At 42.2% G+C, this 51,908-nt stretch carries 31 protein-coding genes; 18 read left to right on the top strand and 13 right to left on the bottom strand.

All coding sequences use genetic code 11. The features are described 5' to 3' along the window. Positions 1–367: 367 nt before the first annotated feature. The 8 genes from D0T84_RS05580 to D0T84_RS05545 all read right to left on the bottom strand — a co-directional run bounded on the left by D0T84_RS05580 (position 368) and on the right by D0T84_RS05545 (position 12,932). The gene (locus D0T84_RS05580; protein ID WP_255495222.1) at positions 368–775 is read right to left on the bottom strand and encodes a GIY-YIG nuclease family protein; all 408 of its coding nucleotides are present in this window, start codon (positions 773–775) and stop codon (positions 368–370) included. A 245-nt stretch (positions 776–1,020) separates the two neighbouring features. Then, on the bottom strand, positions 1,021–1,614 hold the full coding sequence (locus D0T84_RS05575; protein ID WP_163306841.1) for an indolepyruvate oxidoreductase subunit beta: 594 nt from the start codon (positions 1,612–1,614) through the stop codon (positions 1,021–1,023). Positions 1,615–1,804: 190 nt separating this feature from the next. After that, positions 1,805–3,409, bottom strand: coding sequence for a thiamine pyrophosphate-dependent enzyme (locus D0T84_RS05570; protein WP_163306839.1), 1,605 nt, complete (start codon positions 3,407–3,409; stop codon positions 1,805–1,807). Positions 3,410–3,528: 119 nt separating this feature from the next. Further along, entirely contained in the window at positions 3,529–4,290 is a 762-nt protein-coding gene (locus D0T84_RS05565) for a nitrilase family protein (protein WP_163306837.1), read from the bottom strand. Between the two features lie 394 nt (positions 4,291–4,684). After that, positions 4,685–5,971, bottom strand: coding sequence for a hypothetical protein (locus D0T84_RS05560; protein WP_163306835.1), 1,287 nt, complete (start codon positions 5,969–5,971; stop codon positions 4,685–4,687). A 388-nt stretch (positions 5,972–6,359) separates the two neighbouring features. Continuing rightward, complete coding sequence (locus D0T84_RS05555) at positions 6,360–7,625, bottom strand: glycoside hydrolase family 71/99-like protein (protein WP_163306833.1); 1,266 nt, start codon at positions 7,623–7,625, stop codon at positions 6,360–6,362. Positions 7,626–7,722: 97 nt separating this feature from the next. Next, entirely contained in the window at positions 7,723–10,164 is a 2,442-nt protein-coding gene (locus tag D0T84_RS05550; RefSeq protein ID WP_163306831.1) for a glycoside hydrolase N-terminal domain-containing protein, read from the bottom strand. 206 nt (positions 10,165–10,370) lie between these two features. After that, positions 10,371–12,932 carry a hypothetical protein gene (locus D0T84_RS05545; RefSeq protein WP_163306829.1) on the bottom strand — a complete coding sequence of 854 codons (2,562 nt, stop codon included), beginning with the start codon at positions 12,930–12,932 and terminating at the stop codon, positions 10,371–10,373. A gap of 1,013 nt (positions 12,933–13,945) precedes the next feature. On the opposite strand from D0T84_RS05545, the gene D0T84_RS05540 reads away from it, so the two are divergent. The 16 genes from D0T84_RS05540 to D0T84_RS05465 all read left to right on the top strand — a co-directional run bounded on the left by D0T84_RS05540 (position 13,946) and on the right by D0T84_RS05465 (position 42,380). Then, on the top strand, positions 13,946–15,673 hold the full coding sequence (locus tag D0T84_RS05540; protein WP_163306828.1) for a PL29 family lyase N-terminal domain-containing protein: 1,728 nt from the start codon (positions 13,946–13,948) through the stop codon (positions 15,671–15,673). A gap of 128 nt (positions 15,674–15,801) precedes the next feature. Continuing rightward, positions 15,802–19,014 carry a TonB-dependent receptor gene (locus tag D0T84_RS05535; protein ID WP_163306826.1) on the top strand — a complete coding sequence of 1,071 codons (3,213 nt, stop codon included), beginning with the start codon at positions 15,802–15,804 and terminating at the stop codon, positions 19,012–19,014. Between the two features lie 16 nt (positions 19,015–19,030). Next, positions 19,031–21,043 carry a RagB/SusD family nutrient uptake outer membrane protein gene (locus D0T84_RS05530; RefSeq protein WP_163306824.1) on the top strand — a complete coding sequence of 671 codons (2,013 nt, stop codon included), beginning with the start codon at positions 19,031–19,033 and terminating at the stop codon, positions 21,041–21,043. Positions 21,044–21,072: 29 nt separating this feature from the next. Then, the gene (locus D0T84_RS05525; RefSeq protein WP_185155693.1) at positions 21,073–21,819 is read left to right on the top strand and encodes a DUF3823 domain-containing protein; all 747 of its coding nucleotides are present in this window, start codon (positions 21,073–21,075) and stop codon (positions 21,817–21,819) included. A gap of 220 nt (positions 21,820–22,039) precedes the next feature. Continuing rightward, the gene (locus tag D0T84_RS05520) at positions 22,040–23,548 is read left to right on the top strand and encodes a glycoside hydrolase family 71/99-like protein (RefSeq protein WP_370525435.1); all 1,509 of its coding nucleotides are present in this window, start codon (positions 22,040–22,042) and stop codon (positions 23,546–23,548) included. Between the two features lie 5 nt (positions 23,549–23,553). Beyond that, a complete protein-coding gene (locus D0T84_RS05515; RefSeq protein ID WP_163306819.1) occupies positions 23,554–25,206 on the top strand; it encodes a family 43 glycosylhydrolase in 1,653 nt (550 codons plus the stop codon). Between the two features lie 243 nt (positions 25,207–25,449). Further along, on the top strand, positions 25,450–27,714 hold the full coding sequence (locus D0T84_RS05510; protein WP_163306817.1) for a GH92 family glycosyl hydrolase: 2,265 nt from the start codon (positions 25,450–25,452) through the stop codon (positions 27,712–27,714). 96 nt (positions 27,715–27,810) lie between these two features. Next, entirely contained in the window at positions 27,811–29,523 is a 1,713-nt protein-coding gene (locus tag D0T84_RS05505; protein WP_163306815.1) for a family 43 glycosylhydrolase, read from the top strand. A gap of 88 nt (positions 29,524–29,611) precedes the next feature. Further along, positions 29,612–30,919 (top strand): glycosyl hydrolase family 28-related protein, encoded by a 1,308-nt coding sequence (locus tag D0T84_RS05500; RefSeq protein WP_163306813.1) that lies wholly within the window; start codon positions 29,612–29,614, stop codon positions 30,917–30,919. A gap of 165 nt (positions 30,920–31,084) precedes the next feature. Then, positions 31,085–33,448 carry a TIM-barrel domain-containing protein gene (locus D0T84_RS05495; protein WP_163306811.1) on the top strand — a complete coding sequence of 788 codons (2,364 nt, stop codon included), beginning with the start codon at positions 31,085–31,087 and terminating at the stop codon, positions 33,446–33,448. Between the two features lie 224 nt (positions 33,449–33,672). Beyond that, positions 33,673–36,345 carry a glycoside hydrolase family 3 N-terminal domain-containing protein gene (locus tag D0T84_RS05490; protein WP_163306809.1) on the top strand — a complete coding sequence of 891 codons (2,673 nt, stop codon included), beginning with the start codon at positions 33,673–33,675 and terminating at the stop codon, positions 36,343–36,345. Positions 36,346–36,448: 103 nt separating this feature from the next. Beyond that, complete coding sequence (locus D0T84_RS05485) at positions 36,449–37,927, top strand: GDSL-type esterase/lipase family protein (RefSeq protein WP_163306807.1); 1,479 nt, start codon at positions 36,449–36,451, stop codon at positions 37,925–37,927. Between the two features lie 81 nt (positions 37,928–38,008). After that, complete coding sequence (locus D0T84_RS05480; RefSeq protein ID WP_163306805.1) at positions 38,009–38,962, top strand: family 43 glycosylhydrolase; 954 nt, start codon at positions 38,009–38,011, stop codon at positions 38,960–38,962. 33 nt (positions 38,963–38,995) lie between these two features. Then, the gene (locus tag D0T84_RS05475) at positions 38,996–39,931 is read left to right on the top strand and encodes a family 43 glycosylhydrolase (protein WP_163306803.1); all 936 of its coding nucleotides are present in this window, start codon (positions 38,996–38,998) and stop codon (positions 39,929–39,931) included. 286 nt (positions 39,932–40,217) lie between these two features. Next, positions 40,218–40,505 carry a hypothetical protein gene (locus D0T84_RS05470; RefSeq protein WP_163306801.1) on the top strand — a complete coding sequence of 96 codons (288 nt, stop codon included), beginning with the start codon at positions 40,218–40,220 and terminating at the stop codon, positions 40,503–40,505. A gap of 54 nt (positions 40,506–40,559) precedes the next feature. Then, positions 40,560–42,380, top strand: a complete 1,821-nt coding sequence (locus tag D0T84_RS05465; protein ID WP_163306799.1) for a WG repeat-containing protein — start codon at positions 40,560–40,562, stop codon at positions 42,378–42,380. A gap of 384 nt (positions 42,381–42,764) precedes the next feature. On the opposite strand, the gene D0T84_RS05460 is transcribed toward D0T84_RS05465, so the two are convergent. Both D0T84_RS05460 and D0T84_RS05455 read right to left on the bottom strand, forming a co-directional pair. After that, the gene (locus D0T84_RS05460; protein WP_163306797.1) at positions 42,765–43,523 is read right to left on the bottom strand and encodes a LytTR family DNA-binding domain-containing protein; all 759 of its coding nucleotides are present in this window, start codon (positions 43,521–43,523) and stop codon (positions 42,765–42,767) included. A gap of 59 nt (positions 43,524–43,582) precedes the next feature. After that, positions 43,583–45,367 carry a histidine kinase gene (locus tag D0T84_RS05455; protein WP_163306795.1) on the bottom strand — a complete coding sequence of 595 codons (1,785 nt, stop codon included), beginning with the start codon at positions 45,365–45,367 and terminating at the stop codon, positions 43,583–43,585. A 354-nt stretch (positions 45,368–45,721) separates the two neighbouring features. Between D0T84_RS05455 and D0T84_RS05450 the strand changes: the two genes are divergently transcribed. Then, on the top strand, positions 45,722–46,876 hold the full coding sequence (locus D0T84_RS05450; protein ID WP_163306793.1) for a VWA domain-containing protein: 1,155 nt from the start codon (positions 45,722–45,724) through the stop codon (positions 46,874–46,876). 70 nt (positions 46,877–46,946) lie between these two features. Beyond that, positions 46,947–48,383 carry a VWA domain-containing protein gene (locus D0T84_RS05445; RefSeq protein WP_163306791.1) on the top strand — a complete coding sequence of 479 codons (1,437 nt, stop codon included), beginning with the start codon at positions 46,947–46,949 and terminating at the stop codon, positions 48,381–48,383. Between the two features lie 36 nt (positions 48,384–48,419). Here the strand turns inward: D0T84_RS05445 and D0T84_RS05440 are convergent, their stop codons facing one another. The 3 genes from D0T84_RS05440 to D0T84_RS05430 form a co-directional block, all read right to left on the bottom strand. Continuing rightward, positions 48,420–48,782 (bottom strand): hypothetical protein, encoded by a 363-nt coding sequence (locus tag D0T84_RS05440; protein ID WP_163306789.1) that lies wholly within the window; start codon positions 48,780–48,782, stop codon positions 48,420–48,422. 965 nt (positions 48,783–49,747) lie between these two features. Then, positions 49,748–50,251 (bottom strand): type II CAAX prenyl endopeptidase Rce1 family protein, encoded by a 504-nt coding sequence (locus D0T84_RS23260; protein WP_370525436.1) that lies wholly within the window; start codon positions 50,249–50,251, stop codon positions 49,748–49,750. 934 nt (positions 50,252–51,185) lie between these two features. Next, positions 51,186–51,506: a hypothetical protein gene (locus tag D0T84_RS05430; RefSeq protein ID WP_163306786.1), complete on the bottom strand. Its 321-nt coding sequence runs from the start codon at positions 51,504–51,506 to the stop codon at positions 51,186–51,188. Positions 51,507–51,908: the final 402 nt, after the last annotated feature.

Genomic DNA, 51,908 nt, shown 5'->3' with positions numbered 1-51,908 from the left:
AAACTCATGGCTCAAAGAAGTAAACAGGCATAAAATGCAAGTATGCTACCATCCGGGAATTATTCTTTTTATCAAGAGAATCACCAATATTTGGTCTACCTTTCTTTGAAGCAAGACTCAACAGCAAGTATATTAACATTAGTTGAACTGGTGCTACACTGCCATGAGTTTTTTTCAAAGAAAAGATTTTTATCGTCATTATCGTTTGGTTTATTGGTAAATAATGAGCACTCAGCATGACAAAGAGAGTAATACTTTGCTTTCTTTATCCTCTCTTGTTATTCTGAACGAAGTGAAGAATCTCTTTCCTCTTTGAATGTCACTATTGATGAACGGAATGCTTTGTTCCTCAACAAGACAAAGAAAATTATATATCATTATTCAAAAAATTCCAATCAGGATTAAAGTCTGAAATTAATTTATCTTTTTTTACCCTTTTCCATCCTTTTATTTCTTTTTCCCTATCAATAGCTTGTTCAATATATTCAAACTTTTCCCAATAAATCAGATAATAGAGATTATACTTTCCAGTAAAATGACTCTTTTCTGTTTTAGAATCTTGTTCATGCTCATATAATCTACGCCTTAAATCATTTGTTACACCAACATATAAAACACTCTTATTTTGGTTAGTTAGAATGTAAACGAAATAGTTGTGTGTACCAAGTGGTTTCATAGGGTAATCTATATTAAATTTTCTATTGAGAGTCGGGATGCTTCGTCCCTCACATGACAAAGAGAGTAATACTTTGCTCTCTTTATCCTCTCTTGTCATTCTGAACGATAGTGAAGAATCTCGTGTTTCTTTGATTCTATCTTTTTAGGATCGAGATGCTTCGTTCCTCAGCATGACAAAGAGAGTAATACTTTGCTCTCTTTATCCTCTCTTTGCCATTCTGAACGATAGTGAAGAATCTCTTCTCTCTTTGATTCTATCTTTTCAGGGACGAGATGTTTCGTTGCACTCAGTATGACAAAGAGGGTGATAAATCAGCATACAAAGAGAGTCACTCATAATTGTCAACTGTCCCTTGTCAACTGATTCTCCCCTGCCTCTCGCCCTATACTCAACGCCTTTTTATTCATTTCCACAACAACCTCGCCTTTGCGGGCGAATACACGGGCAATAGCTTCTTCCAGCTTGCTATAGTCCATACCCAGTATGACCGAAGCAGCACCCAATAATACCATATTCGTAGACCGCCCTACCCCGCCATCTTTTGCCAGTGCATCCACATCGAGTAAAATAACATTCGGCAGCGATTTTAATTCACCGAGAATAGTTTCCAATTCGGGATAGGTAGGAATATTTACATATGGGGCTGTATTGGCTACAATCCATCCCTGCGGGGAAAGATATGGCAGATAGCGCAATGCTTCCATCGGTTCCAGTGAGATAATGGCGTCTGCAGTGCCTTTGGCTATAAGGTCGGAATATATCTCTGTGGACGAGATGCGCAGGTTGGACTGTACATCACCGCCCCGCTGGCTCATTCCGTGCACTTCGGCCTGTTTGATATGCAGGCCTCCTTCCAAGGCTGCCTCTCCTATTATGGCAGCTATGGAGAGTATCCCCTGTCCGCCTACACCTGATAGTATGATGTCTAGTTTCATAATTTTCAGCCCCCATCAATCCCCCAAGGGGGACTTACAGAGAGAGTATTTTGCCCCCTAAATCCCCCAAGGGGACTTACAGTGAGGGTATTTTTTATTGGTTAATATTCATTTTACTTTCTATATTCATATTCTTGTCGTGGCTTTGCCTTAAGCCTCCCCATTGGGGAGGTTGGAGGGGCTAGTGGCTTTACCCAAGTCCCCCTTTGGGGGATTGAGGGGGCCGTCTCTTCAGTGTCTGTATACATTCCCTACGCGGGATAATTACCGAAACACCGTTGTATTCTATTTCTTCACGAATCACTTTTTTCGCTTCCTCCATATTCTTTGGCAACGGGATAATGACACGGATATGCTCCTGCTCTACTCCTACTCCCACACAGATGCTTTCGAGACGTTCCGTTCCGGCTGAGTCTTGTCCCCCGGTCATGGCAGTAGTGAGATTATCAGATATTACAACCGTAATATTCACACCCGAGTTTACAGCATCCTGCAAGCCTGTAATGCCCGAATGTGTGAATGTAGAATCCCCAATTACCGCAATAGAGGGGAATAAACCTCCATCTGCCGCGCCCTTTGCCATTGTAATAGAAGCACCCATATCTACACATGTATCTATGGCACGGAATGGAGGTAATGCCCCAAGTGTATAGCATCCTATATCACTAAATACTTTTGCATCTTTATATTCTGCAACTACTTCGTTCAAAGCCTTGTACACATCTATGTGCCCACATCCTGTGCATAAGGCAGGCGGACGTGGAACCACATTGGTACTGGGACTGAATTTTGGCTGCTCTGCAAAGCCAAGGGCATTACGTACATTATCGGGCGTGAGTTCTCCAACGCGGGGAAGTTCCCCGGTCAGACGCCCTTTTACTTTACCGCTTTCGTCGAGTAGTCCGCGTAGTTGTTCTTCCACAAAGGGTTGCCCGTCTTCCAGTACCAGTACTTCATCGCAATTATTCATCACCTTACGGATTAATTCTTTAGGCAATGGGTATTGCGATATCTTCAATACTGTATGGTCGCAACCATCGGGAAAGTTTTCCATCAGGTAGTTATAACCAAGTCCGCAGGCTATAACTCCTTTTTTGTTTCCTGAAGTGTATTTGTTGTAAGTAGATTGTGCGGCCAGCTTTTCCAGTTCGGGCTGTGCGGCCAATAGTTCATTGTAGCGTCTGCGTGCATTTACGGGGAGTAGCACCCAGCGTGACTTGTCTTCGGGGAACCTAATTTTGTTCTGTTCCCTTATTTCAGAAGTTTGTACTTCGGCACGCGAATGTGCCATGCGTGTAGTCAGGCGCATCAGTACGGGTAGTTCGAATTGTTCGGAAACATCGAACGCATACCTGATCATATCATAAGCTTCCTGCTGAGAAGAAGGCTCGAATATCGGCATAAAAGCAAATTTACCATAGAAACGTGAATCCTGCTCATTCTGCGACGAGTGCATCGAAGGGTCGTCGGCCACAAGGACTACCAATCCGCCATTCGTCCCCGTCATAGACGAATTGACAAAGGCATCGGCAGCTACATTCAGCCCCACGTGCTTCATACACACCAAAGCCCTTTTGCCAATATAGGAAACTCCAAGTGCTGCTTCCATAGCTGTTTTCTCGTTGGTACACCATCGGCTGTGCACATTTCTCTCCTTAGCAAGTGGAGAATCCTGTATAAATTCTGTTATTTCGGTAGAAGGGGTACCCGGATAGGCATAAACCCCTGTTATCCCCGCATGTATGGCGCCGAGAGCAATAGCCTGGTCGCCTAACATAAGTAGTTTTTCTCTCATTGTGATTATATAAGCCCCCCTGCCCCCCAAAGGGGGTTCACAGAGAGGGTATTAGTTATTTTTTATTTATCATCTCTTAGTTATTCAAGTGGCTTTACCCAAGTCCCCCTTTGGGGGATTTAGGGGGCTGTAAATTCATCTGCGTCCTGCAATACAGGGAATTTTTTCCTGAAATCAGTCAGTTGCTGCATATCTATGCTCCCGCTCACGGCTTCTTCTCCCGTGCCGGCTTCTGCTATTGGTTTTCCCATATAGTCATAGAGGGCAGTACCTCCGCTATACTCATTACCCGGATCGTTGCCTGTACGGTTTACAGCAGCTACATAGCATACATTTTCGATGGCGCGAGCCCGCACCAGTGTATTCCACGCATAGAGGCGTACCGTTGGCCAACTGGCTATATAGAGTATCATATCATAATCGCCACGGTTGCGCGAATAGACAGGGAAACGCAGGTCGTAGCATATCTGCAAAAGGATTCTGAACCCGTTGTATTCTACAATTACCCGGTCTTGTCCGGCCGCATATTCTTTGTCCTCTCCGGCAAAGGTGAAAAGATGTCGTTTATTATAGGTAGCATAACTGCCATCCGGTTTTACAAAATAGAAGCGGTTATAATATTTCCCATCCTCTTCGGTGGCTACACTGCTGGCAATAGCCATATTCCGCCGGAGGGCGACAGACTGCATCCACGTAAGGGTTTCAGTATCCGCCTTTTCGGCAATGCCTTTGGGCGAAGTGCAAAAGCCTGTGGTAAACATTTCGGGAAGAACGATAAGGTCTGTCGAGTCCGGCAGGGAATCGATCAAATCTTCGGCATGAAGCCTGTTCGTCTCAGGTTCTTGCCATGTTATGTCAGTTTGTAATAAGATAATATTCATGTGCATCAGATATTCGCTGAATAATATGAACTTCGAAGATAATTATTTTCTACAAAAGAAAAAAGTGGCAAATTGTAAAAGTAATCTTAAGTAACTGTTTAAATTTTATACGTTCCAATTTTTAGGCTGTTTTTTATATATATATCATATATGTATGACACCGCAGGTGTACCACTTGATTAACCGCAAAGAAGATTTACGCAAAGAACACAGGTGAGTTTAGACTTCTTAATAAAAAACGGCTGATTCCGAAAAACCAGCCGCCTCACAATCACTAAAATATAATTAAAATCATCCAACCACAGATAAAAAGATTTGCTTTATAAAATTTTTATTTTTTCTAAACAGTAAGCAGTAAATAATTTATAACTCGTAACTTGCAACTTGTAACTATCTACTCCGGACGCTCGCGCATCAACCCGTTTAATTTATAAAAGTTTTCCAGTTGCTTATTCATTATCATTTCTCCCGAACCGACCTCTATTCCATGAATGTTCTGGTCGGCACCGAAACCGCCTAACGCCGCCGACCTGACATCGGGAACATAGCCGGGGGATTTTCCTCCTGTCCATGTATAGCCGAAGACAAAAGGAATAGCATCCGCCAGCCTTACCTTTTCTTTCCATTCCAGTTGAAGCTGGGAGAATAGTTCACCTGGACAAGCGGCAATCAGTATATTATCGTTGATAAGGATAGTAGCCAGATGCACATTGAATGAGAGTGTCTTGTCGTACCGCCCGGTAAAATGCAGCGAGTCTGTCCTTACTTTCATAGATGTGAGGTCACTCCCCTCGGGAAGCTGTTTTGCTAATTTTATAGCTTCGTAAGCCAGCAATTCCCCTGTGCGTACCATCGGCGCATAATCCGATTTGATAGGGTCATCTGGGCCTGTACGGCGGCGGCTGATTTGCAGGGACTCCACATTTCCGGCTGCCCCCTGTACAAAAAGGCAATTAACCTCATTATTGAATGCTTCTTCCACTTTGCGGGCTGCCACTCCGGGATAGTCGGCAGATATTTCATAATTGAAACATACAATATCAGAATGGCAGGCATAGTTCATCATTATTGCGCGTGGCTTGCCCTGCATATCTTCTATCCTTATAACGCCCACTTCGAGGTCTACAGGGCCGAAAGGTATTCTCTCAGGATTCTCCACATTGTAGTGTGCATCACCAAACCATGATTCCCTTGCATGTCCATCGTCACGGATAATCAGGCGGTTGAATCCCAGTTGAGGAAATGTACGATGCCCGGCAGAAACCCGGGCAGGAAACATATCATTCAACGCTTTGCCTACTACCTCTATAATGCGGTCTTCAAAATAAGTGGTATTTGAAGGATAAGTCTTGCTCCTGTCGAACAAAGCCAGTGCGATAGGGCACGAATGAGAGTGCGATGCACTGATAAGCACCTGTGAAATACCGTATTTCTCTTTACAGATTCTTTTTACACGTTCGCTCTCGAAGCCGACCAAATCGACAGATACCTGAGCAATGCGCAACCCTCCTACTTCCAGCACCAGACTGCGTGCAAACACGGAGTCATGCAATGGAAGTACATTTTGCGGGGTAATATTTATTTTTGCTGTTCCTGCCAGGAGTTGCCCCTCGGCGGCTTTTGTTTTGGAAGGGAAGGCAAAGAGGGTTAATAATAATAGTGTTAATATATAATTTTTCATGGGTGATTTATTTTTTACCACGTCTTTTAAGACGTGGATAAAGATTTATCTAAAAGGACTTTAGTCAAAAAGGGATTTGGCTAAAGCCAATTTCAGATTAACAATCATATTCCTCCACTTGAAAGTGGAGGCAATTAAAACAAAATCAGAATCTCGCTGACGCGGACATCTTGTCCGTGTCCTGTTCAAAGAGCATGCTATATTTTTTGCTTCGCTACACACATACATGAAATCTGCGCGAGCAGGAGAAATTGAGTCGGCTACGCTCCCCGAGCGTTGTTTCTGCACGGGCAAGGCTATGAAATTTATTCTGATGTAGAGGCAGACCTGTGTGTCTGCCTGAGAAGTAGGCGAACACGCAGGTTCGCCCCTACAACATCAATAAATATTATTTCCTCTGAGGCATTTTATAACTCAATGGAATCTCCCTCCGTAGCATCTTCGTAGCCTCACCTGTGAGCCACAAATAATGGTCAGAAGGCATGCCATCCATACCTACAAACTTGGCAATATCGCTTACCGGAGGATTATCGCTTACCTTGAAAATCGCTGTGCCTTCGTTCACTTCGTCAAACATGGCAACATAGACCATCGAAGCACCTGCATTGATTGCTGTGTACAGTTGCTGCCAGTAGAAGCGTCCGCCCTGCCGTGGTATTGAACCCGAAGGTTTTACATCATCAGGAAACTCGAAACGGCTGAGGTTGTGCCAACTGAATCCCGGTGTAACACAAGGTACATAGTCTATATTGTTTTGCTTACACCATTCCATATCACCAACAATCAAATCCCTGAAACGATCCATATCGTTGTGCAACAGCGGGGTAAAGCGCTGAACAGTCCACGGCAGAACAATATCCGCCTGCCTGATAACCGTGTGCAGGTACGGGTCGTTGATACAATCGGCATTCAAATCGCGCCAGAAAGTAGGCACACCCAGCATCACGCTGCATCCTCCATACACAGGATCGTTTTTCAGGAAGTCAATAAAACGCTCTATACCGATATTGCGTATATTATAAGGCCTATCCGGAAAGCCTATGCCCCAGATAGCAACAAGGGGTTTTCCGTTGTGGTGCAGATAGGTTTTATTTCCTGACTGGTTGGTTACTTTCAGTTCATCCACCAGAAATTTCCAGTCTTCGATAAGGCTTGAGCAATCTTCACCTGAAGCTTTTAATCCTGAAAGGTCGTACATAACAGCCGCAGCACGTCCATACTTGGAAGCGGCCTCAAAGCCGTTTTTTATCACTTCGGTGCGGACACTATTACGTGCCTGAGGTTGGGCTGTATGCCAAAAACGCTGCATAAACACACCATCGATACCATATTGCTGCATCCATTTGAAGTGCAGGTCAATCGTACTTTTATCGGTAGAACTGAAAAAACGGGCAGTGGAACCATCCGCCAGTTTCAAGCCTGTAGGATACGTTTTTTCATATTCGCTCACATCAGGCCACATATCGAGCCTGACCTGTTTTTCATCGGCATGCATCACTCCATCGGACGGAGCGATGAACCAACCCTGATAACCGGCCATAATCAGACCTTTATAGCTGGGATACTGGGTTGTGGTTGCATGTTTGCGGGTCTGTGCTGTCAGGCAGACAGAACAGGCAATGGATAGTAGTAAAAGAATAGCTTTTAGATTCATTGTTTTATATTATTAAGTTATTTCAGAATAGACAAAATTTGCTCTGTACTACTCCTAATGAGCAATACCATTTCAGATTTATAAATAAGATAATAAACTACTTACCTCTCCTGAACGTATACGATTGATTGGGTTGTGTCATCAGGTCGTACTCATACACTTTGTATAATAGCGGGTATTGAGGATTGACCTCTTTAGAGACAAATGGCTCTTTAATATTTGCTGTTTTATATAAAGGGTTAGGGTTTATACCTTTTGCCTCTTTCAATCCTGAGCCGTTTAATGGCACATACGAACAAAGGCGCATATTTCCACCCAGTCGGGAAGTTACTGTTACGGCAGATATTTCGCCTCCGTCCCATTCCATTGATGTAATTTCGAAACCACCGCGTGCCATCAGCCCTTTGATGCTTCCTTTCTTCCAGTTATCGGGTAGTGCCGGCAACAGGTGAATAGCTCCGTCATGGCTTTGGAGAAGCATTTCAGCAACTCCTGCCGTGAATCCGAAGTTCCCGTCAATCTGGAACGGCGGATGTGCATCGAAGAGGTTCGGATAAGTACGTCCATCATCATTTCCGGGTTCTACCAATGATAACATATTGGTGATTATCTTTTGGGCATGATTGCCATCCAGCAGGCGTGCCCAGAAATTGATCTTCCAACCTATCGACCAGCCTGTAGCCATATCGCCACGGTAAAGCAGGGAGTTCTTAGCTGCCTGAAAAAGCGTAGGGTGCGAATAAGGCGATATCTGGTTACTAGGATACAATCCGTATAGATGTGATACATGACGGTGATCGTTTTTAGGATCATCCAAATCACCCAGCCATTCCTGCAACTGGTTGTGCCGTCCTATCTGCATCGGAGCAAGGCGTGCAATCATATTTTCAAGTTTCTGATTGTATGCGTTATCATTTAAACCTAAAGCTTTGGAAGCATCCAGCGCATTATTTAGCACATCAAAAACAATCTGGTTATCCATTGTAGAACCTGCCGTGATGCTTGTATCTTTTCCCGGAGGGCCTTGTTCGGGTGAAGTGGAAGGTGCTGATACCATCCATTTATATGTAGGATGCTCTGTGAGGAAATCGAGGAAGAAGTCCGCTGCTCCTTTCAGTACAGGATAGGCTTCTTTCAGGAAAGTCTTATCTCCTGTATATAAATAATGTTGCCACATATGCTGGCTGAGCCATGCCCCGCCATTAGGCCACATACCGTAGAACGCGCCATCCACAGGACCTGTAGTACGCCAAAGGTCTGTATTATGATGTGTTACCCAGCCTCCTGCATTGTACATCACTTTTGCTGTTTCCTGTCCGGTCACTGCGAGTTCCTGTAGCATCTGAAACAATGGCTGATGCGTTTCACTCAGGTTGGTAACCTCTGCCGGCCAGTAATTCATCTCTGTGTTTATATTGATAGTGTACTTGCTATCCCACGGTGGAACAAGCTGGTCGTTCCATATACCCTGCAATGTAGACGGCTGACCGCCCGGCTGCGAAGAACTGATAAGCAGGTAACGCCCAAACTGGAAAAGCAATGTTACCAGGCTCTGATCTTTACCATCTTTGAAATTCCGTACCCTGACATCGGTTTCTTCACCGGCAGCGGCAGATGTACCCAAGTCGAACTGCACACGGTTGAATTGTTTTTGATAATATTTTATATGGTCTGCCAATGCTGTACTGTAAGGCTTGCTGATAGCTGATTTCAGATAATCGGCTGCCTTTTTTGATTCGTTGGCGCTTACGTCTTTATAGTTGACAAAGTTGGTAGCAATGGAGATATAGAGAGTAGCTGTATTTGCTCCTTTTACCGTTAGCTTATTACCTTCCGCTTTTACGCTTCCGCCTTCTGTTTTAATCTGTGTCTGGTTCTCGAAACGGATTACGCCTTTTATACCCTCATGCTCCGAGCCCATGCCTTTGAGTATGAGTTTGTCTCCTTTAGCTGATACCTGATAGTCTTTTACAGGAGAATCGTAACCTGCCGTGAAGCTGATACTGTTCGCCCTGTCGGCTGTAATGCGGACTATGATAACATTATCGGTAAACGAAGTAAATACCTCACGGGTAAAGGAGATACCATCTACTGTATATTTTGTTGTTGCAACCGCCGTTTTCAGGTCGAGTTGTCGTGTATAATCAGCATAGTTGCTATGTCCTGCAAAATCCAGAAACAGGTTGCCAATTGTCTGGTAAGGCATACCATTGTGCGGTGTGCGCATATTCTTATCCAGCAACATTTCGGCTTCTTTTTCTTTTCCGCTGAAAATCAGTGAACGTACTTCGTTCAGCACCTTCAGCATATTAGGGCTGTCGTTGCGGTGAGGCCCGCCACCCCACATGGTTTCTTCATTCAACTGGATTTGCTCTCTGGCAGGGTTTCCAAAAACCATTGCGCCCAGACGTGAATTACCCAGCGGCAATGCTTCTACCCACTCTTTAGCGGGACGCTTATACCAGAGCCTGGTATCGTCTGCCTTACAGATAAGGACACTTAAAATAAAAACAGAAATGAATAAGAAAGATTTTTTCATGGTATTTTTATTATCAGTTGACAAGTAAGTATACAAGTTTACTAGTTCTCCATTAGAAACAAAATCAGAAGTAAACTATAACAAAGTAAAAGCAGGTATATTAATAAGCCTATTAACACACCACTTAATAATATATTAAAATGAAAAAAGATTGTGGATTAGGCTGATTTAAGACTGAAAAACTGTTTAAATCTTACCAAAGTATTTTATTGCAGATTCTTTTTCTCAATAACGTCTGTCAGCGAATATTTATACTTTGTACCAAGCAAATTAAAATATTCCTTACTGAAATTATCATAGATCGTTTTCGCAATACCTTTCTTTCCTGAATTAAAGAGGATGGAACATTTCAGGTACAACGCTTCCTCATTTATAAAATCATGTAAAAACAGCGTGTCCGCAATTTTCAACTTCAGGTCGTCTGTCAATTTATTATAATTGCTTTGCGACAACTCTGTAAGTATATCTATTGTAAGATTCGAGAAATCACTCTTAAAGCCATCAACCCAGTCTGCTTCGGTATTTGGCAGTAATACCCCCCTTAACAAAAGCTCAAGCAGGTGGTCGATATCGGACTGTTCCAAACCATTATTTTCTTTTACTGATGAAAACAGGCGCATCGCCTCTGTATAATCACAGGCAATATCGTTGAACTTTATAGTCCAGAAACCATTTTGATTGATAATCTCTGCGTTGCCTACATTTTCAAGTACCGAACGCAGCTTGCTCAGGTAAACATTCCGATTGTTCTTCGCCGATTCCTCATTCTTATCGTACCACAATAGCTGGATAAGCTTTTTACCGGATATACCTTTCGGGTCTTTTTCTGTAGACAATATCAGTAATACAAGCAGGTATTTTAACATCGGAGTAAACTGGCCTGTAACATTCTGCCCGTTTTTATCCATTACATTAAAGCCACCCAGAAAACAGATCGACCGGCGTGAAAAATCATAGAACGGAAGTTCCGGTTCTTTCATCTTATCTTCAGCCACAGCGGCGCTTTCATTATCTTTCCTCTTTACAGCCTGCTGTACTTTCTTTGTTATCGCCTCCCTTTTCCTGAGCAGATAGTAAGAAATAAGCCCTATGGCTAACAATCCGAAGACAACGCATAAAATGACAATCCACTTTGGAGAGGCTTCTGCATTCTCTACCTGTTGCACACCGGTCACCGATCTGTTTATCGTCACCGGAGGATAATTCAATGAATAAATAGTTACTTCTGCTGAATGGTCTGTCCTAATTCTATTAATCAACGCATAAAATTTCTTCTGGCCAGGCGAATAATACAGGTTAGTATATATATAATGTGCTGTAAAATCTTCATCTATCGCATACGAGGCTATTTCGAAACCTTCTTTTTCTTTGTATATCCTAAATAATGTACCACCTTCCCATGAAGAGAAAAAATAAAAGCAATTCTCCTTTTCATCATAAATCAAGTTCTCTCCCGGGAGAAAGTCTTTTTCTACAGATTCAAACTCCCACAATTTATTCGTTTGTTCCGACAACAGATTTACTGCATAAAAATCGTAATAGTTGCGGGGTGACAATTCTTGCCTTCCCGATTTATTCCCTCTGCCACCAAATACATACAATACATTATTCACAATGGTAGTAGAGGTAGTATAACGCGGTGATATTTCCGGTAAATTTGATTTCTTGATTGATTTATTATTTATATCAAGCCTGAGCAGATCATTATTATATTTGTAAAAGCCATATCCACCAAAAGAGATCAACGTAGAGTCGGATGAAGAATAGAATGCTGCATTATTCCAATAGCCATGCTCTAACAAAGGCCTTATATTACTATCCCAGGAATGCGTATTGAACGAAAAACGGGAAACAATATTCTCATCCAGATTATAGGATACAAGCTGCTTGGCACGAGAATCATAGAATAACTGATTGGGGGCGTTGGCTGCTACAATCCCTCCTTTAACGCCAATTACCGTTTCTTTATTTTGCCCTGTATCAAATGATATTATTTCTTTAGAATCGGGAGAGGCTATATATATTATGCTCTCTTCGGGATCGAAAGCAAACAAAGAGTTTTCTTTTATGGCTTTAGAATACACTTTCTGCCATGTAGCATATATATCTGTTATCCACAAAGGATTGGTTGCGATTGCGGGGACCTGGGATACCGAATCAAAACTTTTCTCGTTATCATGTTCTTTTAATTTCCAGAATCGCACCAGATTATTCCCATCATATATTTTGATATCACGGATACTTGTAGAAGCAATATCATAAATAGAATATCCTTCAAAAGGGTAAAGCCCGAAGGCTATCATGGCATTATTTATCTGCGAGACGGTATATGGCACAGACAACTTGGATTCTCCATAAAGAACCGTGATCTCGTTTTTTGTTGACGACAATGTTATACTTACCGGAATCCATTGGTCACAGACAATCTCTTGGGTAACCATAAACACCGATTCGTTAATCACAAGCATAGGATATCGTTTGTCATTCTCGCCTACTGTAAAAACGAAATCTATATTTTCCTTTTTATTTGTAATCATTCTGAATACTATGCCAAAGACATTGTCTTTACGCACCTTCATATCGAATGACATAGTTGTTTCTTTTCCGAGTTTGAGAGGCTGATTATTTTCAAGAACGAGAGAAGTCTTTTCCTGATCGCCAAATGGGAATGACTTTATAAAGAGGCCATAGTCGATATCATCCGCATGAATAGTGTTCAGCAGAGCAGATAGTAATATACAGGCAAAAACAAACAGAAGTTTCTTCATTTAGATTCTATGTAGTTGTTCTTTCATTTTCATAATAGAACATAAGCCAACGAATGTAAAAATACTTCATTTCTTTTTTTATTCCAACTAATTGATATTGGATTTACATTAAAACTCTATTTTTTAATGAAAACCCTCATTAATATTACAAATTAATGAAATTTTAATATCCTATTAACCGCCGTTTACTCATATTTTTAATACCCATTCACTTACTTTGCAGATATAAATTTAGCAGAAAGCACGAGCCTAAAAGAAGTACGGGACGCTTCGTTCCCCGGCATGGCAACCAACACTCACAAGAGTGTAGTGTATGTAAATACAACAGAGATATTATCATTTACTTAAAATATGCAGTACCTATGAGAAAAATCGATAGCATCCAGTATTTGCCAGCCAACGGGCGCTAAAGCCAGTGACTACCAAATCATATCATTTATATAGATTTCATATCAGCTCAAGATATGACAAAAATATTTATTTCATAGAGCATTAAGGAACATTTTCACTAACATCCAAACAGGCACTGAACATAAAAGGAATATTTTCACTAAAAATTAGCAAACCCGCATTAATAAATGATTTAAAACATATAATTATCGAAATTTTAATGTATTTATTAATGATTTTTTTACAAAATTATTAATATATGTTATCTAAATTCGCCAAAGAATCACACGACTTAAATCTTATTTACTGACTAACCTATAAACCATAAAAACGTTATGAAAAATCTTATCAATTCTCCTTAGATCCAGATAACTAAATATGTGAAGATTAAAAAATGATCTTTTAAAAGAATTAACGAATCATAACCTAGTATTATTATGTATAGTTTCAAACAGGACAACACACTATTTCTTGTATAAAAAAACAAGGCCTTGTATTGGACCTTATATCGTTTTCGATACAAAGTTTCGTTTTCATGAACTACAGGAAATAAAAAACAAAGATCTATCACTTCACTTAATTCTTAATTATCTATGAATAAACAATCTAATTTTATTTAATGTATGAAAAAACAATTTTTTAGCGTACTCCTATGTGGAGCTGTGATTTTTTCAGCAGGTACTTTCTCATCATGTGGTGATGACGTTGATGACCTGAAATCAAGAGTATCAGTATTAGAAGTAGCAGTTGAAGACCTTAAAAACGATCTATCAAAAGCAATAACAACTGGTGCATCTATCATATCAGTAGAAGAAACCAATGGTACTTATAAATTGGTACTGAGCGATGGAAAAACCATCACAATCAAGACAGGCTCCGGCGGTGGATCGGATGTCACTGTAGAAATAAATGATAGTAATGCAATCATTACAGTGAATGGAACAGAATATGTACTTCCTCTTGGCTCTTCTGTAAACTCATTGATTTACAGCCCCGAAACTGTAGACGGCATTGTTACCCTAGGTAATGCCGGTGCCGACGTGAGCTTCCTTGCTACTCCGGCTATCAGTTCCTCCGACTTGGCAAAAGCTACATTCGACATCGCAGAAGCTCACGAGCTGAAAGCAGGTGGCAATGGCTTGTTTAAAGTTGACGGAGAAGCTACACTTGATGGCGATTTCCTTAAAGTAAAAATCAAAGGCCTCGGAGTAGAAGCAGGCAAAACATATGCTGTGTCGCTCCTTATGAGCTTCAACGGTACAGCTATCAGCTCCAACTACTTTACAGTAAAAGTTGACGATGACTTCTCTTTCGCTAGCGAAGATATTGGCGGCTTTACAATCAAAGCAGCTTATAGCCCTAAAGTACTTGAAAATGCAAGCTTCAGCGAAATGACTATCAACGGTCGTGATCTGCTTAAACTTACCAATTTCAAAGATTTGTTTGACGAGCTTCCTGCCAATGCTACATTCTCTATAGCAGGCAAACAACCTGAGGGCGCGGCTCAGGACAAAAAGAATGCACTTAGCGACAATCTGGCAAAAGACGGAGCATGGGCGATGAATACAAGGCTGGGGTCAAGCTTTAATGACAGTGAAGACAGAAAAGGATTCTTGTTCAATGTAATAGCTGATGATGTAGTGAAAGCAAAAATCTATGTTATGATTAACGATGAGCTTGCTGATGTTGATCTTACAGGTCAGTTTACCGATCAGGCAGAAGCAGAATGGGGTGGACGCGATAAGAGTTTGCCACTAGGTGCTCAGACTATTAACATACAAAAAGGCTTTGCAAACTATGAAACAGACTATCCGATCATCCATGGCGGCGCAAACGAATTCTTTGCCAACTGGGCTACTTTTGAAGTGAAGAAGGGTGATGAGCCTATTGTTTACAGCGATGGTACTAAATTGGTATTAGGTGATCTTGCGAAGGAATATGCAACTGGTTGTCGTGGCTTGTATTGGTTCTATCGCGGTTTTGCCATCTATGTACCTGAAGCATTAGCTACAACTGATGGAAAATATGTAGATGAAAATGGTAAATCATGGTCAGGTGCAGAAGGTTTTGGTTATGATTTCTGGTTAGGCCAATATAATGAATATATCGACAACCCATCCGGATTCTATCCTTCTTCAGTTACCGACTTTGGTATAACTATCGATGAAGCAACCGGTTCTCTTAATATCCCTGACTCTTATACAGGTTATGGATTCCGTATCGGAATTGGAGCTGGTTACGAATATGCTTATGGTGTGAAGAGAATCGGTGCGGCTGAGCAACTCGGTTTGTTCTTCTTCAACCGTCGCTTAGCCCCTGATGGTGCAACAATGCCTGCGCCTCAACCATAAATTGTTCTATAATAACGGAAAAAGAGGTGATGAGGGTGTGTCGTAAAGTATCTTGACTCTCTCAACACACCCTCCAATCCCTCTTGACACAAAAGAATGATTTCCGATTAATAATTTAAAATTATATCATGAAAGATAGTAACTCAAAAATATATGGAAAAAGCGCGCCGGCCTCGTGGAGGTTCGTTATAGTCGCGTTTTTATGCCTCCTGGTGGCATTGCCTGCTTCAGCGCAGCTCCGGATGATTCAGGGAACCGTCGTTGACGAATCTCAAGAACCTGTCATCGGAGCCACTGTGTCGGTTAATGGCAGCGCTACCCGCGGTACAATGACCGACATAGACGGGACTTTCAAGATAGAGGCATCACAAGACGAAAAACTGACTATATCATTTATTGGTTATCAGAGCGTTGTAGTGTCTGCTGATAAGACCGACCTGAAAATCACCTTGGTGGAAGACAGCAAAACACTGGACGAGGTAGTCGTTGTAGGATATGGTACACAAAAGAAAGTAACGCTGACCGGTGCGGTTTCTGCGATAAACAACAAAGAAATCGTGGTTACCAAGAATGAGAACGTAGTCAATATGCTCTCCGGTAAAATACCCGGTGTGCGTATCTCACAGAACAGTTCGGCTCCCGGTGACTTTGATAACACAATTGACATCCGCGGGATGAGTGATAAGAATAATCCGCCTCTGATTGTAGTTGATGGAATTCCCCGCGACAAAGCATACTTCTCACGTATGGATGCGAATGAAATAGAAAGCGTATCTGTACTGAAAGACGGTACTGCCGCTATTTATGGTGTTCGTGCTGCCAATGGGGTTATCCTGGTCACTACCAAGCGTGGTAGCGCCTCCAATGGTAAGTTCGACATCACGTTTTCTGCCAATTTTGCCTGGCAGCAGTTCCTCTATGTACCTGAAACGTCAAGTGCAGCAGATCACATGTTGCTTACCAACGAGAAAAGGTATAATGACTTTAACAGTAACTATCCTATCCGTACTACTCCTCAGTATACCTGGCAGGAAATGCTGGAGTATAGCACAGGCCGCAAAAGAAGTACCAACTGGAACGATGAGTTGTTTAAAAACAATGTGCCGCAATCACAATACAACATCAGTATGGATGGCGGGTCGGATAAAGTAACATATTTCTTCAACCTGGGCTACATAAAGCAGGAAGGATCTTACAGAAGCGGTTCGCTAAACTACGACCGTTGGAACTTCCGCAGCAACGTAGATGCACAAATCACCAAACGATTGAAAGCCAGCGTACAATTGAGCGGTTATATGGATGAGAAGAACCAGCCACTGACAGATATCTGGACAGTATACAAAAAAGCATGGAGCTACCGCCCTACTGCCGAAGCATGGCTCGATGGCGATCATAGTATGCCTGCATTCAACGATCAGATGCCGGTGGGAGGATATATGGACAATCCGGTAGCTACTACCAATAGCGATTTTACCGGTTTCCGTCGCGAAAAGCGTAACAATTTCAACGGAGCGTTGACACTGACCTATGATATTCCGTATGTAGAAGGGCTGAACGCAAAAGCATTCTACAGCTACGATTATTATGCTACAAACAATACGGAATACAGACGCACATACAATCTGTATGAACGTCTGGGCGATGGTACTATAAACAACAGAATCCAGAATGGCGGAAGCGACAGCTACCTGAGACGCCGCACCGATCCGGCTTACGGAACAGTGATGCAACTATCATTGAACTATGCCCGCAAATTCGGCGATCATAACGTCGGAGCTTTGCTGCTATTTGAAGAACAATATAACAACAACGACAACTTTTACGCACAGCGTAATATGCTTCTCGATGGCGAATACCTTATCTACGGTGAGGACGAAGGCCAGGTTGCGTTTTCTGACAAAGGTGGCATTTGGGATGAAACCCGTCAGGCAATAGTAGGAAAGGTGAATTATGACTACAAAGGGCGTTATATAGCCGACTTTGCTTTCCGTTATGATGGCTCGTCGCGTTTCCCGTCCGATTCCCGTTGGGGATTCTTCCCTACTGCTTCTCTCGCCTGGCGCATCAGCGAAGAACCATTTATGAAAGAGTTGGTTCCATTCCTGAATAATCTGAAACTACGTGGCTCTTACGGGCGCATGGGTGATGACGGAATAGCAAACCATTATCCTTCTACGGTGGTGGGGTATGAACTGAATGGACGAAAGCTTGGTTGGATCTACGATGGTGTCCTGATGGGCGGATTAACTCCTACTGCTATTCCAAATCCTGATTTGACTTGGTATATCTCAGATACATGGGACTTTGGGTTAGACTTCGACCTATGGAATTCGAAACTGACAGGATCATTCGATGTTTTCAAACGTTACCGGAGTGGCTTGTTAGAAACGAGTTCAGCTGTTATTCCTGGTACAGTAGGCGCCAGCATGCCTCAGGAAAACATCAACAGTGACCAGACATTCGGCTGGGAAATCAGCCTGGGACATAACAATAAGATAGGTGACATTACCTATTGGGTAAATGGGCAGATTTCTGCTACAAAGAATCGTTGGGATTATAAAATAGCTGAACCGGGTCAAAACTCAATGGAGAACTGGCGCCGTTGGCAAACATCCGGACGTAACAAAGACATCTGGGCTACCTACGAAGAAGGTGGACGGTTTACCAGTTACGACCAGATCCGCTATCACAACACCACCGGAGGCAATTACGGACAAGGTTCATTACCGGGCGACTACTGGTACAAAGACTGGAACGGTGACGGAGTGATCAATGACCAGGACCACCATCCGGTGGCCACTTACAACCTGCCTGTATTCAACTATGGTATCACCATGGGAGCCGCATGGAAGGGCGTAGACTTTTCGATGAACTGGCAAGGTGCAGCAGGTGTGTACAACCAATATACTGAAGTATTTGGCGAAGTAGGTGCATTCGGTGGCGCTATCCTCGATATCTACCAGGATCGCTGGCATACAGTTAGTCCAACAGATGACCCTTGGAATCCGAATACACAATGGGAGAAAGGGCTCTATCCGGCTACAGGACGTCCTTTTACTTCAGGTACCACCGGTATCCAGAATACTTCGTATATACGTCTGAAAACATTGGAGGTAGGTTATACATTGCCTAAAGTATGGGTTAGCAGAGTGGGCATCAAAAACCTTCGTGTATATCTCAATGCCTACAACCTGTTGACGATAACGGGATTGGACGATATCGACCCTGAACGTCCGGGTGCCAAAGGCGGTGGGGGTAATAATAATGATGAACAAGGTATTTTATTTTATAATTATCCGGTGAACCGTACTTTCAACGTGGGTGCCACAATTAAATTCTAATATGAAAGGACAGAATATGAAAACATTCAAATATATATGTATAGCAGCATTAACGCTCACTATGGGCTCCTGCTATGATATGGATCTGGAACCGAAAGGAATCATTGGAGAGAATGTCCTTTTGGCTACCGACAACGGTGTCAAAAAATATTTTGCTGTCATTTATCAGGATCTCCCCATCGAAGATTTCAACTATAATCATACAGGAGCCGATGGTGACAACAGAGGATATGCAACCTCCAATCAGGAAGGTTGGCATATAGGTAACAGATGGACAGCACAAAAGGGTAGTCCGGCTTCCGCCGCACTCGAGGCCTTAGGCCGTGGTACATCTTATGGCGATGGTTGGGGATACTGGCCATACGACCGTATACGCGACATCAACAATTTTATTGCGGCTTTTCCTGACTATAGAAATAATTATACGACTGAAGAAGAATATAACTCTTATCTGGGTGAAGCTCATTTTCTGCGTGCATTTTATTATTTCGGAATGGTGAAGCGTTATGGTGGCGTACCTATCGTAAAAGAAGTGCTTAGCCCTACGGCTGGCGATGAACTGCTGCAACCACGTAATACAGAGTACGAGTGCTGGAAATTCATCTACGAAGACCTGAAGTTTGCGATGGAAAATGCGGCGGATAAAAGCAAGTATACACCAGGCCGTGCCAATCGCTACGCTGCCGCCGCCCTGATGTCGCGTGCTATGTTATATGCCGGAAGTGCGGCTAAATACGGTGGCTACATCAACGTATCCGGCCCGGCTGTCAGTGCCGGCCTGATGGGCATGCCTGCCGACAAAGCAGAAGAATTTTTCCAATATGCGTACGATGCCTGTAAGTTTATCCAGGAAGGTGGCTATACACTGCATGGCGCAGGCGCCTCCGATGCCGATGCGAAAGAAAAAGCATATGTGGAGGTTTTTACAGCTGACAATAGGAACGACGAAGACATCTTTGTAAAACAATACACCGCAGTATCAGATGCTATCTGGGAAACAAGCTTGTTCCATTGCTGGGACGGAATGGTATTACCGTTGAGCATGATTGGCGGTGGAGCCGCAGGAGCAGCTTTGCAACCGGCTTGGGAACTCATGAAACTGTATGAGATGCCTGCCCTCATCGACGAAGATGGCAAACCGGTACGTTTCGACAGCCCGGAAGAACTTTGGAATAACGGGGAAATGGAACCTCGTTGCCGTGCCAATTTCTACTTCACCGGAATGACCGAACCCGGCTCGGGGGTAAAGGCAGACATCCAGGCAGGTGTTTATCTACAGTATCCGGGAACGGCTGCCGATGGCACTGCCGAGATCGGAGGAAGCCGCAATGACTATACAGACACATATCGTATCAGGGCGCAACGTGCTGGCGAAAGCCAGAATATCGGTGGCGTATCGGTGAGAGTAAGCGGACAGGATGGTTTGGGAGAAGGTCTCGGTGACGAAGGTTATACCCGTTCGGGAGCTTTCATCCGCAAATATACAGACCCTTCTGCAGCTGCTGCCAGCCGTGTATTGTTTGGTAGCAAACAACCTTGGAAAGTTTTCCGTTATGGCGAAGTGCTTTGCAACTGGGCGGAAGCTGCTTATGAGCTGGGTACACTGAAAAATGACGACAACCTGAAGAAAGAAGCAATCGAATATGTGAACCAAATCCGTTCACGTGCAGGTGCCCATCCTTACCAGATGAAAACCAGCCCGGAAGATATAGGTACACCGCTCTACGGATTCGCCGTTGACGAAAACCTGCAATACATCCGCGACGAACGTGCACGTGAACTTTGTTTCGAAAACCACCGTCTTTTCGACCTGCGTCGTTGGAGAGTGGCCGATGTTGACTTCCTGAATGGTAAATTCGGACACACCCTGCTTCCTTATTATGTACTGAACGAAGACAAATGGATATACCTCAACGAAGTAGAAACCATAGCCCGTACAGTAACATTCGAAAGAAGATGGTATTATGAACAAATACCGGGCGGAGAAATTGGAAAGAACCCGAACTTGGTACGTAATGATGGTTATTAATGGAAATAAATGAAGTAAAATACTTGAATATGAAAAAAGTAATATTTAGTCTGCTCGTGGGCGCATCAGCATTGTTGGCTACTTCGTGTATGGAAGTTGATAACTTTGATGAACCGGATGCTCATTTTACCGGACGTATTATAGATTCGACCACAGGCCAGAATATTCTTGCCGACCAGGGAGAGAACCGTATCCGTATCTGGGAGAAGAGCTATAGCATCAGCCCTGCCCCTCAGGATATCCCTGTAAAGCAGGATGGAACATTTAATAATACGAAGCTATTTAAAGGCACATACGATGTAGTTGCCGAAGGAGCCTGGTGGCCTTGCGATACGATACGCGTAGGTATTGGTAAGAAGTCAACAGAAGATTTTGAAGTAACCCCTTATCTGGTTATGTTTGATTTCAAGGCAGAATATGTAAATGACTCACTGACAATGTCGTGCCGTTTTTATCCCCCTATTGAAAAAGATTTACCAAATATCAGGGAGATCAGACCTTTTCTTAGCCTGAATCAATTCTGTGGCGCAGGTAATTCGATCAGTTATTATAACACCCCTGTAGATAAGGAAGAAAACCCTCTTTATTGGAAAAGCATTATGAAGCCTTGGGCTGGTTTGCCCAAGTTGGAAGATGGAAAAAGTGAGGTGTATAGCTGGAGGCTGCCTGTTAAACCTGGTTACGTTTATTTCGTCCGTATAGGAGCCAAAGTAAATGATACTCACCAGAAATATAATTATACGGAGATCAAGATGATTGAAATCCCAAGTGAATAGAGGTATTTAAGGTAATAAAAGCCTGTTTTCAAAAAATGTTGCCGGGAGGGATAACATAACAAATTCCATCCCGGCTCTTTTACTTCCTACAATAGTTCGTTATAGAACAGTGTTAATAACTGATTGTCAAATGAACAAAATGAATATTACAAGCTGATTAAATAGCTGTATTTCAGAATAGAGTTTATAACGAACTATTGTTTTATTAAAAATGAAAAATATGAAACTAAGCAAGATATTATTAGGAGGTCTGTTGATATTAGCAGCCTCTTGCAGTAGCGGAGACGACGACTATATTCCACCGGCAATAGATCCGGATCCGGATCCAAAACCACCGGTAGAAGATATATATAACGATCTTGGCTTTACACCGCACGAAGACGGCAAACCTTTCGACACATACCGGGGGCTGGTGATGGCAGGTTATCAGGGATGGTTTGGCGCACCCGGTGACGGATGCCCGCATGCCGACCATTCAAATACCGAGTGGTATCACTATCGGGAAAGCGAAGGATTCAAACCCGGCGTGTTGCGCAACTCCATCGACTTCTGGCCGGATATGAGCGAATATACAGTGCAATATACACCTGGAGACGATGGCACAGCCGACCGGTCGGAACACTTTCTCTATCCCGACGGGAAAAAGGCTACCGTGTACAGCGCTTATGACGAATCGAGCGTATTGCTCCATTTCAAATGGATGAAAGAATATGGGCTCGACGGCGTATTTATGCAACGCTTCGTAGGTGAAGTAATCAACAACAACGATGGAAAAACCCACTTCGATAAAGTACTGGAGTCGGCCATGAAAGGTTCTAATACCTATCAGCGCGCCATCTGTGTGATGTACGACCTGGGTGGATACGAGCCTAACAAGAGTAACAATACGGCTGCCGTTCTGGCCGATGCAAAAGCCATCATGGACAAATACCAGTTGCTGAACAGGGATGCCAAACAAAAATACTACCTCTACCATGACGGTAAGCCATTAATTGCTTTGTGGGGTGTAGGTTTCAACGACGGCCGCCCTTATAGCCTAACCGATATAGAAACATTAATGAATGGCTTGAAGGATATGGGCTACAACATCATGCTGGGCGTGCCTACTCACTGGCGCGAAAGACGCAACGATGCTTTACCTGATGCCAAACTACACGATCTGATCAAAGCTGCCAAAGTAATCATGCCTTGGTTTGTAGGTCGTTACGACAATAATAATTTCTCGAATTTCCACAGTTTGATAGAGCAAGACGTGAAATGGTGCAAAGAGAACGGTGTAGACTATGCTCCACTTTGTTTCCCTGGCTCTGCCGACCGCAATATGCATCCTAACAATTCTGTTCAACCACGTCTGGGTGGTACATTCCTCTGGAATCAGATGCATCATGGAATCAAATCGGGTGCACAGATGCTTTACATTGCTATGTTTGACGAAATAGATGAAGGTACAGCTATCTATAAATGCCTAAATCAAAAAAATGTGCCTAGCAATGCAGCTGAAAAAGATTATTATGTAGTGTACCAAAATGGAGGATATAAGATGACTTCCAATATGGTAGAAGGACTAACAGGAAACGACTGGTGCAAAAAGGCCTCGGAACTGAACGTTACCTTTACCGGCATCGAAGACGATCTGCCTACCGACCACTACCTGTGGCTCACTGGAGAAGGCAAAAAGATGCTGCGTGGAGAAATTCCTTTGAAATCTTCCTGGCCTGCTAGAAAATAAGCCCTATGAGATTACCAATAAATATGTTTGGAACAGGAATCCTAATCATTGCATTGCTCTTTGCGTCATGTAGTGATAATAACGAGACACCACCGGAGGAAACTCCTCCGGTAGTCACCCCTCCTACAACTCCCGAGCCCGAACCTGAGCCCGATGGACCTTACGTCTACGACCATGATTTGGACTACGACGCAGAAGCATTCCTGAATGCTTATAAAGGAACTGCCTATAAAGGGCCTCATCGTGTACCGGGAACAGTAGAAGCTGAGGATTTTGACGAAGGAGCGCAAGATGTTGCCTACTTCGAAAGCGATAACAAAACTGCCGATGGTTACCGAAACGGGCACGCGGTGGATATTCGTGGCGATGGCAGTGCATCCGGTGGCTATTACATAGGCGAAGTACAACCCGGAGAGTGGATGTGCTATACAATTGAAGTGGACGAAGACGGAGCTTATACCATCGATACCTATTGCACAAAAGGAGACGGCTCGGAGGGTAGTTTCTACTTCGAAGTGGATGGACGCGGTGCTAGCCGTAGCATAGCCATACCTCAGGGTGGATGGACAGACTTCACTAAAAAAGCAACAGCTACTGATATACAGTTGAGCAAAGGTAAACATGTATTGAAATACTACGGTAGTACGCCCGGCAATGTGGATAAATTTGTATTTACACGCACGGGAGATTTAAAAGAACTTTCCAATTCGTTCACCTATCCCGTTACCAAAGCGATGACCAATCCTCTGTTTGTAGAATTTGAGTCGCCAATGTATAACAGCTGGATGAAAGGCCCGTTGTATACAGCCGATGCTTCGGCACGTGTATGGAACATCGACGGAAAGGAAGTCCTTTATGTATATGCTTCACACGATATGGAACCCGCACAGGGATGCGACCGTATGGATCGCTACCATGTATTCTCTACGGAAGATATGGTAAACTGGACAGATCACGGCGAGATTATGAACGCGGCTACTGTGAAAAAACAAGCCGGATGGGGCTGTGAAGGTTTTATGTGGGCTCCCGATTGTGTATACAATCCTGCCAACGAAACATATTACTTCTACTTCCCGCACCCTACCAGTGCTTCCAACTGGAACAGCACATGGCGCATCGGTGTTGCCACCAGCAAGTATCCGAATAAGGAGTTCCGTGTACGGGGATATGTAGAAGGCATGTCTGCCGAAATAGATCCATGTGTGTTTATCGACGATGACGGGCAACCGTACATCTACAACGGCGGTGGTGGCAAAATGTACGGAGGTAAACTAAAGAAAGACGACTGGACAAAGCTGGACGGAGCGATGACTGCAATGACCGGAATGGTTGATTTTCATGAAGGTGCCTGGGTACACAAAAGAAACGGTGTCTACTACTTGTCTTATGCTGACAATAATCCGGGTGCAAACCGCCTGAGGTATGCGACAAGTAATTCTCCTCTGGGGCCATGGATATATCAGGACATTTACCTGCAACCTACCACCTGCGACACCAGTCATGGATCCATCGTAGAGTACAAGGGACAATGGTATGCTTTCTATCACACCTCAGATGTATCCGGCCAGGGAAACCTTCGTTCGGTTTGTGTAGATAAACTGTATTACAATTCTGATGGAACCATAAAGGAGGTGAAACAGACTAGAGGACAGAAGTAGCAATTAAAAAAAGACTTAAGTTGTCAATAACAATTATTGATACATTTTACTTTTCAACCCCTCCCTCTTTGGGTACTCCCCTTCTGCGAGGGGAGATTCGCAAAGCGAAGATTGATAGATGCAATCTCGTCTGTCAGCCACTCTTCCCTTTTGATAAAGGGAAGTACCCGAAGGGGGAAGGGTTAGATAGGTAACAATCGGCTCATACGATTTTTACTAATTAAAATAAATAATGCTTATATCATGAAATTTATACATGGCCTGATTGCAGCATCCCTCGTTTTTTTGCTGGGAGCTTGCACCGCTACAAACAACAACAGTGCAAACAAACAGCCTGTAGACTATGTAAACCCTTATATGGGGAACATCAGTCATCTGCTTGTTCCTACCTTTCCCACTATTCATTTACCGAATAGTATGCTGCGGGTTTATCCCGAACGTGCCGATTATACAGGCGATATGATCAAGGGATTGCCCCTTATCGTAACCAGCCACCGTGGAAGTTCGGCTTTCAATCTCAGCCCTTATCAGGGAGATAAGAGCAAAATCGCACCGGTAATTTCATACAGTTACGACCGTGAAAAGCTGACACCGTACAGCTACGAAGTAGACCTGGACGATCAGCAAACGCATATACAATACGCACTCTCACATCAGTCTGCTATCTATCAGATAGATTATACTTTAGCCGATAGCCCTGTATATCTTATCCTGAACTCCCGCAACGGAGGGATGAAAGTAGAAGGAAATACAGTGAGCGGATTCCAAAAACTTGAAAATAATACGAATGTCTACATATATCTGGAAACAGAACAAACACCTGTTCAGACAGGAGTTGTAAAAGACAACACTATCAGCGATAATGAAAAAAGTGTTGAAGGCAATAATGCTTCGGTAGCGCTATACTACGGCGACAAACCGCAGACGCTGAATATCCGCTACGGTATTTCATTTATCAGCGAAGAACAGGCCAAAAACAACCTGAAACGCGAACAAAAAGATTATGATGTAAAACACTTGGCCGAAAAAGGCCGCAATACATGGAACGAGGCTTTAGGTAAGATCAGAGTTGGTGGTAACAACGATACAGACAAGACTGTATTCTATACATCCCTGTATCGTTGTTTTGAACGCCCTGTATGTATCAGTGAAGACGGACGCTACTTCAGCGCATTCGACGGCAATGTACACGAAGACGGAGGCAAACCGTTCTATACCGACGACTGGATTTGGGATACCTACCGTGCAACACACCCCTTACGCGTGCTGATTGATGCCGAAGATGAAGTAAATATCATCAATTCGTTCCTGCTGATGGCAGAACAGATGGGTACCAACTGGATGCCTACATTCCCTGAAGTAACAGGAGACTCGCGCCGTATGAATTCGAACCACGCCGTAGCTACGGTTATCGATGGTTATGTAAAAGGATTGAGAGGATATGACCTCGAAAAAGCATATATCGCCTGTAAGAAAGGAATAGAAGAAAAAACGCTGATCCCCTGGTCAGGTGCCCCTGCCGGGTGGCTCGATGAATTCTATAAAGAAAAAGGCTATATCCCGGCCCTGTATCCGGGCGAAAAGGAAACTGTAGCCAATGTAAATTCATTCGAAAAGAGGCAACCGATTGCCGTTACGCTGGGTACAGCATACGACCAGTGGTGTCTGGGGCAAATAGCGAAAGCTCTTGGTAAAAATGAAGAAGCAGATTATTATCTGAAATGTTCGTACAACTACCGCAATGTTTACAATCCTGAAACAGCTTTCTTCCACCCGAAAGATAAAGAAGGTAAATTCATAGAGCCGTTCGATTACCGTTACTCAGGAGGTATGGGTGCACGCGACTATTACGGGGAAAACAACGGCTGGGTTTACCGCTGGGATGTTCCGCATAATGTAGCCGACCTGATTAACCTGATGGGCGGGAATGAGCAATTTATCAACAATCTGAACCAGACTTTCAATGAGCCTCTGGGCAAAGGCAAGTATGAATTCTATGCCCAGATACCTGACCATACAGGAAATGTAGGACAATTCTCGATGGCAAACGAACCATGCCTTCACATCCCTTATCTGTATAACTATGCAGGGCAGCCGTGGAAAACGCAAAAACGCATCCATACATTGATAAACCAATGGTTCAGAAACGACCTGATGGGTCTTCCGGGCGATGAAGACGGCGGCGGCACATCTGCATTTGTGGTATTCTCCATGATGGGTATCTATCCTGTTACACCGGGTATGCCTGTATACAATATCGGCAGTCCGTTCTTTGCCAAATCGCAAATGACAATGAGCAACGGAAAGGTATTTGAGGTAGAAGCGCAGAATTACTCTGAAGATAACAAATACATTCAGTCGGCAACCCTCAATGGACAAGAGTGGAACAAACCGTGGTTTAGCCACTCCGACATCGAAAACGGCGGCAAGCTGGTACTGGTGATGGGTAACAAAGCCAATAAGGCATGGGGAGCAAATGATGTTCCGCCTTCGGCTGAGAAAATGTAATTCTCTTTATTTATTGATTGTAGGGGTTGACCTATGTGTCAACCCTATACAAAAGATCAACCACAAGGGATTGCCACTACAGAAAAATATTCATTTATGCGAAACAAACATCTATTCATAACATTACTTTTAGGTCTATTTTTTCTCAATAGCCCTTTTTCCAGAAGTCAATCCGGGGACAAGCGCATCATTGCCAACCCCTTGAATCTGAATTATCGCTTTCAGTTCGATGGAGAAAGCAGAAGAGAAGCTGCCGACCCAGTGATTGAGTACTTTAAGGATAAGTACTATTTGTTTGCATCCAAATCAGGGGGGTATTGGAGTTCACCCGATTTAGTGGACTGGACTTACATTCCCACTCAAACAATAACAACCATCGAAGATTATGCACCTACAGTACTGGTGCATGATGATGCACTTTACTATATAGCTTCGGCAAACCTGCAAATCTTCAGGAATGCCAACCCCGATGAGGATAAATGGGAACCGGTAGAAACCAAATTCAAATACGGCATGACGGACCCGGCATTTTACAAAGACGATGACGGACAAATGTATATGTACTGGGGCTGTTCGGATGTAGACCCCATCATGGGGGTAAAGATAGACCCGAATGACGGATTTAAAGCTGTAGGTGAGCCTGTTGTCCTTATCAGGCATAACGGAGACAAATACGGCTGGGAAGTTCCCGGCGTCAACAATGAAGAACAACGTACCGGCTGGAACGAAGGGCCGTGTATGATAAAATATAAAGGAAAATACTATCTGCAATATGCTGCTCCCGGCACGCAATACCGCATTTACGGCGATGGCATCTACACATCCGACAATCCACTGGGGCCATATACCTATGCCGAAAACAGCCCTTTCTCATTCAAACCGGGAGGCTTTATCGGCGGAGCAGGACACGGACATACATTCAAAGACAAATATGGTAACTATTGGCATGTGGCTACAATGACTATATCAGTTCGTCATATGTTCGAGCGCAGGCTGGGACTATTCCCCGCCTATATGTCCGGCGACGACAATATGCAGGCACACACAGCATTAACAGACTATCCATTCACTATACCCGATAAAAAAACAGATCTGGAAAACAATGATTGTTCGATGTCGTGGAATATGCTTTCCCACGGAAAAAAAGTCACAGCATCATCTTCCCTTGAAGGATATGAAGCTGAAAAAGCAGCCGATGAAAGAGTTGAAACATGGTGGGCAGCCGCTACTGGTAAAAAAGCTGAATGGTGGCAGGTAGATTTAGGCAGAAAGATGAGCGTAAACGCTATACAGGTAAATTTTGCCGACCATAATTTCACCATTACAAGAAACGATTCTCCCCCTGTCTACCAGTATTATATCGAATGTTCGGACGATGGCAACAACTGGAAAGGAATCATCGACAGAGGTGAAAACATCAAAGATATGCCCCACGAACTTATTGTTCTGGACAAACCTGTAAAGACAAGATATATCCGTATTGTAAACGTAAAAGATATGGAAGGTAGTTTCTCTCTGTACGACCTGCGTGTGTTCGGACACGGACAGGGCAAAGCACCTAAACATACACCTAAATTACAGGTAGACAGAGATAAGGATGATACCCGCATCTTCCGCTTTAGCTGGGACAAAGTAGACGGAGCAAACGGCTATATCCTTCGCTGGGGAGTAAAGCCCGACCAGTTGAAAAATGCTGTAATGGTTTATGACAACTCTTTTGAAGGACGTTTCTTCAACAGGGACTCAGAATATTATTTCTCAATAGATGCTTTTAATGAAAATGGAATAACAAGTCAATGTGCCAATTAGCAAATATGCCAATGTGCCAATGGCGCAAAGCGGGCTAGAAAGTTATTGGCTAAAAGCTATCAGCTAACAGCTTAAAAAATATATAATTATGAAAAAACTTATCCTCACATCATTGTTAATACTTGGGATGATAAATTTATCTGCGCAACAAAGAAATGCAGATATCAAGCCACATCCCGAATCTAAAGACATCGTATCGGTGCTCGATTTCGGAGCAAAGGCCGATGGAAAAACGGATGATACCAATGCCATCCAGAAAGCAATGGAGTCTTTCGGGAAGAGGGGCGGAACAGTGTATTTGCCAAATGGTACATATCTTATTGCCGGCTCACTGAATATACCGCAGGCCGTTACTTTGAAGGGCGCTTTCGAATCCGTTCCTTCACACAACGGAATCCGCAATGCAGGGCTGCCTAAACCGGGCGAAGACGGCACAACTCTCCTTATCACCGGAGGCAAAGGACAGGACATAGAAGGTACTCCGGCTATTACCATCAATACAAACAGTACACTGCGCGGAATAGTTATGTACTGGCCAACTCAAGACCCTGACAAAGTGCCCGATGCTTATCCGTGGGGAGTAGCTATGAAAGGCAAAAATCCGGCATTACTCGATGTGGAAATGCTGAATCCTTACAACGCAATCGATGCATCGCACAACGAACGCGCCCTTATCCGCAATATCAGCGGACAACCGTTGCGCAGGGGTATCTATGTGGATGCGATTTATGATATAGGCAGAATAGAAAATGTACACTGGAATCCGTGGTGGAGCATGAAGCCAACCCTTTACAACTGGCAACGCGAACACGGCGAAGCATTTATCTTCGAGCGCACCGACTGGCACTATGTGCTTAATACATTCTGCTTCGGATATAATGTTGGTTATAAGTTTGGAGCAAGCCAGGGTAGCACCGGCTCCTGTAACGGGAATTTTTTAGGTATTGGAGCCGATGCATGCCACACTTCCGTAAAGGTGGAACAAAGTGCCGCTTACGGAATCCTTATCACTAACGGAGAGTTTGTAGCCATGCACGGCGACGACCCTACTATGGTAGAAGTAACGAATGCCAACAAAGGAAATGTACGCTTTGTCAACAGTGCTTTCTGGGGGCCATGTGAGCAGATAGCAAAGATCAACGGACAGGGAACAATCGGTTTCTCCGACTGCATCTTTGTTCAGTGGGACAGAAGCAAAGAAAACAGAAGCGCTATACAGGTCAACAGTGGCTCTGTATCTGTCCGTGGATGCGACTTTATGCACGACAGTCCGCAAATATCCATCGGCAGCAATGTAGACCGTGCCATTGTCAGCGAAAATACAATCAAGGGAAAAATACGTATCAGCAATAATGCAAAAAGCAGTTATGTAGAAGGAAATTTAGGAACAGAATGACAGTAAACAGTTAGCAGTTAACAATAAAGCTCTCTTTGTCATTCTGAGTGCAACGAAGAATCTCGACCCTCAAAAAAGATACGAGGGTTTGGCTCCGCTTCGCTCTGCCGATTTTCAATTCACTCCGTTCAACATGACAGAGTACAAAAAGAAAACAATACAACAATGAAAAAAGCATTCATTACACTTCTCATCCTTACTTTATCCGGTCAGTTGGTTGCACAAAATTACCAACGCACGCCGCAGGGAGTAAAGACCGATGTAAACTCAACAAGTATTGAGATTCAGTTTTTTAGCCCGCAGATTGTCAGGGTACTGAAATATCCGCAGGGAGAAACTCCTGATAAGAAAAGCCTGTCGGTTATCAAAGAACCGCAAAGTACAGACTTCAACATTGAACAGTTCAACAATGTAATCACACTGAATACAGCTGACCTTATCGTTACGCTGAACCTGACTACAGGAGATGTGCTGTTCAACGGAACAGATACCCGACCTTTCATTGCCGAAAAGAGCGTTTCGTCTGTATTCACTCCTAAGAATTATGAAAGCGGTAAAACGTATGAAGTAAAACAAACATTCCTTCTCGATAAGCAGGAAGCTGTTTACGGGCTTGGACAACACCAACAAGGACATATGAACCAGCGCGAACAGGAAGTACATCTGCGTCAGGTGAATATGGAAATAGCTATTCCGATTATCCATTCAGTAAAAGGCTATGCTGTTTTCTGGGACAACTACTCCCCCACTACTTATAAAGATTCATATGACGGCTTGTCATTCACTTCTACCGCTGGTAATTGCATAGACTATTACTTTATGTATGGAAAAGATGCTGATGGGACAATTGCACAAATTCGCGAACTTACAGGACAGGCACCTATGTATCCGCTATGGACATACGGATTCTGGCAGAGCCGTGAACGCTATACATCGCAGGACGAGTTGCTTGATGTGGTAAAAAAATACCGCAACCTGAATATTCCTCTCGACGGAATTGTACAGGACTGGCAATACTGGAGCACCGACAATAAGCATTGGAATGCCGTAGAATTTGGCAACCCTACATTCCCAAATCCGAAAAAGATGATAGATGAAGTGCATAAGATGAATGCACATATAGCTATCTCTGTTTGGCCTTCTTTTGGCCCAAATACAAATATTCACAAAGACCTGAAAAAGAAAAACCTCTTACTTGATTTCGAAACATTCCCGCATAATAATGGTGTAAAAGTTTACGATGCTTTCAATCCGGAAGCACGCAAAATCTATTGGGACTATATGAATAAAAATATCTTTTCGATAGGCATGGACGGCTGGTGGCTTGATGCTACCGAACCGGAATATTCGGGAGGAGAAAAAGAACTAAATCAACAGACTTATCTGGGACCGCTTCGCAGTGTATATAACGCTTTCCCTCTTGTATCGGTAGGTAGTGTGTACGACTATCAACGTCAGGTTACTTCCGACAAACGTGTTTATATCCTTACACGTTCTGCCTTCGCAGGGCAACAACGCTATGGGGCTAACTCATGGTCGGGCGATATCGTTTCACGCTGGGATGTGCTACGCAACCAGATTTCGGCCGGGCTTAACTTCTCACTTTGTGGAATACCCTACTGGAACACAGATATAGGTGGATTCTTCGCACACCATGTATATCCAGAAGGTATCAGGGATAAAGCCTACCATGAATTATATGTACGCTGGATGCAGTTCGCTACATTTACCCCGATGATGCGTTCGCATGGAACAAGTACCCCCCGCGAAATTTTCCAGTTCGGACAAAAAGGCGATTGGGCTTACGATACGCAGGAGAAATATATTAACCTGCGTTACAATCTGTTACCATATATGTATTCTATCGGTCACGACATTACAGCCAATGCAGGCTCTATGATGCGCGCCCTGAGTATGGACTTCGCCAGCGATGCCAACGTGCATGATATAGACAATCAGTTTATGTTTGGTAAATCTATTCTTGTTGCCCCTGTTACCGATTCCATGTATGTAAACCGTGTGAACGGCAGCGCAGTAGAAGATTTCAGCACTGTAAAATCACATAAACTATACCTGCCGAAAGGTGCTGACTGGTACGACTTCTGGACAGGAGAAAAGACAGAAGGCGGAAAAGAAATCAGCAAGGCAACGCCTATAGACATTATTCCATTGTACATCAAATCCGGAAGTATCCTACCGTGGGGACCGAAAGTACAGTATGCCGAAGAAAAGAAATGGGATAATCTCAACCTTTTCATTTTCCCGGGTGCTGATGCCGAATTTGTACTGTATGAAGATGAAAACGACAACTACAATTATGAAAAAGGTATCTGCTCAACGATTAAAATGAAGTGGAACGACAAAGCCGGAATCCTAACCATCGGAACCCGTCAGGGAGAATTTCCGGGCATGTTGAAAAACCGCACTTTCAATGTCACCATTATTAAGGATGGAAAGAATATAAACACCATTTCGCAGGCTGATAAGCAAATTGTATATCAGGGACAGGAGATTAATGTAAAAATGTAGTATTAATAAGGATTTTAAGGAGGTCTTAATGTGTTTTTTAATGAGTTTATTAATGATGAAAAAATAAATTTGAATTAAAAAATTACGAATTGTATCATACTCTTTTGTCATGCTGAGGCAACGAAGCATCTCGACCCTCAAAAGTTATATTCATAGAGGTAAGAGATTTTTTCACTCCGTTCAAAATGACAAAGACCTAAAAAATAACCTTAATAATTTTAATCATGAAAAAAAGGAATCTTATATGCACGGCATTTTTATCGCTTTTGCTCTTCAGCGCGGGATGTTCCGACACCCCGGTTTATAAAGATGCGAATGCACCTGTTGAAGACAGGGTGAATGACTTATTGTCGCGGATGACAGTCGAAGAAAAAGCAGCCCAACTGGATATGCTTTCGGCCAACGATATTCTGGATGGGCCGGACAGGCTGAAAGAGAAAGAAGCAGCCTTCTTTATCGACTCCATGTGCATCGGCTCTATCCACGACTTTTACCCGAAGACAGCGGCCATAGCCAATGCCGTACAAAAACGTGCCATCGAAAACTCACGTTTGGGGATTCCTGTTATTTTCATCGAAGAAGCATTACATGGATACCAAGGGGCGGGAGCAACCACATTCCCTACCCCTATCGGTAACTCATCCACTTGGGATACCATACTGGTAAACAATATAGGTAAAGCCATTGCTGCCGAAGCACGTGCACATGGCGTACATTTCATACTGGGGCCTAATCTCGACCTGGCACGTGATATCCGTTGGGGACGCACCGAAGAGACGTTCGGCGAAGACCCTTACCTGTCGTCACGCTATGCAGTCAGCCTCATCAAAGGAATGCAGGGCAACAGCCTGAAAGATAACAATACTGTTGTTGCCGAGCCAAAACATTTTGCCATACACGGTATACCCGAAGGCGGCGTAAATACGTCACCTGTATTTATCGGGGAACGCGAAGCCCGTTCTACACACCTTTATGTATTCGAAAAAGCCGTAACCGAAGCTAAAGCAAAAGGAATTATGGCTGCCTATCACGAAAGGGATGGCATCCCCGCCATTGCCGACCCGTGGCTATTGAAAACAATACTGAGGGACGAATGGGGATTCGATGGTTTTGTGGTATCTGACCTGGGAGCCATTGCCAAGCAATACAAAGACCATCACACGGTTGCCAACGGAGAAGAAGCCATTATTAACTCCCTGTCTGCCGGGCTGGATATGCAGTTTTATGATTATCCGCACGATGTATTCCAAAGCACGGTGGTGAAAGCCGTAAAAGATGGTAAGTTGTCCGAAAAAGACCTGAACAGGGCGGTAGCCGGAGTACTGCGTGTAAAGTTTGAACTCGGACTATTTGACAACCCATATACAGACGAAACATTGGCAGCCAAAGTTTACAGAAGCGAAGAACATCAGAAACTAGCACTCGAAGCAGCCCGCAAATCAATAGTTCTACTTGAAAACAAAGACGGCATCCTGCCTCTGAAAAAAGATATCAAATCCATCGCCCTTGTCGGCAATCTGGCAAATGTATCTTCTCTGGGCGGTTATTCTCCTGCCGGAGCAAAGGGAGTGACAGTCTATCAGGCATTGCAAAAACACTTTGGCGAAAATGTGAAGATTAATTTTGTAAACAGTGATATCTCAGAACGATTTGCCAATATCCCGCCAACAGCTTTGACTCCCGATTCGAATAAAGATAAGAACGGACTGGATATTACATTCTACAACAATACTAACTTTGAAGGAAATCCTGTCTACACAGATATTAACGATAACCTTTCGGTGTACTGGCATAACCTGAGCCCTGCGCCGGGTATCAATTCTGATAACTTCTCCGTTCGCTGGAGCGGCTATATCACAGCTCCGGTAACAGGCGAATATGAGTTCCAGTTAAATGCGGATGATTACGCGCGTGTATATATTAATAATGAATTGTTTATCGACTGCTGGGGAGAGGAAAAAGTAAAACAAACCCTTAGCAAAAAGATAAGCCTTACAGCAGGCAAACAGGTGCCTATTCGCCTCGAATATGCAGAGATAGAAGATATTGCCTTTGTTAATCTGCGCTGGAGAATGACACAGCTTACCTCATCTTCACTGTTCAGGGATGTAGCCCGTGCCTCTGCCGCTTCGGATGTTACCCTTGTCGTTATCGGCGAAACCGACAGCGAGGTGGGTGAAAGCCGCGACCGTCAAAACCTGTACCCGCATCAGGCAGACCTTGACATCATTAAAACGGCGAAACAGGCAAATAAACCTGTGGTTACCGTTATGCTGACAGGCCGTCCATTAGTACTGACCGAAATTGCTGAAAATTCTAATGCACTGCTGCAGGCCTGGTATCCGGGCGAAGCGGGAGGCGATGCGGTAGCCGATGTGATATGGGGCGACTACAATCCTTCAGGTAAATTAAGTATCAGTTTCCCGAAAGAACAGGGTACATTGCCTATCTATTATTCAAAGAAACCGTCTGCCAGCCGCAGGTATGTGGATGGAAACGGCGACCCGCTTTATGAATTCGGATATGGGCTAAGCTATACTAACTTCACATACTCCACATTGAGTGTACAGCCCGAAAACGCGAAAACAACCGATAATATCACTGTGACTATCAACCTGCGGAACACAGGCAATGTAGACGGAACGGAAGTTGTGCAACTCTACATCAATGATAAGGTAAGCAGTGTAGCCACTCCTGTGAAACTACTAAAAGGTTTTGCCAACGTCTTTCTGAAAGCAGGGGAAAGCAAGGAAGTTACAATAACCCTTACGCCAGAACACCTGTCATTGATTAATGCAGAGATGAAACGGGTAGTAGAACCGGGTGAATTCGAAATAATGGTGGGTAGTTCTTCGAAGAATATACATTTAACTCAGACTATCAATGTGGTAAAATAACCACCTCCCCCAACCCCTCCAAAGGGAGGGGAGATAGCTGACGCAAGCTTTCTCATCCCCTTTGGGGAGGTCGGGAGGGGTAATAATAATCTTAAAAAACAAAATGAACAATACGCTCATCATTAATAAATTAAAACATACAGGTAACTTGGCTTTTCCTTTCTCCCCTCCCTTTGGAGGGGTCGGGGGAGGTGTCATCTTAATCTTTCTTTGTCTTATTCTGGCAATAACCGCCAATGCACAAACAAAAGTAGTTTGTGTAGGCGCCAGCATTACCGAAGGAGGACTGGTTACCGACCCTGAGAAAGACTCCTACCCTGCACAACTGGGTAGCCTGTTAGGCGATAAGTACCAGGTAATCAATTGCGGGGTAAGTAGTTGTACTATGCTTCGCAAAGGTGACCATCCTTATTGGAATACAGATGCTTACCAAAAAGCATTGAACAGCAGTCCCGACATTGTTTTTATCGACCTGGGCGGAAATGATGCCAAAGCAGTAAACAGGGTTCATATGAGTGAGTTTGCAAAGGATTGCAACGATATGGTAAATGTTTTTAGAAGCCTGCCTTCAAAACCACGTGTTATCTTGATGTTGCCGTTTGTCTCTTTCGAAACGGATAGTAACCAGATATGGGACCCGGTGATAGTAAACGATATTATCCCGGCTATCCAACAGGTAGCATACAATGAAAACGTGGAAGTGCTGGATATGCACTCCCTGTTGATAAACAGACCCGATTTATTTCCGGACAAAATACATCCGAATGATGAGGGTTCGAGCATTATCGCCAAGAGGTTATATGACCAGATTACACTGAAAACAGATAATGAATTTGATATACTGAGCAAGCTAAAAACGGCTTACACCATCAGCGACTTTAAGGGTTATATCTGCTTAGACTTCAAGCTAAGAGGCCGCGAATGTAAAGTTGTGAAACCGAAAGTTGCCGCTTCCAACAAACCGTGGATATGGCGTACCCGCTTCTGGGCGCACGAACCACAAACGGACATTGCTTTGCTCGAAAGGGGTTACCATTTGGTTTACTGCGATGTAGCCGAACTGATGGGAAACACCGAAGCACTGTCTATCTGGTCAGATTTTCATAAACTGTTGACAAAGGCTGGACTATCAAAGAAAAGTACAATGGAAGGCATGAGCCGTGGCGCGATGTACTCGTTCTGCTGGGCTGCCGTCAATCCGGATAAGGTGAGTTGTATTTATGTGGATAATCCCCTGCTCGACTGCCGTTATCTGGCAGACAGGGAAGGTGAAGACCTGGGTGAGATGACAAGAGACTTTATGGCAGCATACAACTTGAAAACACGGGATGATATCCGTAATTTCAAAGGAAGCCCGATGGATAAGATACAGGAAATAGTGAAAGGAAAATACCCGATACTTATCCTTTGCGCCGACCAGGACGAGGCCGTATCTCCGACTCAGACTTTAGAATTTGAGCGGAAAATAAAAGAAGCGGGCGGAAATATTACAGTGATGATGAAATATGGGTTTAAACATCACCCGCATAGTTTTCCAAATCCGGCGCCTATAGTGGATTTTATATTGAAAGCGAATAAATAGTTACGAGTTACAAGCTCTACGGGCAGTTACAAGTTTTCTGAAATTATGAATAAGAAAAAATAAAACATAAAAACTATCTAAATGAAAAAAGTACTCTTCGCAGCATGTTTTGCTGTATTTACCCTGCTATCCTGTAATATTTACGGCCAAAAGAATCCGTTTATACAGCACATGTATACAGCCGACCCTTCGGCACGTGTATGGGCAGACGGACGCCTGTATGTATACGCTTCGCACGATATAGCCCCGCCGCGTGGCTGCGACCTGATGGATCAGTATCATGTATTTTCTACAGATGATATGGTGAACTGGGTAGACCACGGCGAAATACTGCGTTCGAGCCAGGTACCGTGGGGACGTCCCGAAGGCGGTTTTATGTGGGCGCCGGACTGTGTGTATAAAGATGGGACATACTATTTCTATTTCCCTCATCCCAGCGAATCGAAATGGGATAACAGCTGGAAAATCGGAGTTGCTACAAGTAAGTATCCGGCAAAAGACTTTGTAGTACAAGGCTATGTAAAAGGTATGCAATCGCATATCGACCCGAATGTATTTATTGACGATGACGGGCAGGCATATATCTATCAGGGAGGTGGAGGCACCTGCCTTGCTGGCAAACTGAAAGACAATATGATGGAAGTAGACGGCGAACTTCAAGTGATGGAAGGCCTCGAAGATTTCCACGAAGCAGCATGGGTACACAAACGCAATGGCATCTATTACCTGTCTTATTCGGACAACCATGACGACAACTGGAATGACGGAGTAAAAGGAGATAACCGTATGCGTTATGCCACCAGCGACAGCCCACTGGGCCCGTGGAAACATCAGGGGATCTACATGGAGCCGACAAACAGCTATACCAATCATGGTTCGATTGTGGAGTATAAGGGACAGTGGTATTCGTTTTATCATGACAGTTCATTATCTGAAAAAAACGGAGAGTTTAACGACTGGCTGCGCTCTGTTTGTGTAGACAAGTTGTATTACAATGAGGATGGGACAATACAGATGGTAAAACAAACAAAGTAAAATCAGTTAACAGTGATCAGAAAATACAAAACGATGAAAAAGAATCTCTTTATCCTATGCCTATTGGCTTTTACACTATTATCAGCCAATAGTTACAGTCAGAAAAATCCGTTTATCCGGCATATGTACACAGCCGACCCTTCGGCACATGTTTGGGAAGATGGACGCCTCTATGTATATGCATCACACGATATAGCCCCGCCACGAGGTTGTGACCTGATGGACCAGTATCATGTATTCTCTACAGACGACATGGTGAACTGGGTTGACCACGGCGAAATACTTCGTTCGAGCCAGGTAGCCTGGGGCAGACCCGAAGGCGGTTTTATGTGGGCGCCCGACTGTGCTTACAGGAACGGAACATATTATTTCTATTTCCCCCATCCTAGCGGAACAGAGTGGAACAAGACATGGAAGGTAGGAATAGCCACGAGCAATAAGCCTGCGAGTGATTTTCAGGTACAAGGCTACCTTGACCTCGGAAGTGACAACTTTGCGATGATAGACCCTTGTGTATTCGTTGACGATGACGGGCAGGCATACTTCTACTATGGTGGTGGTGGCCGTTGCAAAGGAGCTAAAATGAAAGAAAATATGGTAGAACTGGATGGTGAATTACAAGAAATGACAGGCCTTGACGATTTTCATGAAGCTACATGGGTACACAAATACAAGGATACTTATTATCTTTCTTATTCGGATAATAATCCGGGAGCCAACAGAAAGAAATATGCAACGAGCAAAAGCCCCCTGGGCCCTTGGAAATATCAGGGTATCTATATGGATCCTACCAACTGCGACACCAATCATGGCTCGATAGTAGAATATAAAGGTCAGTGGTATGGCTTCTATCACAACAGTGACCTCTCGGGAAAAGGAAATCTGCGCTCTATCTGTGTGGATAAGTTGTATTACAATGCTGACGGGACAATAAAGAAAGTGATACCGACAAAAGAAGGTTGGAAATAAAAACAGACTCTATTATGTTTTTTCGCAATCTTGCTGATATTTACACCCTGTATGAAAAATAACAGCTGATTCAATATCGGCTGTCCGATAAAATCTGTATTTTTGCTCATGCTTACTTTTGTTTTGTAGCTACTACAAAGATAGGCAGAAGGGCGGATTTTTTAATTTTTAAAAGTTCGCTCTGTTTTTTAGCGGACAGTAGTGATTCGAAATAGCAAAGATAGAGACTAAAGATAAGATAATAAGCGCATGTCGAATATTTAGGATTGTGTTTTCTGATGAAAATATGTCTGATAAAAAAAGAATAGAATCAGTCTGGATTAATAGTAATGGTTGCATAGAAAGTGGGGATTATATCCAAAATCAGAATAAGATGAATGTATTATCTTTCACATGTAAAGATAAAGGAGAATCGGCCCGTTTTCATTGGGCATCGTGTTTATTGTTAAAGGGTATGCCTGCATATACTCCTATAGAGAAAAATGATATAGGTGAAGATTCAAAAAAAATATCAAGTAGACAAAAAATTTACGGGAACATCCACCCTTTATACAACTGGAGCAAATTTCAATAAAAAAGTGATGGATATTGAATGTTTGAAATTTAAAGAAAAAGAAATTAGAACGGAATGAAAACTGGAATATTGGTTTTTATTTTTATCCTATTAACCATAACAATTCAGGCCCAGATTAACTATTATCTATTTGATCTGGATGGTAATTTGGCTATGCCTGATGATATCCCTTATTTCAATAAAATAGAAATAGAAAATGATAATTCTGGATTCTATTATGCATATGTATGCAAAGACAAAAAATGGGGTATATTAGACATATTAGGGCAAGTACAAATACCATTGGAATATCAAAAAATTGCCTTTTGGTATCCCTATAGAACATCTGCTGTTATGAAAGAAGGAAAGTGGGGTTTTATTAATTCAAAGGGAGAGTTGGTCATTCCATATAAATATCTAGGGTTAGCAAGAAGTAGAATGAATAGAGATCGTTGTTCTGTCAAGAATGAATTAGGACTATGGGGGGTGCTGGATATAACTACAGGTGAAGAAGTATTTCCTTGTAAATATGAAAAAATCAATAATTTTGAAGGGGACTATGCCATTTTTACCAAAAACGAAAAGCTTGGAATAGTATATAAAGGAGGTAAAGAAGTTTTTCCTGCAACGTATAAAATTTTACCTGATTATAGAAGTAAAATAGAACTTAAATATCATCCTTATACAAAGACTTCGATTTTTTTAACGGAGAATCAAAATGAATATCCGCAGTATAGGGCGTTTTTACTAGATTCTCTAAGTAATATCCTTCTATCTGATGTTGACTATATAGATGATTTTTTGGGAAAAAGAGACATTACTTGTGCTGGGAAATACGGAAAAAAAGCAATCATCAATGCCCAAGGGGAATATATAAGATCATTTATATATGATGATGTAGTAAAAGGAGGAGATGGATTAATCGGAATTATTTATGATGCCAAACATGACAGAGAGGAAAGATCAGATTGGTTTGATGAAGTCGGCAAATTGATATTAACTAACAATGGAAGTATAGCGGAAATGGGGGATACTGTATTTGTTTTTAGAGAAGAGCAAATAGACAGTTATAGCTATACAGGAAAAAAGCTAGGAGAAAGAAAATGCCAGGTCCAAGAAAAAGGATTATATATAGACTATGATGAAAAAAGCTCTCTTTATGGGTTTATAGATCAAGAGGGCAGGTTGGTTATTCCTCATCAATATCTGGATGTAGAGCCATTTAATAATGGTAGAGCTCAAGTTACAAAAAATGGGAGAAAAGGAGGTGTTATTGATACATTGAATAGGGTAATTGTTCCTTTTAAATACAATGGCTCAGAATTATATCCGGAAACAAAAAGAATTTTTCTAAGGAAAGGGAATAAGAGAATTATTGTTGACTGGGACGGTAATTTTGTATCTCCATATACTTATGATGATATGAAGTCTACATGGTATGAATCTTATTTAGTATGTAGAAACAGTAAATGGGGAATAATAAATACGGAAGGCAAAGAAATCGTACCTTGTATTTATGATGATATTTCTCTTGAATTACCAGATAAAGCAACAATATGGGAGGATAATAAGGTCGGGCTACTTGATATAACAACAAATAAGATTTTATTGCCATGTAAATATGATAAAATAGAAGTTTCAGTTAAAAGTAAATATATAGATTTTCTTTACAAAGGTAAATGGGGTATAAGTGACTTGGATGGTAATGAAATAATTCAACCTTTATATGACGATAAAATTCGTGTATTGCAAAATAATCGATTTGTAGCTAGGATAGGAGAGAATGAAGGGCTATTAAATTTAAATGGAGACGTTATAATTCCATTTGAAAATATAGATATAAAGAAATGGGGTGATTTATTAATAATAACTTCATATCAACAGTTCGTTAAATAATCACTTAACATTCTTATTTTTAATGAATTACACCAACAAAAGCTGACACAAAAGAATTAAGCGAACGACTGATTTTCAGTAACTTTAAGCAGTTTGCGCATAGAGTTACAATGAATGACGCCCCAAAAGATTGGATGGAAAAATTGATTTTGCCAATCTAGACTACACACGTATGGAAGAACTTAAGATGAAAGAAAATGGAACACAATTATCTATGAACGCCATTAAATCACTGATGTACAACTCATATATACTCAAACGATTTTTTGAGTTGTCTGGTTTTAGACCGAACAGATACTTAAATGCTAAAATTATGAGAGAACTCATTAACATAGCCTCCAAGGCGGCTTAACTATGATGGAGATTTTAACGGACTATTGGTACTTAAGATTTGAACAATCTCAGAAATTCCTCTTTATAGCTGGATGAAATCTCAATTTCCGTTCCGTCCGACAAAGTTACATAGCCTCCCGAGTTTTTGTGATAAGACTTCACAAAGTTGAAGTTTATAATATGGGACTTATGCACCCTTATAAACGGATAAGGCAGTATTTCGTGAAAATGTTTCAGGAAGCGGCAAACCATTTTCTTGCTTTTGTCTTTCAGGTAAATATCCGTAAAGTTGCCATTGCCTTGCAGGCGCATAATATCTTCCATCTTTACCACTTCAAAGCCTTCGAGCGTAGGCAGTATTACCTGTTGTTTCTCGGGTTTGGTTTCATGGAAATTCTCTACCAGTATCTTGTTGCGGTTAAATATTTCCTTATTGATAATGTGTTGCTGTACCTTATTCACGGCTATAATCAGTTCTTCGATACTGACCGGTTTGAGCAGGTAGTATGCCGCGCTCTGGTTTAGCGCCCGCAATGAATACTCTGAAAACGCGGTAACGAAAATCGTCTCAAAATATAAATCCTTACTTGCTTCCAATACATCGAAAGCGTTCCCGAAAGGCATTTCCACATCGAGGAAAACCAGTTGAGGTTCCAGTTCATGCAACAGGGGGACAGCGCTTTTCCCATCGTGCGCCTCTCCCACCACCTCTACTTGCGGACAGTATTTACCCAGATAGTTTTTCAGGGCTTCGCGCGCGGCTGGTTCGTCTTCTATTATAACACTGGTTATTTTTCGTAAAGTATTCATATATAAGAGTTATGAATTATAAGTTAGAGCCCCTCCTTTCGGAGGGGTTGGGGAGGTGGTTATTTATTCATTACCGGAAACCGGAGCGTAACAATAACACCTGTATCGTCCCCTTCCTTTTCCTTTATATCTATGGATATATTTGTATTATACAGGCTGTTGAGCAGGTTGATACGCTCATGCGTATTGGTCAGTCCGCGCGAGTTGTGTTCCTTCTGATGTCTGGTTTTTAATTCCTTGCTTTTTGTAAGCCCTATGCCGTCATCTTCTATGATGGCGTACAGGCTGTTATTGTCCTGCATTATTTTCAGGCTGAGCAATCCCATTCCTTCCTTGTAGCGTAATCCGTGCCAAACTGCATTTTCAAGTTGCGGCTGTATAAGCATGTTCGGTATAAGCATGGCATCGCTGTCGATCTCCTCGTCTATCTCGATACTATACCTGAACTTATCATGAAAGCGCAAATATTCGAGGTCGAGATATTCCTTCATCTGTTCCATTTCGGTAGTCAGGGAGATAAAGTCTTTATTGGAATTTTCCATGATATTGCGCATCAGCTTGGAGTATGACGACAGGTACTTGTTTGCTTCCAGTTCGTTGTTTTGCGCTATAAACTGGTTCACGCTGTTCAGGCTGTTGAATATAAAGTGGGGATTCATTTCCCTTCGCAGCGACTGCAGGGCGATCTTCTTATTTTTCTTCTTGATGGAATACAATGCTTTCGCTATAAAGAGCAGGAATATAAGGATGAGCACAACAACCCCGGAAAGCACATAACTAAATGTGTTCTGCTTGGCTATCAGCGCGTCTTTAAGCTCCCTCTCCTTCTCCAGACGCAGTATTTTATCTTCCTGTACCTGAAAGAATTTTTCATCTATCAGGGTACTGTCTCCTTTTACCAAGGGTTCGAGCTTGTTCATGAAATCGGCATATACATCCAGCGCCTTCTGTGTTTGTTTATCTTTGCGGTATTGCTGCACCAGCAATTCCAGGCTGTTTTTAGCATCCATTGTCTGCCCTTTGTTCACAGCCAGCTCATAGGCATCTTGCAGCGTTTTTATAGCTTCTTCCTTTTTATTGGCTTCGAGCAGGGTGTTCGACAAGGTTTGCAATTGTTGTATCTCTGCTTTGGCATTTACATTACGGGCTTCGGCTACGAGGTCTTTATTTATTTCTATCGCCTTTTCCGTCTGATTATTCGCTATCAGGGCTCCGGCCATATCCTGTTTTATTTTCAATGTCTCGGTAGGCTTATCTTTTACTGTTACCAGCGCCTGCTCGAGATTCTTTATCGCTTCCGGGGCATCTCCCATCCTCATATTCACATCGGCCATCTGCTGATAGGCCATAGCCCTGTCATCGGCATCGGTAGCCAAGTCCATATTTTGTTGTATATATTTTGCCTGAGCCTGTGGATTGCTTTGGTTCGACAAACGTCCGATATTATTCGTATTCATTTTTCGCTGCTTACTACTTGTGGTATTCATCTGGGCGGCATTCAGGCTGACGATTGCGGCACTTACATTATCCTGAGCCTCCTGCACCTTTGCCAGTTCAATATCTACGGCAGCTATCTTTTCTTTATTCTTCGTTTTCTCATACAGTTTTTTAGCACGGATAAGGTAACCTTCGGCTTTGGCATACTCGCCCTTATCCGACAGGCTCTTTGCCAGTTTCTCATAGCTCTGCGCCACCTCGTCGTCAGACTTGCCTTCTTCTATAGCCTTCGACACCTCCTGTAGTTCGGCGCTTTTGGTGGCCTCCTTAGAGTGAATAATGGACTGCGCCTGGCCATGAATAGCCAGAGCGGTAAATAATAATATGAAGATGTATTTTATATACATATTTTTTGAGTTAATCAGGGCTGAAAACCCGTGTTAATTGGCTTCGCCGAACCTTGTTTCAGCCCAATGGCAAGCAGAGCGGCGCCTTGGGTAAGAAACGTACGATGTAAATTGCGCACTGAAGGCGCAGGTCAACGATTGAATCATATTTATGCGCTTTGCTCTACCTAACGCTATTTCTACTGAAACTGCAATTTAAAATGCACTCCCCCTTTCAATATTACAAAGTAAATACTTTTAAAACATTTATAAATTATATTTTACCAATTGAAAGCCCGGCTTCACCCATTCTGCCCGAAATCTTATTTTTTAACAATATACTTTTGGGTAAAGAAACCAATAAAACTGAATGATATGAAAAAGTTTATACTACTTAGCGCAATGTTTATCGTTTTCACGATGGCCTCTTTTGGCAACACCCCTACCAGCCCGGATGTAAATATAGTAAATAGTGAGCAAAACAGGGACACTAAGATACAGGTTGCTATCCTGCTGGATACATCCAGCAGCATGGACGGGCTGATAGAACAGGCAAAGTCGCGCCTGTGGAATATAGTGAACACCCTGACTACACTAAAGTACAACGGGCGGACGCCTAAAATAGAGATAGCCCTGTACGAATACGGGAACGACAACCTGAGAAGGGCAGACGGGTATATCCGTCAGGTAACTCCATTAACCACAGACCTTGACCTAATATCGGCAAAACTGTTTTCCCTTACCACTTACGGTGGGGATGAATACTGCGGAACGGTTATCAGCAAAGCCGTGGAAATGCTCAACTGGGGAAGCAACTCATCTGATATGAAACTGATATACATTGCCGGCAACGAACCGTTCAATCAAGGGAGCGTATCGTATAAAACAGCCATCAGCAGGGCTTTGGCGAAGGGTATTTATGTAAACACCATCCATTGTGGCAGAACAGCGGAAGGCATAGAGGGAATGTGGCGGGATGGTGCCGAGAGGGGAAAAGGCAAATTCTTCAACATAGACCACAACGCCCGTGTACGCTATTACGACACCCCATACGACGACCGTATCAGCGCCTGCAACGACCGCCTGAACAGGACATATATCAGCTATGGAGCAAAAGGTTTTGCCCATGCCGAAAACCAACGGCAGCAGGATGTGAACGCAATGAGTATGTCCAAATCGAACTTCGCCGAACGGGCTGTAAGCAAATCGAAGCAGGTATATAATAACAGTGCGTGGGACTTGGTAGACAAAGTAAAAGAAGATAGCAACGCATTGAATGAAATCGAACAATCGGAACTGCCTCAGGAGCTGCAAAACAAATCGAAAGCCGAAATACAGAAACTGGTAACCGAAAAAGAAACTGAACGCGCAGCCATCCAGAAAGAGATAGCCGAACTGGCAAAAAAACGTCAGGAATATATAGACGAACAGGCAAAGAAAGACAATACATCGGGCGACGACCTTGGCAAAGCCATCAATGAATCTATTCTGGCATTCGCCAATGTAAAGGGTTATACGATCAACAAATAAAGACTTTCCGACCAACATTACTTCTGCCGGAGATATAAAAGAATTATCACTAAAATAACTTTACAGGATTATGAAAAAAGTATTACTATCATTCTGCTTCTGCATTTTCTCTATCAGCGCGGTAGCGCAGTTTGGTTCCAGTTCGGGCTCATTGTCGTATACAAGGGATGCCGCACAGAATTCTTCCGGCTATAACAATGATTACTCCTATTCTTCGAGCCGAAGAACCGGCAGCTACAACAGGACTGTAAGTATGCCGAAGCCGGAAACGTTTATTGTAGAAGATTTTATGAATTACCATCTGCACAATATTACGATCCCGCAGGAGCAGGACGTAGCGTTGAGCATCGATTACAACAACTCGTTATTAGGTAAAAGCGATGAGTTTATAGTGCAGGTAGGGGTTGCCACACAACCCGCCAACCTGCGGAATGACATACAGAATAAAGTCAACGCCTCCATTGTGGTCGATGTCAGCGGATCGATGTCAGGTCAAAAGATTGAATCGGCGCGGGAAGCATTACGCCGCTTTGTCAACTCCCTGAATAACGGCGATTATTTATCTATCATACTGTTCGACAACGAAGCCAGAGTAGCGTTGCCTGCTACCTGCCTGACCAATGACAGAGACAAGATATATTCTATCATAAGGAAGATTAATGCCGGAGGAAGTACCAACCTGAACGCGGGTATGATGCTCGGCTATAAACAAGCCATACTAAATCATTCCGACAAAGTAAACTCACGGGTAATATTGCTTACCGACGGAGAAACAAATACAGGGGAAACAAGACTGGAACAGATTGCAAACAATTCGCTGACATATAATAAAAAGGGGATCGACATATCTACGATAGGTGTAGGACAGTCGCTAAACTTTGACCTGCTCCGCCAACTGGCAGACAGGGGCAGAGGCTTGAATTACTTTATCGGCGAAGACAGTGAAGATATGTATAAAGTATTCAATGACGAACTGGATGCCCTGATGTACGGAATAGGTAAAAACCCGAACCTGACAATCAATCTGCCCAGAGGCTGGGAGATACTCAAATGTTACGGTTACAACCCCGTATCGGAAGGTGCAAACTCCATATCTATAAATCTGAATAACCTTGGAGCCAGTTCTACCCAGATCGTATTGCTAAAAGTGAAAAGCAACAACAGAAACGAAGGCTCTATCTCCGCCCGCCTGAGCTACTCCAACAAGGGCAAACATGAAACTTCTGAAAAAACGATGAGATACAACAGCAATAATCCTGTGACAAACAGAGAGGTAGAGAAAAACTATGATATAGCCTTTATGGCGCAAAATCTGAAAGACGCGGCAAAGGCAAACAATCAGGGGAATTATTCCAAAACAGAAACAATACTGAATAATACAATCACATGGATGAAAGATTCTCCATATTTTAATGACGGCGATTTCAGACGGGTATATGATATTGTGGCACTATATGCCCCTCAGAAATCAACCGAATGTGAACGTCCGGTGAGGTACGGGTATTAAAACGGGTATCTCAACAAAAATGCTGCGCCGGAAAGCCTATAAAAGCGTATCCGGCGCAGCATTGTATTTTATTATCCGGCTACAAACGATTACTCTAAAAGGTCGTACCTGTTTCGGTAACCTTTTATATAGCATCTGATTTTTTTTGCCAGCGTCGGTATTGAAAAACGCGATTATCTCAGCGGGTTTCTTTTTAAACAACTCAGCTTTAGCCATTTCGCTCATTTCTATTTGATAGAACGATCGAAAGTTGCTGACTACCGTTGAATCATTGTCGTATTTCGTTTTATATCCTGCAAGTGCTTCGCAACATTCACCTTCAAACACTATTACCTGACCGAAAACATGCGTTGTATTGCAGAAGCAAAAGACAACGATTAAGAATAAGAATTTTCTCATATTACTTTCCTTTACCCTAGCTATTTTACAAAGCAAGATACCTCCCTAATATAAGGACAAACATACCCGAAAATAAAACATCAAGGTAGTACAAGGTATAGTAAAATAAACTAGTATTATTATCAACGTCCGAGAAGCCCATCTATAAAAACTCCGGGATATTCAATTGCTGAGGCAATAAAATAGACAGTTAATACTAAGGCGATTATTACAAAAGCCATAACGATTCGATTTCTTCCTTTTAATTTATTATTAAGCATATAGATAAATATTTAATTTTATAAAACTGTAGAATCTTTTCCATAGTTAACTTACTGATAAATAACATATACCGCAATATAATACATTATAGGTATCATCCCCCTCTTGTCTGTGTCTTTATCTCGCAACACACAGACTGGAAGCCTGCGCGAGCAGGGTAGCTGTGCTTTTATCTGAATTAACAATTCTAATCCTTTATTTCTTCGAATAATATTTCTTTTTTGCAATGATACTTATTGATATTGAGACTATCATAAATGCCATATAAAAAGGTAATGTATTTATTGCATTTTTTGTGTAAAAATAGCATAATAAATCATTCCAAAGGAAATAAAACATCCTAAATAAGCTATAATCTGTAAAAAAAGAAATTTATTTTTCTGCATGTTTTCCATTATAATATCCTAAATAATATGCACCTACATATACTGCACCCAAAACAGCAAGTGGTTCTGTCAAAATAAACCGGTCATTGATTGATGTGCAGCAACAAAACCTCTTACAAAATCATCAAACCGGGTTATTAGGTAATATAGCAGATATATAGCCGATAACACAGAAATAACTTTCCGGCATTTAGTATTAAATAATCTCACTCTGTTCATAATTTTCTCTAATTAAATCTTTATAATAAATTCTTGTAAAATCAAAAAATCTATCTCTAAATAACTCATAGCCGAATACCAATAAAATTTAAACAGTTGCTAAGAATCAGGATTCAATCTAAACGCAAAAAGTAAAGATAACGAATTTAAGCATATATGCATAAAAATTGATATTATTAAACCGTTTTTATAACGAACTCTGGTATATCCAAAAAAGATCCCCATAATCAATTGAGGCACAACAATAAGAGGGGTTAGACAATATTGAATAAACGAAAGATCCCTATAGTTAGTTATGTGAATACATGCAAACAATAATACAAAGATATAGAATACGAACGTATAATGATTTTTCCATACATTTTCCAAAAACTCTGTAATCCTAAACTTCTTATAGTACAAAAGAAACAAACCAACTCCTATAATCACTATACTCAATACTATAGCTCTGGGAATATCTGATTTATTTAGTAAAAAGACTAGCAAAACAATTGCAATCAATAAATTTCTTTTAGTGAAAATAAGCGGTAACCGAAAAATTAGTTCCTCACAAACAGGTCCGACTACGGCTATTATTACTACTTTTTGTAAAATCAAGTCCATTTTGCTTTTCTCAGGCATGAGTCCGAAATATGATAATGGTGAGATTACAATAATTCCAACAAAAAATATTGTTAACATCATTAACAGATAACATGCTAACCCTGTCTTAACAAATCCAAGAGTCTGCAACCGAATCCGACCTGCAGTAGTTGGACTTTTCAGAAAAATAAAAATGTCTTTAACTATGTTCATTTCTAAAGAGAATCAACTACTTAACATTATTTCCAGACCTGTTATACAGACTCGTAATCATCAATTTGATTTTTATCTGTTCTTCTACCTTATCCACTTTATGTTATAAAGCAAGATGCTTCCCTAATATATAGGCAAATTCACCCGAAAGAAAGACTACCAAAGCAGTGCAAAATACTGCAAAAGCAACTTTTTGATAAAAAGAGATATTATTCAGAAAAAAGTTGAACGTTTCATTGGCTTTAGGATTCATTTAAAAAAATCAAAATATTGTGTTGCGATATTTAGTATAAAGTGCTTAAAAGCAATCCAGTTATTCACAATAATGGGCGTAACAAAAATCGCAATAACAATTGCAATTAAATATTGATGATATTTTTTTCTCATATTGGTAAAAAAATTATAATCTCGTGACTACTATTGTATCATACGGCAGCAAAAGTTATCAACGCCCGAGTAAACCATTTATAAATGAATCAGGGTATTTAGCGACTGAGGCAATGAAATAGACAGTTAATACTAAGGCGATTATTACAAAAGCCATAACGATTTGATTTCTGTCTTTTAATTTATTATTAAGCATATAGATAAATATTGTAATGTGAATATCTGTATTATATCATGTTAAGAACCTTAAAACCATCTGGCCAACCTAGCCCCATCCTCTGTTCTCATTTCCAATTCATTCATTTCCTCTACACCCAGTGCAGCTAAATCTGAAAAGATGGGGTAAGTAGTAATCCTAATCCTCTATTTTAATCAAAAATAAATAAAGCCAAGATAAAAATCCACCAATTATTGTAAATAAAGCCTTATAGATTATTATATGGTTTTGCTCGCTTCGGATTAATAATACTCCTAAAATCACTCCTATTGTTAGATAAATAATATTTTTCGTTGTTAATAATCGCGGAGTAAGCCCAATAGCTAAAGCTGCTATTGCAGGAATGATAAACAAATATGACAATTGCCCTAATATATCTCCATTACTGAAAGACAAACGAAAAAACAACATTAATGCCAATAGAGATACAAAAACGATTAATGATAAATACTTTTTCATAATTTAAGTAAATAGTTAAGGTAGGAAGCTGTTGGGAGATATACCCAGAGCCTTCCTTATTTAATTTTTTATTTCATTCCTAAGCCAACTCTAATTTCATAATCTACTGTATACTGATACGTTTTATTCTTCAAATCATATACTCTTGCTTGTGCAGACTTCCAGTATGTATATTGCGAAGCAAACTAAATAAGATATAACAAGATCTCTTGCAAGTAATTTTCGCAACACAGACTGGAAGCCTGCGCGAGCAGGGTAGCTGTGCTTTTATCTGAATTAACAATTCTAATCCTTTATTTCTTCGAATAATATTTCTTTTTTGCAATGATACTTATTGATATTGAGACTATCATAAATGCCATATAAAAAGGTAATGTATTTATTGCATTTTTTGTGTAAAAA

The organism is Dysgonomonas sp. 521 (assembly GCF_010501055.1).
GTDB lineage: Bacteria > Bacteroidota > Bacteroidia > Bacteroidales > Dysgonomonadaceae > Dysgonomonas.
This window is presented reverse-complemented; position numbering and strand designations above follow the sequence as displayed.

Bases quoted from the DNA above. Each gene is read 5' to 3' on its own strand.
- D0T84_RS05470 (WP_163306801.1), top strand. From the start codon at position 40,218: ATGTCTGATAAAAAAAGAATAGAATCAGTCTGGATTAATAGTAATGGT.
- D0T84_RS05475 (WP_163306803.1), top strand. From the start codon at position 38,996: ATGAAAAAGAATCTCTTTATCCTATGCCTATTGGCTTTTACACTATTA.
- D0T84_RS05445 (WP_163306791.1), top strand. From the start codon at position 46,947: ATGAAAAAAGTATTACTATCATTCTGCTTCTGCATTTTCTCTATCAGC.
- D0T84_RS05540 (WP_163306828.1), top strand. From the start codon at position 13,946: ATGAAAAAACAATTTTTTAGCGTACTCCTATGTGGAGCTGTGATTTTT.
- D0T84_RS05580 (WP_255495222.1), bottom strand. From the start codon at position 775: ATGACAAGAGAGGATAAAGAGAGCAAAGTATTACTCTCTTTGTCATGT.
- D0T84_RS05450 (WP_163306793.1), top strand. From the start codon at position 45,722: ATGAAAAAGTTTATACTACTTAGCGCAATGTTTATCGTTTTCACGATG.
- D0T84_RS05535 (WP_163306826.1), top strand. From the start codon at position 15,802: ATGAAAGATAGTAACTCAAAAATATATGGAAAAAGCGCGCCGGCCTCG.
- D0T84_RS05505 (WP_163306815.1), top strand. From the start codon at position 27,811: ATGCGAAACAAACATCTATTCATAACATTACTTTTAGGTCTATTTTTT.
- D0T84_RS05550 (WP_163306831.1), bottom strand. From the start codon at position 10,164: ATGAAAAAATCTTTCTTATTCATTTCTGTTTTTATTTTAAGTGTCCTT.
- D0T84_RS05575 (WP_163306841.1), bottom strand. From the start codon at position 1,614: ATGAAACTAGACATCATACTATCAGGTGTAGGCGGACAGGGGATACTC.
- D0T84_RS05490 (WP_163306809.1), top strand. From the start codon at position 33,673: ATGAAAAAAAGGAATCTTATATGCACGGCATTTTTATCGCTTTTGCTC.
- D0T84_RS05455 (WP_163306795.1), bottom strand. From the start codon at position 45,367: ATGTATATAAAATACATCTTCATATTATTATTTACCGCTCTGGCTATT.
- D0T84_RS05510 (WP_163306817.1), top strand. From the start codon at position 25,450: ATGAAATTTATACATGGCCTGATTGCAGCATCCCTCGTTTTTTTGCTG.
- D0T84_RS05500 (WP_163306813.1), top strand. From the start codon at position 29,612: ATGAAAAAACTTATCCTCACATCATTGTTAATACTTGGGATGATAAAT.
- D0T84_RS05430 (WP_163306786.1), bottom strand. From the start codon at position 51,506: ATGAAAAAGTATTTATCATTAATCGTTTTTGTATCTCTATTGGCATTA.
- D0T84_RS05465 (WP_163306799.1), top strand. From the start codon at position 40,560: ATGAAAACTGGAATATTGGTTTTTATTTTTATCCTATTAACCATAACA.
- D0T84_RS23260 (WP_370525436.1), bottom strand. From the start codon at position 50,251: ATGGACTTGATTTTACAAAAAGTAGTAATAATAGCCGTAGTCGGACCT.
- D0T84_RS05495 (WP_163306811.1), top strand. From the start codon at position 31,085: ATGAAAAAAGCATTCATTACACTTCTCATCCTTACTTTATCCGGTCAG.
- D0T84_RS05530 (WP_163306824.1), top strand. From the start codon at position 19,031: ATGAAAACATTCAAATATATATGTATAGCAGCATTAACGCTCACTATG.
- D0T84_RS05515 (WP_163306819.1), top strand. From the start codon at position 23,554: ATGAGATTACCAATAAATATGTTTGGAACAGGAATCCTAATCATTGCA.
- D0T84_RS05520 (WP_370525435.1), top strand. From the start codon at position 22,040: ATGAAACTAAGCAAGATATTATTAGGAGGTCTGTTGATATTAGCAGCC.
- D0T84_RS05480 (WP_163306805.1), top strand. From the start codon at position 38,009: ATGAAAAAAGTACTCTTCGCAGCATGTTTTGCTGTATTTACCCTGCTA.
- D0T84_RS05570 (WP_163306839.1), bottom strand. From the start codon at position 3,409: ATGAGAGAAAAACTACTTATGTTAGGCGACCAGGCTATTGCTCTCGGC.
- D0T84_RS05440 (WP_163306789.1), bottom strand. From the start codon at position 48,782: ATGAGAAAATTCTTATTCTTAATCGTTGTCTTTTGCTTCTGCAATACA.
- D0T84_RS05460 (WP_163306797.1), bottom strand. From the start codon at position 43,523: ATGAATACTTTACGAAAAATAACCAGTGTTATAATAGAAGACGAACCA.
- D0T84_RS05545 (WP_163306829.1), bottom strand. From the start codon at position 12,932: ATGAAGAAACTTCTGTTTGTTTTTGCCTGTATATTACTATCTGCTCTG.
- D0T84_RS05565 (WP_163306837.1), bottom strand. From the start codon at position 4,290: ATGAATATTATCTTATTACAAACTGACATAACATGGCAAGAACCTGAG.
- D0T84_RS05555 (WP_163306833.1), bottom strand. From the start codon at position 7,625: ATGAATCTAAAAGCTATTCTTTTACTACTATCCATTGCCTGTTCTGTC.
- D0T84_RS05560 (WP_163306835.1), bottom strand. From the start codon at position 5,971: ATGAAAAATTATATATTAACACTATTATTATTAACCCTCTTTGCCTTC.
- D0T84_RS05485 (WP_163306807.1), top strand. From the start codon at position 36,449: ATGAACAATACGCTCATCATTAATAAATTAAAACATACAGGTAACTTG.
- D0T84_RS05525 (WP_185155693.1), top strand. From the start codon at position 21,073: ATGAAAAAAGTAATATTTAGTCTGCTCGTGGGCGCATCAGCATTGTTG.